This window comes from Mycobacterium sp. IDUB_28 (assembly GCF_055419285.1).
The window spans coordinates 381,263-438,933 of sequence record NZ_JBVAXK010000001.1 but is presented as its reverse complement, the minus strand read 5'-3'; the positions used below and the strand labels follow the sequence as shown (position 1 = coordinate 438,933).

Here is a 57,671-nt window from a genome sequence, read left to right as displayed (position 1 = left end):
GCGCGGATCATCCTTCGAGTTGGGGTCGTTGGTGTACGGGCTCTCCCAGACGCCGCAGACGGTGCTGGACTTCCAGATGTGGGAGAACGCCGGCTCGCTGGCGCTGTCCTGGGATTTCGTCACGCAGGCCATCTCTGCGGATGTCGCGCGGACCAACCTCGACGCGCTGGTCCAAGCCATGGTGTCCGCCGTCGCCACGTCCCCCGCGCCGAACGGAGACGACAGCGGAGCTGAACTCCTCGAACGGGTCTTGCAGATCTGCGCGGTGGCGCTGAACCTGCCCCGCGTGCAACCGGGCCAGAACTTCTTCCAACTCGGCGGCGACTCGGTGACCGCGACCAGGGTCGTCGAGCAGATCAGCCGCGAGATAGCGCCCGGGGCCAGTATGCGGCTGCTGTTCGAGAATCCGGTGATCGGGGAGTTCGCCGCGCGACTGAAGGCGGTCGATCACGAGCCGGCAGGCCAGGATTGGGACATCGAAGAAGGAGTGCTGTGAGTGCCGCCGAGCTGATCGACCAAGCGCGCCGTGTCGGTGTGCAGCTATGGGTCGACGGTGCGAACCTCCGCTTCCGGGCGCCGCAAGGCGTGCTGAGCGCAGATCTGAAAGCGCAACTGTCCGCGGCGAAACCGGACATCATCGCGGTGTTGAACCGCGAGGCGGAGGTGCTGCGAGCGCCGCAGGACAGGTTCGAACCGTTTCCGCTCACCGACGTGCAGGCGGCGTACTCGGTCGGCCGCACCTCGGCGTTCCGATGGGGCGGGGTCGGTTGCCACGGGTACGCCGAGTTCGTCGTCGACTACACCGTTGCGAAACCGAGCGCCGAAACGTACCGGTCGGCGTGGCGCAAAGTCGTCGACGCGCACGACATGTTGCGCTGTGTGGTCCAGCCGGATGGCTATCAGGTCATCTGCCCGGATATCGCGGACGGCATCACCGTCCACGAGAGCGCCGACAACATCGAGGGTGAGCGTGCCCGGATCGGCGAGGAACTGCGCAACCGCAGTTACGCGCTGGGCGCGGGGCCCATGTATGACATCGTGGTCACGATCGGTCCGGACGATGCCGTGCTGCACGTGTCGGTCGACCTGCTGATCGCCGATTTCGTCAGCATCTTCATCCTGATGACCGACTTCGGCCACTGTCTGCTCGATCCCGAACATCGCCTGCCTGCACCCGAATTCAGCTTCCGTGAGTACCTGCTCAACCTCGCCCGCTATCGCGACTCGGTGGCCGGATCGCGTCGGAGACAGCGCGATCTCGACTATTGGCAGGGCCGCCTCGAACAGCTGCCGCCGCCGATTTCGCTGCCCCTGTTGCCGACCGGGCCGGCCGAAACCGCACCGACCTTTTCCCGACGGTCGATGCGGTTGTCCGCCAACGAGTTCGCGGCGTTCACCGGACGCGCGACCGAATGCGGTGCCACGCCCAGTGTGGCGATCGCGGCGGCGTTCGCCACCGTCCTGGGCCGATACGGCGACCGCGACCACTTCCTGTTGACGCTGACGACGATGGCCCGCCTCCCGTTCACCCCCGAGGTCGCCCGGCTGGTCGGGGATTTCACCGGCACCAGCCTGCTGGAAGCAGACCTGCGGGGGCAGCCCCCTTTTGGCGAACTGCTGCGGGTGATGGGCGCGCGTCTGTTCGAGGACATGGACCACGCCACCCTCAGCGGCGTCGACGTAGCCCGGATGCTGGCGCGCAGCGACGAGAACCGCGGCGAGCACTCACCGGTCGTGCTCACGTCGACGCTGGGTTACGCCACGCAGCACACCGCCGCCGACTCCGCTTTGCTACGCCCGATACCGGGTCGCGGTCTGAGCCAGACCCCGCAGGTACTGCTGGATTGCCAGGTCTTCGAGATCGGCGGGGCGTGTGAAATCAACTGGGACACCCGGGACGGGGTGATCAGCGCCGACGCGCTCGACCGTGCGTTCAGCGATTTCCGCGCCGCCCTGCAGACATTGAGCACCGACCCGCCGGCCTGGGAGCGCCCGTTGTTGCCGGCGATCGCGCCGGAACCCGCCGCGGTGCGGAAGATACCGGAGGCGTTGCTGCACTCGGGGTTTCTGATCAACGTCGCGCAGACTCCAGCAGCGGTCGCGATCCGGCAGGGCGACTTGTCCACCACCTACGCTGAGTTGTTCGCCGCTGCGCGTGCGGTGGCCACGGAGTTGTCGGCCAGTGGCGTCGGTGTCGGTGACTACGTCGGAATCCGCCTGCCGCACGGCCGGAGCCAGGTCGCAGCGATTTTAGGTACCGTGCTGGCCGGCGCTGCGTATGTGCCACTGGACGTGCAGTGGCCGGATCATCGGATAGCTCAGATCGTTTCGCAGTGTTCGCCGGCTGCCGTGTTCGAACAGCGTGGGCGGGTTGATCAGCTGCTCGCCGACGCGGCGACCTGGCTGCCCGACGGGGCGGCGACACCGGCGGTTGCGCCGGCGCGGCCCGACGACACGGCGTACGTGATCTTCACCTCGGGATCCACCGGAATCCCCAAGGGAGTCATGATGAGTCACCGCGCCGCACTGAACACCGTCGAGGATGTCAACGAGCGACTGGGCATCCGCGCGACAGATTCGGTGCTCGCGGTATCGCAACACACTTTCGATCTGTCGGTGTACAACATCTTCGGTATGCTCGCTGCGGGCGGCGCCATCGTGTTCGCCGACGGGGACGGGCGCAATGATCCACCCGCATGGTTCCGCACTATCTCGAAACATCGTGTCACCGTGTGGAATTCCGTTCCGGCGCAGATGCAACTGTTGCTGGAGTACGCCGACCGGGCGACGCTGCCGACACTGCGGCAGGTCATGCTGTCAGGTGACTGGATCCCGGTCTCGCAGCCCGAACAGATCGCCGCGTTGGCGCCGGCAGCCGCGATGCTCAGCCTCGGCGGTGCGACCGAAGCCGCGATCTGGTCCATCTGCCAACCCATGGCGGCGCGTCAGTATGCGCGCAGCATCCCGTATGGCACCGCGATGCGCAACCAGTGCGTTCAGGTGCTGACCCACCGTGGTGAGCCCGCGGCTCCGTGGCAGGTGGGCGAGATACATATCGGCGGAGTGGGACTCGCCCAGGGATACCTCGGTGATCCCGACCGCACGGCGGCTGCTTTCCTCACTCATCCGGTCAGCGGAGAGCGACTGTACCGAACCGGTGACTACGGCCGGGTCACCGACGACGGTGTGATCGAATTGCTCGGCCGCCGAGACAACCAGGTCAAGATCCGCGGGCACCGAATCGAATTGGCGGAGGTGGAGGCCGCGTTGAGCGGTCTGCCGGGGGTGCGGACCGCGCTGGCCACCGTCCTCGGCCGGGCATCGCAGGACCGGGTGATCGCGGCCGCGGTAGTCCCAGGGCCGGCCGGCGACGCCGAACTCTCCGAACGCCGCACCAGCACAACGGATACCACCGACGCCATCGACGCCGCACATCAGCGCCGCACCGCCGATCTCGACGTGGAGAGATTGTTACTGTTCGCTACCGCCGCGAAGTCGGCCGCACTGCGGAGTATGTGCGCGGCGCTGGCGACCGCGGCGCTCCCGGGCGAACAGCTCACCGTCGACGAACTGGCCCGCCGGTTGTCGCTGCCGGACCGGTTGCAGCGCCTGCTGTGCCGCTGGCTGGACGTGCTCGCCGACGAAAGGCTGGTAAAGGCGTCTTCGGACGCGGTGGAACTGGTTGCGCACCATGAACTTTCCGCGTGCGTAGCGCAGTGGCAGCAGGTACGCACGCTGGGTGCGGCCGTCGGCTACGGTGATGACTTGCTGGCCTATGTCGGCGAATGCATCCAGAACCTACCGGGCCTGCTGGCCGGTACCGTCGATCCGCTCGCGCTGCTGTTTCCGGAGGCGACCGTTGACATCGCGACGGCCGCTTACCGCGAGAACCTGCTCAGTAGATACGTCAATCAACTGGTGGTGGCCGGTGTGACAGCGCGGGTGACCCGGGCGACGGCGGCGCGGCCGTTGCGGATCTTGGAAGTCGGGGCGGGTGTCGGCGGCACCACCGCGGACCTGCTCGCCGCGCTGGCCTCCAGTCAGGTGCGCTACACGTTCACCGATGTATCGAATTTCTTTCTCGTTCAGGCCCGTCAGAAGTTCGCCGACTACAGCTTCGTCGACTATCGCCTCTTCGATATCAACCTGCCGCCTGCGGAGCAGGGCTTCTCCTCCTGCTCGTTCGACGTCGTCGTCTGCGCCAACGTGCTGCACAACGCGATCAACATCGACGACACGCTCGCCGCGCTGAATCGGCTGCTGACACCCGGCGGGTCCCTGGTCTTCATCGACGCGACAGCCGTCAACCATCCGTTGATGATCTCGATGGAGTTCAAAGAGGGGCTGCACGGTTTCACCGATGTTCGGGCGGGGACGAACTCGGCTTTCCTCACCTACGCGCAATGGCATGTCGCGCTCGAACAGTCACCGTTCGGCGAAGTGTGCAGTTTCCCGCCGGCTGAGCATCCGCTGGGGCGACTGGGCCAGCACGTGTTCTGGTGTGATTCGGCTTCCACCGCGTACGCGCTACGGCCCGAGGAGCTGACCGCGCAGGCCCGGGACGTCCTGCCGAGTTACATGGTCCCGCAACACATCATCTGCCTACCGTCGCTGCCGTTGACGACCAACGGCAAGATCGACCGCGCGGCAGTGACCGCCGAACTCGAGTCGCTGCGCTGCGCGGCTCGTGCCGGCGACAACCGCACGGCAGGAATGTCCGGCCCCCTTGACGACCTGCAGGCCCGAATCGGGGAGATATGGGTTGGTGTGCTGGGCCTGGAGTCGATCGACACCCTGTCACCCGGCGCCGACTTCTTCGCGCTCGGCGGCGATTCGCTGCTGATGGCACAGGCAATCGGCCGCATCCGCCGTGAGATCGCCGAAGCCGCCGGGCTGGCGTGGGACGATCTGCTTCGCGCGATGGTTACCCATCCCACCCTGGCCGCAGCCGCCGAGGTGGTGCGCGCACCCCGGTCGCGACCGGTGCCGGCCGAGGCGGAAGTTGCCGGGATCGGCTCACCGCTGGTGTACCTGGGCCCCGGACCGGGTTTCACGCGGGCCGCCGAGATTGCAGTATGTGTGCACGACGGCAGCGGGGGAGTGGCTCCCTACGACGAGTTGATCCCGTACCTGCGCGCCGCCGGCATTACTGAACTCTATGGGCTGCAACGGATTCCGAGTGACGGGTATGCTCAGATCGCGCCCGCCGAGCTGTTCACCACCCTGGCAGCCCGTTATTGCTCCGCGCTTGTCGCCCTGGCGCCGGCCAAGGTTCACCTGCTCGGCTACTGCATGGGTGGTCTGCTCTCGGCTGAGATCGCGAAATGCCTGGAGGAGGCCGGCATCGAGGTCGGCACCGTTACGGTGGTGAGTTCCTACCGCGTCCCGATGGACGTCGAAGACGACGACGTTCTCGACTACTGCTTCGCCCAGATCCTCGGTGTGTCACCGGAAGTTCTTGGCATGCAGGTGGACGACGACGCGGTCCGCGGCGCGTTCACGCGCGCGCGGGCGCGCTACGCCGACGTGATACCGGCCGGTGCGCTGCGCGGCGTAGCCGAACCTGTGCTTGCGGCTTGCCTGGAGCGCAGTGCCGAGGCCGGCGAGGCACGCCTTGCATTGTTGGCCGAATCCGGTGTGCTGGGCGAGTCCTGGGACGTCGAAACGCTCGGCGAGTTGCGGTCGATCTTCGTGCACAGCCTGCGTGCGGTGGTGCACGGCGCGACCGAGCCGTACCTCGGTGACATCCACTTCCTTCGCCAACGCGGCGATATTCATTTCCTGCCGACGCTGCAGGAGGACATGACCGCGTTCTGGGCGGACTACTGTCTGGGGGAGTTGACCATCACCGACATCGACGGCACCCATTTCGACTGTCTGACTGGCGAAAACGCCCAGTCCGTCGCCAAGCTGCTGGCGAATTCCTGGACCGCCGAGGCATAAGTCCGGTGCGGAATGCATTGCTGCTCGGCAGTACCGGCGCGGTGGGCCGAAGTTGCCTTGCCGTGCTGGCACACCGCGACGACCTGGCTGTGGTGGTCGCCGGTCGCGACGAAACCCGCCTGCGCGAGGCGGCCTCAGCCGTGGTGGGGGACATCGAGACAACGCGACTCGACGTGACCGATCGGGCCGCACTCGACGCTGCCCTGACCCGTTGCGATGTCATCATCAACTGCGCCGGTCCGTCCCAACAGCTCAGCGCACAGGTCGCCGGGGCCGCCATCGAAGCGGGGGTGCCCTATATCGACCCGGGCGGCGACCAGGCACTGCTCGACCGGTATGCGACGGCGCCAGTCCCCGTCGTCCTGCAAACAGGTGTGCAGCCCGGCCTGTCCGGATTGCTGCTCCGGGTGCTTGCCGAGCAGCAGACCGACGACATCACCGTGTGGTGCGGCGGACTGCAGCGGTTGACGCCCGCGTCGGTGCTGGAATACCTCGCCAGCCTGCACGACACACACGGCTACCCGGGTGCCGCCTGGCGCGGCGGGACGGTGCGACGGATCAGCCGTGCTGAGTGCAAACCCGCTCCGGCGCAGTATTTTCCGGGATCGGTCAGCGTGCACCCATACCTGGACGCCGAAACCGTCGCGGTCGCAGCCCGGCTGGGCACCAGCAATGTCCAGTGGCTGAACGTGTTCGACAGTGAACGCACCACGCGTGCGATGCAGCTGTTGGCGGTGGACGACAAGAGGTCGCAAGACCTGAATGCGGTGCTCGAGGCGGCCAAATTGGACCTCTTCGGCCGCCGACCTTACTTCGCGATAGTCGCCGCCGCCGGCGCCGGTCCCGTTCCCAGAACCCTCGCTTTCACCTGCACGGACAGCTACCGCGTCACCGGAGCCGTGACCGCCTACGCGGCCCAGCATTATTCGGACGCGCGGACCGGCGCCCAGCCGTTCTGGAGCATCGAAACGCCGCGGCACGCATTGGACTTCGTCGTCGAGGCCGTGCCAGGCACCGCGGTATCTGTGGTCGACGACTCGACGATCGAGGAAGGTGCCCTGTGACCGCGAGCCGCCGGGAACGACCCACGGCCGTCGTGGTCGGAGCGACATTCGGCGCGGTCTACGCCGAAGGTTTGGCCGCGCCCGAATCGCCCGTGGAGTTGGTCGGACTGGTCTCCACCGGATCTGCGGCGTCGGCACACCTGGCGGATCGGCTCGGCATAGCGCTCTACCCGAACCTGGCCGCCCTGCCGGCTGTCGACATCGCCTTCGTGGTGGTGCGCTCTGCAGTGGTGGGGGGCGAAGGCGCCCAGATCTGCGAACAGTTGCTTGCGCGCGGCATACACGTGCTGCAGGAGCAACCCGTTCATGCCGACGAGGTCCTGAAGCTACTGCGGGTGGCCAAAGCGAACTCGAAACTCTACGCCGTCAACGACTTCTACAGCCGGGTTGCGCCGATGCGCCAATTCATCACGGCGGCAAGAGCTCTCGATAAGATTGCGCCGATACGCTACGTTCACGCCCGCTCGTCGATCCACGTGTCCTATCCGCTGTTCACCGTTCTCAGTGCCGTCGTCGGCCCGCTGACGCCGGCTCGCATCGTGGTGCCGCCCCGTACCGAGGGCCCGCCGAGTTCCTTTGTCGCCGGCCGGATGATCCTGGGCGATGTGACCGTCGACCTGTTGATCCAGAACGAACTGTGCCCTGACGACCCCGATAACTATGCGCGCCTGATGCATACCATCACGGCCGGATCCGAGGCCGGTGAGTTGGTTCTCGCCCATACCCACGGATCCACCTGGTGGCACCGGCGTCCTGACACCCGCGCTGCGACAACAGATGTGCCGATCTCCGAACGCGTCGGCATTGCATACGAACCCGGCACGGCACAGGTTCGCAACCAAATATGGCCCCAGGCAGTTCGGTTGGCGGCCACCGAGTTCATCGGCGCGATCGGCAGTAACCGCACGGTGGTCTCGCAACGGTTCGTGCGTGCGACTCGCTTGTGGTCGGAGTTCACCTCGGCCCTCGGGCCGGCCACTCCCGTGGGGCCGACACCACCGGTGGCAGTGTGCGCTTCGGATCTGGCGACCTGATGACCCGTCCCTGCGTCGACGTTCGACCGCTACCGCCGCACGCCACTCGAGGGGCGCTCAACCCTTCACGATCACAAGGCGCGCTCCCGCACGATCCGTGCCAGATCGATGCCGTAAATCCTTCGCACCACCGGAATCTGCGCCAGCACAGCGGCAAGCAGAATCGCCGATGCGACGACTAGCGGTGTCGCGGTATGCATCTCGAGGCGCACATGGTAGCCGTGGCTGGTATAGGTCGACAACAACAGCTCCGCGTCGAGGATCCCGCCGACAATCCCGAACGGGACCGCGGCTGCGGCAATACTGAAATTCTCGGTCGCGATCAGACGGGCGAGCATGCCGGCGCTCATACCTTCGGCGTGCAGTGCGCCGAGTTCGCCCAACCGTTCGGATATGTTGGCCGACATCGCGTTGTACAACATCGCGGCCGCCATCACGGCCGCGAGGACGAGCATGATGTTGACGAGCGTGTTGTAGAGGCTGAAGGCCTGCCGCATGGTGGATGCCAGCGCTGTCGTCGACCGGTACGCGACCACGCCCGGGACGGCGGCGATCCGGTCTCCTGCCGAGCGCGCGTCGGTGCCCGGCTTGAGTTTGATCCGCACGCCATTCGGCGGCAGCGAAGCCGCTTGTGCCCGAAGCTGGTTCAGTGAGATGTACACGACGGGCGAGAATGGTTCGTCGACGAATCCGGCCACCCGTTCGGTGAACCGGAGTTTCGACTGCGGCACTGCGATGTCGATGCGGTCACCCAGCGAGACCGACAGGGTGTCGCGCAGACCTACCCCGAGCAGGACTCCGTCGCCGGTCAGTCGGTCGGCTCCCGATTCGGCCGGAAACGCGTGCATCTGGGTCTGGGGTGACAGCCCGATCATCATTGTGTCGTACCGGTGGGCGGCAGCAGAAAGGGTGACGCCGTAGGAACTGAAGGCTTCGGCAGCGGCGACGTCAGGGTCCGCGCGGAGCCTGTCCGCAACGGCCTCGACCGGACCGGATACCACCGCGTCGCCATCCTGGCGCTCGATCTGCCCGAACTGGCGGTCGACCATGCTGGGGACCGTGTCGCGCATGCCGGCGAACACCATCACCAGGATCACCGAAACCGCCACTCCCACCGCGGTGAACGCCGTTCGCCGACGATTGCGCAGGATGGACCGCAGCATCATGCGCCACCGGGCCGGGGCGCGCTCGAGCACCGGCACCAGGCGTTCGACCAGGCTGCGACGACCCCGCACGCTCGGCGGGGCCATCCGCATGGCTTCTGCGGGTTGCATTCTGGCCGCGGCAGTCGCCGGCGCCACCGCAGCAACCAGTGCGACCGAGAATGCGGCGGCGGCGGCCAACAGGTATGTCAGTACATGCATCTGGGTCAGGTGCATCGGCAGCGCGATGGCCTCGGTGTACCTGGTGGTGATGAATTGCCCTAACAGGTAACCACCGAGCAACCCGGGCGGTGTCCCCACCGCGGCGCAGGCGAGACCGTAACCCAGGTAATGTCGGCGCACCGTGTTCGGCGAAAGCCCGTTGGCGATCAGGGTTCCGATAACGGCCCGCTGCGCCCACACGATCCGGGACAGGAGCACATACGTCCCCAGCACCACGGCGGCGAGAAACAGCCACGGCAGGATGCCGGCGAGGCTACCGAACTGCTTCACGTCGTCGCGCAGCGTCTGATACGACCCCTGCTGGTCGCGAGGAACGAACTGCAGCCCCGTATTCCGGGCGATGTCGCCGGTGGCGGCGATCAGAGCGCTCGCCTCGGAGCGATCGCGCGCGAACACGGCGATCTGCTCGCCGGCGCGCGGCAGCACACGGCGCAATTCGTCATCGGGCAGGAACACCACACCGAAGTCCTCGGGCGTGGTGAGGATCTCCTGCGCGGAGCGCGCCGGCCACAGGTACTCGGTGGACATCGCCGAGCCGGCGACCGAAAAGTGTTGCCAGCCTTGCGCTCCCAATATTTCTATGGTGTCGCCGCGGTCAAGGTGATAATGGTCGGCGAGGTGCTGCTCGAGCACCACCTGCCCCCGGCCCGGCAGGACCCCGGTTTGCATGTCGAGCAACGACACATCGGGCTGGCGGGCCTCCGGTATGCCGATAGCACGTCCGTAGATGGCGTGCCGGTTCAACCGCAATCCGACGTCGGCGTGATGGCGCGCCTCGACAAGTGGCCGGCCCGGTAACGTGGCGACGGCGTCTGTGAGCCCGACCGCACCGGGTCCGGACACGATCGCGTCCGGCAGCCGTTGGGTGGCGTAGGACCGGTCCAGGGAGTCGTCGAGATTTCGGTAGCCGTCGGTGGCGGCGACGAACACCGCAACGCCGATGCCGATGATTGCGGCGATAGCCGCGAAGCGCCACCGCTCCCGCCAGACATCCCGACGGACTTTGCGCCGCAGCGAGCGACTCACCAGTTCAAATCCGTTGCTGCTACTGGATTTTCGACTACTTCGGACTTGCTGATCGCGCCCGCATGTAACCAGAGGACGCGATCGGCCATCCGGGCGATCTCGGCGTTGTGGGTGACCACGACGAGGGTGTGCTGCTTATCTCGCGTCAGATCGCGCAATGTGGCCAAGACCTGTCGGCCGGTGACCAGGTCAAGGCTGCCGGTCGGTTCGTCGCACAAGAGCAGCGGCGGCTGCTTCACGATTGCCCGGGCGATCGCCACCCGTTGTTGCTGGCCGCCGGACAGTTGCGCGGGAAAGCGGTTCGCAACCGCACCGAGACCCACCTGGTCCAGAGCGGCACGACTTCGGCGCGCCGCGTCCGGGCCGGTCAGTTCGGCGAGTACTTCGACGTTCTCGAGTGCGGTCAAGGTGGGCACGAGGTTGAAGAATTGGAAGACGAACCCAACTTGGTCGCGGCGATACTGGGTGCGCAGCTTGCGATTCAGCAGTTCGACCTGGCGTCCGTACACCTCGATCGTCCCTTCGGACGGTTGATCGATTCCGCCGATGACGTTGAGCAGTGTGGTTTTCCCCGATCCGGACGGTCCGAGAAGTACGACGAATTCGCCGGCCCGGACTTCCAGGTTCACCGCGCGCAGGGCCACGACCTGGGTAGGGGGGGTGCCGTAGGTCCTGCCGACGCCGTTCAATCGCAATGCCGGCGATGCACCGGGTTGCGGTCCTTCGACGGTGTCGTCGCCGACATCGGACCGAGTCCTCATGCGTTCACTATTTCATTTCGATCGCAGCCCGCCCGGCGGCCCCGGGCTGGCCGGTCCCGCCCGCGGCCACCGGTCAAGCGGCCCAACCCAGGTCACCGAGTCGGCAGCATCGCGATCGAGCTCACGGGGAGTTGCGCTTCATCCTGCGGACTGGGTGGGGTCGCTGATGCCGAGACGCCGGTGTTCGCTGTGGTAGATGGCTTGGTCGAGCAGTTCCGCCACGTGATTGTCGTAGAGGCTGTAGACGATGCTGCGGCCGCTGCGGTTACCCACCACCAGTCCGAGATGACGGAGCAATCGCAGCTGATGCGATACGGCTGACTGTTCCATCCCGATCGCGTCGGCCAGGTCGGTGACCGGACGCGGTCCCTGACGCAGTTCGGTCAGGATCAGCAAGCGGGACGGTGTGGCCAGCGCCTGCAGCGTGGCAGCCACATGGGCTACCGCTTCGGCGTCGAGGCGCGTCGTGGGTCGCTCGCGGCCGCCGACACCATGTCCCATACCTGGGCAGTTTATCCCACCACTATATATATGAAGACATGTTCATATCGTCTGGTATCGTCGGCCTGGTTCCGGCTGCGGTCTTGGAGGTATCGGTGTCCATCTCGACATTCGCCGCTGCGCGACCCGAGCGGACACCGGTCCTGCCGGTGCGGCGCACGCCGCTGCTGGCGCTATCGGAGATGCGCTGGGCGGCACTGTCATTGGTGTTCTTCGTCGCCGGTCTGACGGCGCAGCTGCTCGGCGGACCAGGTGAGGTGTGGTGGGCCATGTATCTGGCCTGCTGTGTGGCCGGCGGCTGGCAGCCAGGGTTGGCCGGGTTGCAGGCGCTGCACCGCCGCACCCTGGATGTCGACCTGCTCATGGTGGTGGCTGCCATGGGCGCCGCCGCTATCGGTCAGATCACCGACGCCTCCCTGCTGATCGTCATCTTCGCCACATCGGGTGCGCTGGAGGCTCTGGCCACCGCTCGCACCGAGGATTCGGTGCGCGGACTGCTCGAGCTGGCACCCGATACCGCCACCCGTGTCCGCGCCGACGGCGGCGAAGAGGTAGTGACAGCCGCGGACCTGGACGTCGGCGACGTCATCGTGGTTCGTCCGGGCGAACGCGTCGCCGCGGACGCCGTCGTGATTGGCGGGAGCAGCGACGTGGATCAAGCGACCATCACCGGTGAGCCGTTGCCGGTGGCCAAGAGCGCGGGCGACAAGGTGTTCGCCGGCACCCTCAATGGCACTGGGGCGCTGCGCATCCGGGTCGATCGCCGCTCGGCGGACTCCATCGTCGCGCGTATCGCGGCCTTGGTTGCGCAAGCGAGTGGAACCAAGGCTCGCACGCAGTTGTTCATCGAGAAGGTCGAGCAGCGGTACTCGTTCGCCATGGTGGTGCTGACCTTGGCCGTGTTCGCGATACCGATGCTGGCCGGCGAATCGGTGCAGCGAGCGTTGCTCCGCGCCATGACATTCATGATCGTCGCGTCACCGTGCGCGATCGTGCTGGCGACCATGCCGCCCCTGCTGGCCGCCATCGCCAACGCCGGCCGCCACGGGGTGCTCGCGAAATCCGCGGTCGTGATGGAACAGCTCGGCACCACTTCCCGGGTCGCCTTCGACAAGACCGGCACGCTGACCCGCGGGATTCCCGAACTCAACGAAATACGCTGCCTCGAACCGAGATTCAGCGCCGATGAACTGCTGCGGCTGGCAGCAGGAGCCGAGTACCCCAGTGAGCACCCGCTGGCCGCGGCCGTCGTGACCGCAGCCCGCGAGCGTGGCCTGGACCTGCCCGCGGCCGAAGCTTTCGCCGCCTGCCCGGGACGGGGTGTCACGGCCGTCATCGAGGGGCGTTCGATCGGTGTCGCCTCGCCGGCGTCGCTGTCCCGAGCCACCGGCACCCGCGAGACGTCAGCGCTGGCCGCCGCCGTGGAGGCGCTGCACCGCAGCGGCTACACCGCCATCGCGGTGACATGCCAGCAGCGTCCGGTCGGCGTCTTCGGCCTCGCCGACCAGCTCCGCCCCGAAGCGGCCGCCGCAGTCGATGCTGTGCGGCAATTGACCGGCAGTGCACCGATATTGCTGACCGGCGATAATCCCGCTCCCGCCAACCAGCTCGCCGCCCGGGTCGGCATCACCGACGTCCGCGCGGCGCTATTGCCCGAGGACAAGGTCACCGCGGTCCAGCAACTTCAAGCCGACGGTCACAGCGTCGCGGTGGTCGGGGACGGCATCAATGACGCCCCAGCGCTGGCCGCCGCCGACGTCGGTATCGCCATGGGCGGCGCGGGATCCGACCTCACCCTGCAGACTGCCGATGCCGTGATCGTCCGCGATGACCTCACCACCGTCCCGGCCGTCATCGCGCTGGCCCGGCAAGCGCGCCGTGTCGTAATCGCCAATCTCACGATTGCCGCTGCCTTCATCACCGCGCTGGTGATCTGGGACCTGGCCGGAGCGCTGCCATTGCCGCTCGGCGTCGCCGGACACGAGGGCTCCACCGTGATCGTCGGACTGAACGGGCTGCGGTTGCTCCGCCCGGCCGCCTGGCAGCGCGCCGCCCGAACCGCGTGAAGACAATCCGCCTCAACGCCGGCGACCGTACCGGTCGGCCAGTTTCTCCTCGACGGTCATCGGCATGTCAGCCGCCGGCGCCACCGGCTCCACCGACGGCTGCAGCGCCTTCTCCCGTCGCCGCGCCCGGACCTCGGCGTAGACGAAATATCCCAGCGCGGCGGGAGCCACGACGCCGAACAGAATCCATTGGATGCCGTAGGACAGGAACGGCCCGGCATCCAGGTGCGGCACCCCGATCACGCCGAGGCCTCCGGGCTGGTCCTCGACCAACTGCAGATACGACCCGGCCAGCGGCACGCCGGTCAGCGCCGCGACCTGACCGGTGTTGATCGAATACACCTGTTGATAGCCGTCTCTGGTGAGCGGTTCCTTGCCGGACACCAGCGCCTCGGAATCGCGCAGGCGTGCAGTGAGGGTCACGGTGTGCTCCGGTGGACGCGGGATCGGCGGCACGTGCGACCCGGTCTCGGGCCGTACGTAGCCACGGTCGACCAGCACCGTCGGCCCGCCGTCGACGACGAACGGCGCCAGCACCTCGAACGCCTGGTCGCCCTCGACGACCCGCAGTCTGGCCAGCACCCGCACGTCCGGCAGGTAATGTCCGGTCGCGGTCACCTGGCGCCACTGCGCCTCGGGCGCAGACGAATCCTGTTGCGGCAACAATGTTTTGAGCGCGACCGGGGGTGTGCTCAGGGAATCGGTGATCTGCTGGTTCTCCCGCGACGTCCTGGTGTTCTTGCCCAGCTGCCACGGCGCCAGCACGGTGAAACACAGGTAGGTGAACGCGATGCACACCAGCCACAGCGCCACCCAGCCCGGCCGCAGCAGGAACGTAAGACTCGGGACTCTGCGGGCCATCAACCGGTCCCGTTCTGCGCGAGCCTCTCGTCGACCCAGTCGTGCAGGCCCGGCAGGGCGGCCTCGATGACGACGAAGGCCTCCTCGAAGTCGCCGTGGTCGCCGTAGTAGGGGTCCTCCACGTCGAGGGCGTGCGCTCCTGAGCGGGGGTCGAACGAGCGCAGCATCCGCAGCCGCTGGTGCTCGACGCCGAGTTCGCGCAGCATCCGTTCGTGGTTGCGGCCCAGAGCCACTACCAGGTCTGCTGCCAGATGCTCGTCGTTCAGTTGGGCCGCGCGGTGCTCGGTGGGGTAGCCGTGGTCGCGCAGCACCTGTCTGGCCCGCCGGTCGGCGCCCTCGCCGACGTGCCAGCTGCCGGTGCCGGCGCTGGTCACCCGCACCACGTCGTCCAGGCCGCGTTGCTGAATCTGGTGGGCGAACATCTTCTCGGCCATCGGCGAGCGGCAGATGTTGCCGCTGCACACGAACGTCACATGCAGCTTCTCCGAATCAGACACCCAGGATCCTCCGCAATTCGTCGACGGTCGCGACGTGCGTCACGCGGTCCGGCGGCTCTCGGTCGGCGAAGTCGGCCTGGCCGTATCCCCAACCGACCACCACCGTGTCGATGCCGTGCGCGGTCGCACCGTCGACGTCGTGGCTGCGGTCGCCGACCATCAGTACCCGCTCGGGCAGCGGCTGCAGCTGTGCGAGCGCGTGGGCCAGCACCTCGGTCTTGGACTTGCGCGAACCGTCCGGGCAGGCGCCGGCGATCACCTCGAAGTGCTGGACCAGCCCGAAATGATCCAGGATGCGCACCGCCGTCGGCTCCAGCTTGGAGGTGGCCACCGCCAGCCGCACCCCGGCGGCCTGCAGATCGGCCAGCAGCGGCGCAATCCCGTCGAACAGGCTGTTCATCGCCCATCCGCGAGTCCCGTACTCGGCCCGGAACGCGGTGAAAGCCTCGTCGGCACGCCCATCGAGCCCCAGCGCGCGGAACGTCTCGTCCATCGGGGGGCCGACGATCCGGGCGGCCAGGTCACCGTCCGGAAACGGCGCGCCGACCAGGGTGAGCGCGTTCCGGAAGCACGCCACGATACCGACGGCGGAATCGGTGAGAGTGCCGTCGAGATCGAAAATCACCAGCTGCGGCGTCACGTCCGGGATGGAACCTGTCACGGCCCCCATTGTGGTCGATGCCCATGTCGGGCCGCGCTGGGATGCGCCGGATGTCTGACACCCACGATCGCGCACTAATGTTCCAGTGATGGCAGTTGCGGACCAGAGCGCGTCAACTCGCCTTGCGCTGGCGCGCCATCACGGCGATCAGGACGTCATGCCCGGCATGCTCGATTTCGCCGTCAACGTCCGGCACAGCCAGCCGCCGCCGTGGCTGCTGCAACAACTCGGCGGGCGCTTGACCGACCTGGCCCACTACCCGGGCGCCGCTGACCTGCAGGCCGCCCGACACGCCGTCGCCGCGCGTCACGGCCGGGACATCGACGACGTGTTGCCGCTGGCCGGCGCCGCTGAGGGATTCGCGCTGCTGAGCAACCTGCGCCCGCGCCGGGCGGCGCTGATCGCGCCGTCGTTCACCGAGCCGGAGGCGGCGCTGACCGCGGCCGGCGTCCCGGTGCACCACGTCGTGCTGCGGCCGCCGTTCACCCTGGACACCGCGCAGGTTCCTGAGGACGCCGACCTGGTGGTGGTCGGGAACCCGACCAACCCGACCTCGGTGCTGCACACTCGCGAGCACCTGCTGGCGCTGCGCCGGCCCGGGCGGATCCTGGTGATCGACGAAGCATTCGCGGATGCGATTCCCGGGGAACCGGAGTCGCTGGCCGGCGACGCGCTGCCCGACGTGCTGGTGGTGCGCAGTCTGACCAAGACCTGGGCGCTGGCCGGGCTTCGGGTGGGTTACGCACTGGGGGCACCGGACGTGCTGGCCCGGTTGACCGTCACCCGCCCGCACTGGTCGGTGGGCACGCTGCAGCTGGCCGCGATCGCGGCGTGCTGCGCGCCGCAGGCCGTGGCCGAGGCGGCGGCCGATGCCGCGTGGTTGGCGGCGGTCCGCACGGCGATGGTGGCCGGTCTGGAGTCGGCGGGATTCGCGGTGGTCGACGGGTCGGCGCCATTTCTGCTGTGCCGCAGCCCTGATGCGGAGCGAATACGAAATTATCTGCGCAACAACGGAATTGCGGTTCGCCGGGGTGATACCTTCGTCGGCCTGGACGCGACTTATCTGCGGGTCGCGGTGCGTGCCGAGTGGCCCGTATTGGTGGCACGGCTGATCGAGATGTCCGCCTGCGCGCCCAGCGGGGGGCACCGGTGAGCGCGCGGCTGGTCGATGTCATCGACGTGCTGGAGGAGGCTTACCCGGCTCGGCTGGCCGAGTCGTGGGACTCCGTCGGGCTGGTGTGCGGCGACCCCGCCGACGTGCTCGAGTCGGTGACGATCGCGATCGACGCGACGGCCGCCGTCGTCGACGAGGTGCCCGACGCGGGATTGCTGCTGGCTCACCATCCACTGCTGCTGCGCGGGGTCGACACGGTCGCGGCCAACACACCCAAGGGTGCGTTGATTCACCGGCTGATCCGCTCGGGCCGCTCGCTGTTCACCGCGCACACCAACGCCGACTCCGCGGCACCGGGGGTGTCCGACGCGCTCGCGGATGCACTGGGCCTGACGGTGGAGGCGGTGCTGGACCGCTCGCCGGTCCCGTGCGACATGGACAAATGGGTCATCTACGTGCCGAAAGAGGACGCGGACGCGGTGCGCAACGCGATCTTCGCGGCCGGGGCCGGGCACATCGGCGACTATTCGCACTGCAGCTGGAGTGTCACCGGTATCGGCCAGTTCCTGCCCCACGAGGGGGCCACGCCGGCGATCGGCGACATCGGCACCATCGAACAGGTGGCTGAGGACCGGATCGAGGCCATCGCACCGGCGGCCATTCGCGGCGGCGTCCTGGCGGCGATGCGCGCCGCCCACCCCTACGAGGAGCCGGCGTTCGACATCCTTGCCCTGGCGCCACCACCGGCCGATACCGGGTTGGGTCGCATCGGGGTGCTGCCGCAGCCTGAACCGTTGCGCGACTTCGTGTCCCGCGTCGGTGCGGCGCTGCCGCAGACCTCCTGGGGCGTGCGGGCCTCCGGTGATCCCGAGCTGCCGGTGTCGCGGGTCGCGGTCTGCGGGGGAGCGGGGGATTCGCTGCTCGGTGCGGTGGCCGGTGCGGGTGTGCAGGCCTACGTCACCGCCGACCTGCGCCACCATCCCGCCGACGAGCACCACCGGAAATCGCAGGTCGCCCTGATCGACGTCGCGCACTGGGCCAGTGAATTCCCCTGGTGTGCGCAGGCGGCCGCGGTGCTGCGGGCGCGATTCGGGTCGTCCTTGCCGGTGCGGGTATCAACCCTGCGCACCGATCCGTGGAACCTGGCATCGGGTGGGGACCGGTGCTGAGACCGAGAGCTGGAGATCACGCATGAAAGCCGAAGTAGCACAACAGCGTTCGCTACTCGAACTGGCCACCTTGGATGCCGAGCTGTCCCGGCTGGCGCATCGCGCCGACCACCTGCCACAACGACAGGACTACGAGCGGGTACACGGCGAACACGCCGCCGCCAGTGACCGGTTGGCCGCGGTGCGGATCGCCATCGAGGACTTGGACGCCCAGGTGGCGCGTTTCGAGTCCGAGATCGACGGGGTGCGCAAACGCGAAGACCGCGACCGCTCGCTGCTTTCCTCAGGGGCCACCGACGCCAAGCAACAGGCTGACCTGCAGCACGAGCTGGAGACCTTGCAGCGTCGCCAGGCCAGCCTGGAAGATTCGCTGCTCGAAGTGATGGAACGACGCGAAGAGTTGCAGGCGCAGCACGACATCGAGTCCGGTGCCATCGAGGCCTTGCAGAGTGACCTGGCCGCCGCCCAGCAGGCCCTGGACGCCGCCCTCGCCGAACTCGAGCAGACCCGCGGCGAACACCGCGCCCGCCGCGAGGAGCTGGCCGCGGGGCTGGACGCCGAGCTATCGGCGCTCTACGAACGCCAGCGGGCCGGGGGAGGCCCGGGGGCCGGGCCGCTGCAAGGACACCGGTGCGGAGCCTGCCGGATCGAGATCGGCCGAGGCGAACTCGCCCGCATCACCGCGGCCGCCGAGGACGAGGTACTGCGGTGCCCGGAATGCGGCGCTATTTTGTTGCGAGTCAAAGGTTTTCAGCAGTGAAGGTGGTCATCGAAGCCGACGGCGGATCGCGCGGCAACCCCGGACCCGCCGGGTACGGCGCGGTGGTGTGGTCCGCCGATCACCAGACCGTGCTGGCCGAGTCCAAGCACGCCATCGGCCGCGCGACCAACAACGTCGCCGAATACCGTGGCCTGATCGCCGGCCTGGACGACGCCGTGAAGATGGGCGCCACCGAGGTATCGGTCCTGATGGACTCCAAGCTGGTGGTCGAGCAGATGGCGGGCCGGTGGAAGGTCAAGCACCCGGACCTGGTGGAACTGCACGCCCAGGCGCAGTCACTGGCGGCGCAGTTCCGTCGGATCAGCTACTCGTGGATTCCGCGGGAACAGAACGCCTACGCCGACCGGCTGGCCAACGATGCGATGGACGCCGCAGCCCAGACGGATCGCCGGGTCGACAAGGTCGTCGTGCCGGTCACCGAATCCGCCCGCAAGGGCGTCAGCGAAGCCTCCACCCTGTCCACCGTCGGGCCGGGGTGGACCGGCGCCCGCGGCATCCCCACCCGACTGCTGCTGCTGCGGCACGGGCAGACCGAACTGTCGGTGCAACGCCGCTACTCCGGGCGGGGTAATCCGCCACTGAACGAAGTCGGTTGGCGGCAGGCAGGTTTGGCGGCCCGGTACCTCAATCAGCGGCGCGGGATCGCCGCCGTCGTCTCCTCGCCGCTGCAGCGCGCCTACGACACCGCGACCACGGCGGCCCGGGCGCTGGGCCTGGACGTGACCGTCGACCAGGACCTGATCGAAACCGACTTCGGGGCGTGGGAAGGGCTGACGTTCGCCGAGGCCGCCGCCCGCGATCCCGACTTGCACCGACGGTGGCTCTACGACACCGGCACGGTCCCGCCCGGTGGGGAGAGCTTCGACGACGTGCTGCGCCGCGTTCGTCGTGCGCGGGACCGGATCATCGCCGCCCACGAAGGCGAGAACGTGCTGGTGGTCTCGCACGTCACGCCGATCAAGTTGCTGCTGCGCATGGCGCTGGACGCCGGGTCGGGCCTGCTGTACCGGATGCACCTCGATCTGGCGTCGCTGAGCATCGCCGAGTTCTACCCGGACGGCGCCTCCTCAGTGCGCCTGGTCAACCAGACCGCATACCTGTAGCCGCTGGCCTCTGGCCGTGGCTGAGCTCAGCGAGTACCGTGTTCGTCGCGGACGAGTTGGCTGGGCGACCGCGGCACGGGCTCGGGCAGCGCTGTGTCGAGGAAAGTCCGGACTTCACAGAGCAGGGTGATTGCTAACGGCAATCCGAGGTGACTCGCGGGAAAGTGCCACAGAGAACAGACCGCCACCCTTGCGGTGGTAAGGGTGAAACGGTGCGGTAAGAGCGCACCAGCATCCCGGGTGACCGGGGTGGCTAGGCAAACCCCACCCGAAGCAAGGCCAAGAAGGTCGCACCGACCGTGCGGCTGCGCAGACGTTCGAGGGCTGCTCGCCCGAGTCTGCGGGTAGGCCGCTCGAGGCACCCGGCAACGGTGTGTCCAGATGGATGGTCGCCGCTCTGCCGCCGTTGGTCACCGCCACGGCGGTGGGGAACAGAATCCGGCTTACAGGCCAACTCGTCCGCTCCGCGCCGGCCCACCTGACCCGTCCGACATGATGGTGACCATGACAGCGAGCGTCACCAGAACCTCCGTCGTGAAACGGTCCGCAGGTCAGTCCATCGCCGTCGCGGTGACGCTCGGTCTACTGGCGGCACTGGTGATGTGGACCCCCGGTGCCGGACGCGCATCCGGCGCCGATGCCGCGCCGGCCGGGGACATCCTGTCGATCGGCGACCCGGCGGCGCCGGGCCAGATCGAGTTGTATCTGGATCCGCTGTGCCCCTACAGCGGGAAGATGGTGCGCGAGCAGGGCACCGAGATCGGTCGCCGCATCGAGACCGGTCGCCTCCACATCGAGCTGCGACTCGTCAACTTCCTCGAAAAGTATTCGGCCAGCGGCACTTACGACAGCCGTGCCAGCTACGCGGCCTTCATCGTCGCCGATCACTCGCACTCGAGCGACGTCACCTGGCGATTCATCGAGCAGATCTTCTCCGCCGATCAGCAACCGAAGGAAGAAGGTCCGACGGATCTGAGCAACGAGCAACTCGCCGGTCTGGCCGACCATGCCGGGGCGCCGCCGTCAGCGCAGGAATTGATCAAGCTCGGCCTGCCCATCCCGTACGACGCGCGCGTCATCGCCGCGCACAATCTCGCGTTGCTGCGCGCCCTGCCCGATCCCGGTGTGCCCAAGGTCGTCATCGGCGGTGAATCCGTCGACGGCAACTCTGATTGGCTGAACCGTCTCCCGGCGTTGAACTGACTTAGTCTGACTAGACTAAGTCAGTTAGCCTGGTCGTCATGGCGACCGTAAATATTCACGAGGCCAAGACCCATCTGTCGCAGCTGCTGGCCCGCGTCGAAAACGGCGAGAAGATCACGATCGCGCGGGCCGGCAAACCGGTGGCCGATCTGGTGCCGCACTTGCGCACCGACATCGCCTTCGGCGGGCTCGCCGGCCAATTCGGTTACGACACCGAACGCTTCGATGACACCGATAGCGACGTCAACGCATTGTTCGGCATCGAATGAACGGGGTGTTGCTGGACACCCACGTCCTGATCTGGCTCCTGGAAGACAACCCGCGGCTGGGGACAACGGCGCGCGCTCACATCACGGCGAGCCCCGCCGTATTCGTCTCGGCCGCCAGCACCTGGGAGCTTGCCATCAAGGCGGCAATCGGCAAGCTCACGCTGCCGGACGACCTCGACCAGTCAATAAGCCGATCCGGACTGCAGGACCTTTCGATCACCCGTCACCACACCCTCGCGTTCGAGCTCACCTCGCTACCGCACAAGGATCCATTCGACGCGATCCTCGTCGCCCAGGCGGCCGTGGAGCGGCTCGCCCTGCTCACTGCGGACGCGAAGCTCCTGGCGGCAGTTCCTGATGCCCTCGACGCCAGGCTCTGAACGTCCGCGCGCTTCGACTCAGCGCCGGGCGCGCCGCACCGCCTTGTCCAGGTCGCGCAGCGCCGAGTCCAGCTGTGCGGTGCTGGTTTCCGCGATCTCGGTCTCACGTTGGTAGAGCAGACCGTAGGTGAAGGTGTCTTCACCCGCGGCGTGCGCCGCGTCGGCCTGGGTGAGCAGGTGTTCCCGGCTGACCGCGCTGTCCTGATGGTCGCCGAGCAGACTCTGAATGACCTTGGCCTGCTGAGCGACCTGATCGTCGCCGGTGGCCGCCGCCGTGTACCGCAATCTCTTGGCGCGCTTGCGGATCACGTGCAGGGCTTCATCGGCGTCCACAATCTCGTCCGCGGCGGCTTCGTCGCTGTCAGCCGCCTGTCTGGCGGCCTCGGCTTTCTGCACGGCCTTGCGCACCCGTTTGTAGGCGGCATCGATGGTCACCGGCGCCGGTTCCGCACCGGCGGCGGGCACCGGGCGCTCAGCCACCACTTCGTCCAGCGCGTCGAGCAGGCGGAAGTACCGCTTGGATCGCATCGCGACCAGCGAGCGCCGCAGCCCGACCTGGTAACGCCGTTGCGCGCCCTCGACCAGCCGGTCCCACACCGGCCCGCGCACCAGCGCAGGATCAAGTGCGTTCAGTTCCCGCTCGTAGCGTTCGCCGAGCACCTCGGCGTCGCGGGCCAGGCCCAGCACCCCGGCGAGTTCGCGCAGTTCGTCGAGAATCCAAGCGCCGTCGGCCAATCCGAAGGAATCCTGCGAGTCCTTGAGCAGGCTGCGGATCTTGCGGGTGATCACCCGCAGCTGGTGCACGGAGTCGTAGACGTCGGCGCGCACCGCGCGATCCCAGGCGACCAGCTCCTCGACATGCTTGGCCACCGCCCGATGGACCGGGTCCGTTGCGGTCGGGGCGTCAGCCGGCTTCGCTTCGCGATCGAGCACCCGGGCCAGCTTGGAACCGTGTCCGGCCGGCGCCGCCCCGGCATCCAGCAGCCGATTGCTGAGCCGGTCCAGCAGCTCCTGGTTCGCTCCCTGCCCATCGTCGGTGCCGGCAAGCTCGAGCTCCCACTCGTGCCACTGCTGCTCCTCGGAGTCGGCGGCCGACCATGCGGTCACGTGGTCATCGCAGAACTCTGCCAGCGCCGCACCCTGCCCGTCGTACAGCACCTGACGCTCGCGCCGCGTGGTGATGCGGGCCACCGGTTTGACCGGCCGGTCCCGCACGATGGCCAGCACCACATCCAGCAACTCGGCCGGAACGGTGTCGCTGTCGGACGCCTCCAGCGAGGCGTGGATCTCGGTACGGGAGTCCGGTCCGGCGGGCAACTTCAGATGCCAACCGGCATCGGACCCACCGGTGCGGCGGCGCAGGGTGATCCGGTTGCGGGCCAGGTCCTGTCCGGCGGTGTCGTAGTAGACCGCATCGAGTTCCTGCACCGGCGGCTTCTCGACGCGGGCCACTGCCGCGATGCCTTCGAAGGACGGCGACACGGTCGAGTCGATCACGTCGAACTTGCGCTCGACTTCCAGATGTCGCGCCGACTTCGACGCTTTAGCAGGCATTTGATCTCCAGGGAGAGGACCGGGAGCCGTCCGCTGTTCGTGCGGGGCCAGGGACGGCATCCATAGATTGCCACATCAGGGTTAACGAGCCGACTAGCGTGGGTGCCATGACTGAGCAGTCGTGGAACGTCGTGATCGGTGAAGCGGACGAGCAGAGCACGGGAGTGCCGCCCGTGCCGACCACCGTGTACCAGGGCGACGAGTCCGGTGCCCGAGCCGCCTACGACGAGTTCAGCGCCAAAGCGGACGCGTCCGGATACCGCTACGTCATGTTGCGCGACATCGGCGAAGTGATCGAGCTCTGGGGTACCCCACCGGCCGTCGGCTGAGCGAACCGCTAGAAGCAGTGCTCTTCGGCCGGAAACGTTCCGCTGGCCACTTCTTGCGCGTATTGCGTTGCAGCACGGCGCAATTCACCGCCTACGTCGGCGAACCGTTTGACGAAGCGAGCGGCTTTGCCGCCACTCATCCCGGCCATGTCCTGCCACACCAGCACCTGACCGTCGCAGTTCGGCCCGGCACCGATGCCCACGGTCGGAATGGTCAGCTTGCCGGTGATCTGGGTGGCCAACTCCGCGGGAACCATCTCCATCACCACGGCGAACGCACCCGCTTCGGCAACGGCGATCGCGTCGGCGACGGTCTGTTCGGCGGCGTCACCGCGGCCCTGAACCTTGAACCCGCCCAATGTGTTGACGCTCTGCGGGGTGAACCCGATGTGCGCCATCACCGGGATGCCCGCGGCGGTCAGACAGGCAATCTGCTCGGCGACCCGCTCACCACCCTCGAGCTTGACGGCGTGGGCGCCGCCTTCCTTCATGAACCGGGTGGCCGAGGCCAGCGCAGCCGCCGGTCCGCCCTCGTAGCTGCCGAACGGCAGATCGGCGACGACCAGCGCGTGCGGGGCACCCCGCACCACCCCGCGAACCAGCGGGATCAACTCGTCGATCGAGATCGGCACCGTGGTGTCGTAGCCGTAGACGACGTTGGCGGCGGAATCACCGACCAGCAGCACCGGGATGCCGGCCTCTTCGAAGACCCGTGCCGTCGAGTAGTCGTATGCCGTCAGCATCCCCCACTTGTGGCCTTCGGCCTTCCATTTCTGCAGGTGGTGGGTGCGGATCTTGGGTCGCGGCGCCGAAACTGCAGCAGAATTCGAACCGTAGACGTTCTCAGACATCGTTGTCCTAATGTGGTGGTCGGGTCGATCCTCGTGGCCCTGCACAGGGTCCCCGGGTTCGTCTGACCCCCACAGTCTGCCATCTGGGCGATCCCGACGCATCGTGGTGTTCGCCACGGACCTGCCCGTTGAAGAAGGCAACGGCCGCCCGCGCGGGACTGGTCTCAGTGGGGTAGTGGCCGGGGTGCGAACCCAGCCCGCCCCGAAAATCGGCCGCTGACCAGGTCCGTGCAGGTCCTCTGGCACCATGGTGAGCCATGTGCCTGACTCGCCGCGCCGAGATCGCGCGCCAGCTGCTGGTCTGGGCCGTCCTGGCCACCGTGGTGTCGACCGTGGCGGGCTGCGTTCACGTGGTGGCCGGGCGCGCCCGCATGGCGGAGCCGCGGCTGGGCGCGCCGGTGGTGTGGACACCGTGCCGCAGCTCCAATCCCGCCGCGAAGATCCCCGGCAACGCGATGTGCGGCAAGCTCGCCGTGCCTGTCGACTATGACCATCCCGACGGTGACGTGGCTGCGCTCGGGTTGATCCGTTTTCCGGCGAGCGGGGACAAGATCGGCTCGCTGGTGATCAACCCTGGCGGTCCGGGTGAGTCCGGCATCGAGGCCGCGCTCGGCATCTTCTCGACGCTGCCCAAGCGGGTGCATGAACGATTCGATCTGGTGGGCTTCGATCCGCGCGGGGTGGCGGGCTCGCGGCCCGCGATCTGGTGCAATTCCGACGCCGACAACGACCGGCTGCGAGCCGAGCCGCAGGTCGACTACAGCCAGGCCGGCGTGGACCGCATGGAAAACGAGACCAAGCAGTTCGTGCAGCGTTGCGTGGACAAGATGGGCAAGAACTTCCTGGCGAACGTCGGGACCGTCAACGTCGCCAGAGATCTGGACGCCATCCGCAAGGCGCTTGGTGACGCCAAGCTGACCTACCTCGGCTACTCGTACGGCACCCGAATCGGTGCGGCCTACGCCGAGGCCTTCCCGCAGAACGTGCGGGCGCTGATCCTGGACGGCGCCGTGGATCCCAACGCGGACCCGATCGAGGCAGATCTGCGCCAGGCCAAAGGATTTCAAGACGCGTTCAACGATTACGCGGCCGACTGTGCCAAGGATTCGGGCTGCCCGCTGGGCGACGACCCGGCCAAGGCCGTGCAGGTCTACCACGACCTGGTGGACCCGCTGGTCGACCCCGACAACCTCACCGTGGGCCGGCCCGCGAAGACCAAAGACCCGCGGGGCCTGAGCTACAGCGACGCCATCGTGGGCACCATCATGGCGCTGTACTCGCCGAACCTGTGGCGGCACCTGACCGACGGTCTCAAGGAACTCGCCGACGAACACCGCGGCGACACCATGCTCGCGCTGGCCGACATGTACATGCGCCGCGACTCACACGGCCACTACAACAACTCCACCGACGCGCGGGTGGCCATCAACTGCGTTGACCAGCCCCCGATCACCGACCGCGCCAAAGTCGTCGACGAAGACCGCCGCGCGCGCGAGGTCGCACCGTTCATGAGTTACGGCTCGTTCACCGGCTTTGCGCCACTGGGCACCTGCGCGTTCTGGCCGGTACCGCCGACCAGCCGCCCGCACGCCGTCAGCGCTCCCGGCCTACCGCCGACGATCGTCGTGTCGACCACGCACGATCCGGCCACGCCGTACAAGGCCGGCGTCGACCTGGCCGCCCAACTGAAAGGGTCGTTGCTCACGTTCAACGGAACCCAGCACACCGTGGTGTTCCAAGGGGACGGCTGCATCGACGACCACATCACCGACTACCTGATCAACGGCACCACGCCGCCGGCCGGGGCCAGCTGCTGACGCGCTTGCGCCGTCGACTGTGAACCTCGCGACGCCGCGACGGAGTGTCGCGTCGTGAGACGCACGCTCGGCGACGCACCGCGCGCTGCGCAATAGCGACCAAGGCGTAACCATTTCGCGTCCTGCTGCGGTATTCGACAATGAGACGATTTCGGCCATGTTGCGCCTGAGAACGGTGAGCTCGGCGCTGTTGTCGTGTGGTCTGGTGTTCTGCGGGCAGCCGTTGCCGGTCGCCGGGGCCACGCCCGAACCCGATACCGGGCAGACCCAGATGCCGGCAGCACCCGCCGCGGCACCACAACAGAGCTGGGGACCCTGCCGCGAATTCATCAGCGACACCACCAACATCCCCACCGCGCAGTGCGCCACCGTCGCCGTTCCCGTCGATTACGACAAACCCACGGGGCAACAGGCAAAGTTGGCGGTGATCCGGGTTCCCGCCACCGGTCAGCGGATCGGCTCGCTGTTGGTCAACCCGGGTGGCCCCGGCGCGTCGGCGGTGGACATGGTCGCCGGCATGGCACCCCAGCTCAAGGACACCGACATCACCCGGCACTTCGACCTGGTCGGGTTCGACCCGCGCGGCGTCGGCCACTCCACCCCCGAGTTGCGTTGCCGCAGCGACGCGGAATTCGACGCCTACCGGCGTGACCCGATGGTGGACTACAGCCCGGCCGGGGTCGCGCACATCGAGCAGGTCTACCGGGAACTGGCCCAGCATTGCGTCGACCGGATGGGCCAGGCGTTCCTGGCCAACATCGGCACCGCGTCAGCCGCCCGCGATATGGACCTGGTGCGGCAGGCGATGGGCGACGAACAGATCAACTACCTCGGCTACAGCTACGGCACCGAGCTCGGGACCGCCTACATCGAGCGGTTCGCCCCGCACGTGCGGGCGATGGTGCTCGACGGCGCCATCGACCCGACCATCGGGCCCATCGAGCAGACCATCAACCAGATGGCGGGCTTCCAGACCGCGTTCAACGACTACGCCGCCGACTGCGCAAAGTCCACCGCGTGCCCGCTGGGCACCGACCCGGCCCAGTGGGTCACCCGCTACCACGCGCTGGTGGACCCGTTGGTCACCACCCCGGGCAAGACCTCCGACCCGCGCGGGCTGGGCTACGCCGACGCCACCACCGGCACCATCAACGCGCTGTACACCCCGCAGCACTGGAAGTACCTGACCAGCGGCCTGCTCGGGTTGCAGCGCGGCACCGATGCCGGGGACCTGCTGTTGCTGGCCGACGACTACAACGGCCGGGACAAGCAGGGCCACTACGACAACGGCCAGGACGCGTTCAACGCGATCCGATGTGTCGACGCGCCGACCCCCACCGATCCGGCGTCCTGGGTGACCGCCGACCGGCGCCTGCGCGAAGTGGCGCCGTTCCTCAGCTACGGACAGTTCACCGGATCCGCCCCGAGAGACATCTGCGCGCTGTGGCCCGAGCCGGCGACCTCGACACCGCACGCCGCGGCACCGGCCCCGCCCGGCAAAGTCGTCGTCGTGTCCACCACCCACGATCCGGCCACCCCGTACCAGGCCGGGGTCGACCTGGCCCGTCAGCTCGGCGGGCCGCTGATCACCTTCGACGGCACCCAGCACACCGTCGTCTTCGACGGCAACAACTGCGTGGACGCCGCCGTGGCGCGATACCTGCTCGATCTGACGCTGCCGCTGCCCAATTTGCGGTGTCAGGCGTGAGTGCCGCAACGCGCCTGGCGTGGCGTGCGTAACACGGAATTAACAGAGCGTGCCTAGTGTGCGGGATATGGATCGACAGAAGGAATTCGTCCTGCGCACGCTGGAAGAGCGCGACATCCGCTTCGTCCGGCTCTGGTTCACCGACGTGCTCGGGTACCTCAAGTCGGTCGCGATCGCCCCAGCCGAACTAGAGGGCGCTTTCGAAGAGGGCATCGGCTTCGACGGGTCCTCGATCGAAGGCTTCGCGCGGGTCTCGGAATCCGACACCGTCGCGCACCCCGACCCGTCGACCTTCCAGGTACTGCCCTGGGCCACCAAAGCCGGCCACCACCACTCCGCGCGGATGTTCTGCGACATCACCATGCCGGACGGCTCGCCGTCCTGGGCAGACCCGCGCCATGTGCTGCGCCGCCAGCTGCAGAAGGCCAACGATCTCGGCTTCTCCTGCTACGTGCACCCCGAAATCGAATTCTTCCTCCTCAAGCCCGGTCCCGAGGACGGCACCGAGCCGGTGCCCATCGACAACGCCGGCTACTTCGACCAGGCCGTCCACGAATCCGCGTCGAAGTTCCGCCGCCACGCCATCGACGCCCTGGAGTTCATGGGCATCTCGGTGGAGTTCAGCCACCACGAAGGCGCCCCCGGCCAGCAGGAGATCGACCTGCGTTTCGCCGACGCGCTGTCGATGGCCGACAACGTGATGACCTTCCGCTACATCATGAAAGAAGTCGCGCTGGACGAAGGTGTCCGCGCGACCTTCATGCCCAAGCCCTTCGGCCAGCACGCCGGCTCGGCCATGCACACCCACATGAGCCTGTTCGAGGGCGACGTCAACGCCTTCCACAGCGACGACGACCCGCTGCAGCTCTCCGAGGTCGGCAAGTCCTTCATCGCCGGGATCCTCGAGCACGCCTCGGAGATCAGCGCCGTCACCAACCAGTGGGTGAACTCCTACAAGCGTCTGGTGCACGGCGGCGAGGCACCCACCGCGGCCTCCTGGGGGGCCGCCAACCGCTCCGCCCTGGTGCGGGTACCTATGTACACGCCGCACAAAACGTCGTCGCGACGCGTGGAGGTGCGCAGTCCCGACTCGGCGTGCAATCCCTACCTGGCGTTCGCAGTGCTGCTGGCCGCCGGACTGCGCGGCGTGGAGAAGGGTTACGTGCTCGGACCGCAGGCCGAGGACAACGTCTGGGACCTCACCCCGGAGGAACGCCGCACCATGGGGTACCGGGAGCTGCCGACCAGCCTGGACAACGCGCTGCGCGCCATGGAGTCCTCCGAGCTGGTAGCGGAGGCGTTGGGAGAGCACGTTTTTGACTTCTTCCTACGCAACAAGCGCACCGAGTGGGCGAACTACCGCAGCCACGTCACGCCGTTCGAGCTGCGTTCCTATCTGTCGCTGTAGCTGATCCCCGACCGGCGCGCCGGAACCGCGGCGCGGTTGCGCTACCGTCAGTGGCGTGGGCGCCCATCTTCTGTACCGCTTGGCTTGGCATCGTCGGCGGCGCGGGTCGTGACCAAGCCCGCCACGCAGCGACCGAAGTTGCCCAGCGTCGGCCGGCTCGGACTGATGGACCCCCGGGCCGGCGCCCGGCTGACGGAACTGGGCTGGGATCAGCACGACGATCAGGCGCACGTCGACCTGCTCTGGTCGCTGTCGCGCGCTCCGGATGCCGACGCCGCGCTACGCGCCCTGATCCGGCTGGCCGAGGCGCTGGACTCCGGTTGGAACGAACTGAACGCGGCACTGCTCGCCGAACGCAGTCTGCGTGGCCGGCTGTTCGCCGTCCTGGGTTCCTCCCTGGCGCTGGGGGACCACCTGATCGCCAACCCGCAGTCCTGGAAACTGTTGCGGGGCAAGGTCAAACTGCCGTCCGCCGCCGAGCTGCGCGCGTCGTTCTTCGAGTGCGTCGAGGAATCCTCGAATTCGATCGAGCTGCGCCTGCGCGTCCGCTACCGCGACCACCTGCTGGTGCTGGCCGCCCTCGACCTGGCGCCGACGGTGGAAGACGAGCCGGTGCTGCCGTTCACCACCGTGGGTGCGCAACTGGCCGACACCGCCGACGCCGCGCTGGCCGCCGCCCTGCGCGTGGCCGAGGAGACCGTGTGCGCCGACCAGACGCCGCCGCGCCTGGCCGTGATCGCGATGGGCAAATGCGGTGCGCGGGAACTGAACTACGTCAGCGACGTCGACGTGATCTTCGTCGGCGAGCGCGCCGACCCGATCACCACCCGGGTTGCCGGCGAGATGATGCGGGTGGCGTCGGCAGCGTTCTTCGAAGTGGACGCCGGGCTGCGCCCAGAGGGCCGGCACGGGGAACTGGTTCGCACCGTGGAATCCCACGTCGCCTACTACCAGCGCTGGGCCAAGACCTGGGAATTCCAGGCGCTGATGAAGGCCAGGGCCGCAGTCGGTGACGCCGAACTGGCCCAGCGCTACCTCGAAGCATTGACGCCGATGGTCTGGACCGCCTGCGAGCGTGAGGATTTCGTGCCGGAAGTGCAGGCCATGCGGCGCCGGGTCGAAAAACTGGTGCCCGCCGACATCCGGGGCCGCGAGCTCAAACTCGGCAGCGGGGGACTGCGCGACGTGGAGTTCGCCGCGCAGCTGCTGCAGTTGGTGCACGGCCGCAGCGACGATTCGCTGCACGTCGCTTCCACCGTGGACGCGCTGACCGCGCTGGGCGAAGGCGGCTACATCGGCCGCGAGGACGCGGCGAACATGATCGCCTCCTACGAGTTCCTGCGACTGCTCGAGCATCGCCTTCAGCTGCAGCGCCTCAAGCGCACCCACCTGCTGCCCGAGGCCGACGACGAGGAGGCGGTCCGCTGGCTGGCCCGGGCAGCGCACATCCGTCCCGACGGCCGCCACGACGCGGCCGGGGTCCTGCGCGAGGAACTCAAGCACCAGAACGTCCGGGTGTCGCGGTTGCACGCCAAGTTGTTCTATCAGCCGCTGCTGGAGTCGATCGGCCCGCCCGGGCTGGAACTGGTCGGCGGACGCATGACGTCCGAGGCCGCGATACGACAGCTGGCCGCGCTGGGCTACGAGGCCCCGCAGATCGCGTTGAAACACATGTCGGCGCTGGTCAACCAGAGTGGCCGGCGCGGGCGGGTGCAGTCGGTGCTGATGCCCCGCCTGCTGGACTGGCTGTCCTACGCCCCCGACCCCGACACCGGGCTGCTGGCGTACCGCAAACTCAGCGAGGCGTTGTCCTCGCACACCTGGTACCTGGCGACGCTGCGGGACAAACCCACCGTCGGACGACGGCTGATGCACGTGCTGGGCACCTCGGCCTTCGTGCCGGATCTGTTGATGCGCGCACCAGAGGTCATCCAGTCCTACGGTGACGGCGTGGCCGGGCCCAAACTGCTCGAGAGTGAGCCCGCGGCGGTGGCGCGTGCGCTGGTCGCCTCGGCGGGCCGGCAGAGCGACCCGGTGCGCGCCATCGGCTCGGCGCGCACGCTGCGACGTCGGGAATTGGCCCGCGTCGCCTCCGCCGACCTGCTCGGCATGCTGGAAGTCCGCGACGTGTGCGCGGCGTTGACATCCATCTGGGTCGCTGTGCTGCAGGCGGCGCTGCACGCCGTCGTTCGGGCCAGCCTGCCGGCGGACGGGCGGGCGCCGGCGACGATCGCCGTCATCGGCATGGGCCGGCTGGGCGGTGCGGAGCTGGGCTACGGCTCGGACGCCGACGTGATGTTCGTCTGCGAACCGGCCGACGGAGTGCCCGACTCACAGGCGGTGAAGTGGGCAACCACCGTCGCCGAGCAGGTGCGAAAGCAGCTGGGCACACCCAGCGTCGACCCGCCGCTGGAGGTCGACGCCAATCTGCGGCCCGAGGGCCGCAGCGGGCCGCTGGTCCGCACGCTGGCCTCCTATGAGGCGTACTACGCGCAGTGGGCCCAGGCCTGGGAAATCCAGGCGCTGTTGCGCGCGCACGCGGTCGCCGGCGACGCGGAGCTGGGTCAGCGGTTCCTGCTGATGGTCGACAAGACCCGCTATCCACAGAACGGCGTGTCGCCCGAAGCGGTCCACGAGATCCGTCGGATCAAAGCGCGCATCGAGTCCGAGCGGCTGCCCCGCGGTGCCGACCCCAACACCCACACCAAACTGGGCCGCGGCGGACTGGCCGACATCGAATGGACGGTGCAGCTGCTGCAGTTGCGGCACGCGCATGAGATCCCGGCCCTGCACAACACCTCGACGTTGCAATCGCTGGACGTGATCGCCGAACACGGCCTGGTCGAGCAGGACGAGGTGGATCTGCTGCGCCAGGCGTGGCTGACCGCCACCGCCGCGCGCAATGCGCTGGTGCTGGTGCGCGGCAAACCCACCGACCAGTTACCCGGACCCGGCCGTCAGCTCAACGCCGTCGCGGTCGCCGCGGGCTGGCACAACGACGACGGCGGCGAGTTTCTGGACAACTATCTTCGAGTGACGAGGCGGGCAAAAGCAGTGGTGCGCAAGGTGTTCGGCAGTTGAGTCAGGAGATGGGCGCGCTCGGCGGTGTGGAGTTCGAGGAATTGAGCCCCGCGGAGGCGGACCGGGTGACAGCCCTGCATGCGCCGTTGGCGCAAGCCGTCCGGGAACTCCTCGACGCCACCATCAGTACCGAGGCGGACGACGACGTCATCGCTGCGGCGACAGCCACCGTCGCGGGGGTCACCGAATCGTTGCGGCAGCGAGTCCGGCCCGGCAGAGTGAGTTACCGCGTCGGCGATCGCCCGCTGCCGTTGGGCAATGCCGTTGTCGGCGTGTGCAATCCGATCGCGCCGCCGGTCGTCGTGCAGCATGAGGGCGGCGGGCGGTGCTGGGCCGAGTTCGTCCTCGGTCGCGCTTACGAGGGCCCGCCCACGCTGGTGCACGGCGGGGTCAGCGCACTGGTGCTCGACCACATCCTCGGCGAGGCGGCCAGCGAGGGACTGCTGAAACCGCGTTTCACCGGAACCATCACCGTGAAGTACCTGCGCGGCACACCGCTGGGCCCGCTGCGGGCCGAGGCCTGGATCGACCGCAAAGAAGGTGTCAAAGTCTTTGCGCGCGGCTTCATCTCGGATGCGGCCGGGATCACGGTCGAGGCGGAAGGTGTCTTCATCGAACCGTCCTGGGTAAGGAACGGGCAGTGAAGTTCTACGTCAGCAGCGCCTTCCTGGACACCCCGGAGATCGTTGAGATCGCCAGGGCCGCTGACGAACTCGGCTACGACGGGATCGGCATTCCCGACCACGTGGTGAACCTCGAGACGCTGCAGACCCCGTACCCGTACACCAAGAACGGGCAGCGCCGCTGGCAGCCGTTCACCGACTGGCCGGATCCGTGGGTGCTGGTGGGTGCGCTCGCCCAGGTCACCACCCGACTCAAGTTCGTCAACACCGTCTACATTCCGGCGATGCGCAACCCGTATTCGGCCGCCAAAGCCATTGGGACCGCGGCGGTTCTGGCTTCCGGGCGGGTGGAGTTGGGCATCGGGGTGGGCTGGTGCCGCGAAGAGTTCGAGTTGATGGGGGAGCAGTTCGCGGCGCGGGGCAAACGCACCGACGAAATGATCGCGTTGATGCGGGAATTGTGGCAACCGGGCTGGACCGAATTCGACGGCCGGTTCTACCAGGCGCCGCGACTGGAAATGCAGCCGACGCCTCCGCCGATCCCGGTGTACGTCGGGGGTCTGAGCGACATCGCGTTGCGGCGGGCCGCGCGCTACGACGGATGGATCGGGGACTTCATCAAGACCGACCGCGCCATCGAGCGGGTGGCTAGGCTGCGGGAACTGCGTGCCGAAAACGGTTTGTCCATGGACGGTTTCACCATCCTGACGCCGTTGATCGATGCGTTCACCGCCGCCGACTACCAGCGCGCCGAAGACGCCGGCATCACCGGCATCATCACAATGCCGTGGATGTTCTACGCCGGGCCGCAGGCCACGCTGGCCGAGAAGATCGACGGCATGCGGAGGTTCCGCAAGGACCTCGCGCTCGACGCCTAGATTCGCGGCCGGGCGGCGCCGTGGGCGATACTCCACCCATGCCTTTTACGGTCGTCTTCGGCAACGGTGAAGCACGGGACTACGGAGCCGCGGACAGCTTCGAGATCACCGACGCCGGCCTGCTGATCATTCAGCTCAAGCGCGAGGACATCAGCCGCCACATCGTGGCGCCGGGCGCCTGGCTGGAGGTGGTGGAGATGGTCGAGGGGCAGCCGGTCAAGATGACGCGGGGCATCATCGCGCACCGCCCCAAGCTGTAGCCCGAGACGCAAAACCCCCCATCTCCGTTGCGGGAAATGGGGGGTTTGCGACTGCTAGCGGGTCTACACGTCGTAGTACAGCGCGAACTCGTACGGGTGCGGCCGGATCTGAACCGGCAGGATCTCGTTGTCCCGCTTGAAGTTGATCCACGTCTCGATCAGGTCGGAGGTGAACACCCCGCCCTCGGTGAGGTACTCGTGGTCCTCCTCCAGCTTGTCGATCACTGCGGACAGCTGCACCGGAGCCTGCGGGATGTTCGCAGCCTCCTCCGGCGGCAGCTCGTAGAGGTCCTTGTCCACCGGTGCCTGCGGCTCGATCTTGTTCTTGATGCCGTCCAGGCCGGCCATCAGCATCGCCGAGAACGCCAGGTACGGGTTGCCCGAGGAGTCCGGGCAACGGAACTCCAGCCGCTTGGCCTTCGGGTTGCTGCCGGTGATCGGAATACGGACGCAGGCGCTGCGGTTGCGCTGGCTGTACACCAGGTTGATCGGGGCCTCGTAGCCGGGCACCAGCCGCTTGTAGGAGTTCACCGTCGGGTTGGTAAAAGCGAGCAACGACGGGGCGTGGTGCAGCAGGCCGCCGATGTAGTGGCGCGCGGTGTCCGACAGGCCGGCGTACCCGGTCTCGTCGTACATCAGCGGGTTGCCGTCCTTCCACAGCGACTGGTGGGTGTGCATGCCCGAACCGTTGTCGCCGAACAGCGGCTTGGGCATGAAGGTGACGGTCTTGCCGTGCGCCCAGGCGGTGTTCTTGACGATGTACTTGTACAGCTGCATGTCGTCGGCCGCGTGCAGCAGCGTGTTGAACTTGTAGTTGATCTCGGCCTGCCCGCCGGTGCCCACCTCGTGGTGGCCCTTCTCCAGCTCGAATCCGGCGTTGATCAGGTTGGTCAGCATCTTGTCGCGCAGATCGACGTAGTGGTCGACGGGGGCCACCGGGAAGTAGCCGCCCTTGGGGCGCACCTTGTAGCCGCGGTTGGGGCTGCCGTCGAGCTCGTTGGGCGAACCGGTGTTCCACCAACCCGAGATCGCATCCACCTCGTAGAACGAGCCGTTGGTCCGCGAGTCGAAGCTCACCGAGTCGAAGATGTAGAACTCGGCTTCGGCGCCGAAGTAGGCGGTGTCGGCGATGCCGGTGGAGATCAGGTAGTTCTCCGCCTTGCGGGCGACGTTGCGCGGGTCGCGGGAGTACGGCTCCAAGGTGAACGGGTCGTGCACGAAGAAGTTCAGGTTGAGCGTCCTGGCCTCGCGGAACTGGTCGATCTTGGCCGTGGCAGGGTCGGGCAGCAGCAGCATGTCGGACTCGTGGATCGACTGGAAACCACGGATCGACGAACCGTCGAAGGCCAGGCCGTCCTCGAACACGCTCTCGTCGAAGAACGAGATCGGGATCGTGAAGTGCTGCATCACTCCGGGCAGGTCACAGAAACGGACGTCGACAAACTCGACGTTTTCGTCTTTGGCAAGTTTGAAGACGTCGTCGGGCGTCTTATCCGTCACAGAAAGCTCCTTTACTCGGTGATTCGCGGCCGACGCTAGGGACGTCATGTTGCGAGTCCGTCAACCCCGTGTTGCACAGGCGTTACGTGCCGCAGCACTCGCGACAGCGCTCGGTCAACCGCCGAGCCCTATTGTGAAAGCCATGGCCCGCAAGATCGTAACTGGTGGTCGGTCGAGGCGTTACGGGCCGTCCCAACGCCCGCAATCGTGGACGATCCGATGACGCGGGAATCAGCTCCCGGTTACCCGGGCCAGACGCTGGGCCTGCCGCAGACCGGCCCGGGGTCGCTGGCGCCCACCGGGCGCCGGTTGGTGGCGTTGCTGGTCGACTGGTTGATCGCCGCCGGTCTGGCCCTGCTCGCCCTGACGTTCGGCGCGATCTCCGAGGCCGTGTTGTCGACGGTGCAGCTGGTGATCTGGCTGGTGCTGGGCGCGGTGTCGGTGCGCCTGTTCGGCGTCACCCCGGGCCAGCTGGCGCTGGGCCTCCAGGTGGCGGCGGTGGACGGCCGGCTGCCCATCGGCATCGGCCGCAGCCTGGCGCGCGTCGTGCTGATTTTCCTGGTGGTCCCGCCGCTGTTCACCGACGCCGACGGGCGTGGGCTGCAGGACCGGCTGACCAACACCGCGGTGCTGCGGCGCCCAGGTCGGTAGCGGTCTACCTGCGGCGCACCGTGCGTTGTACACCGCGCATCTTGCCCGCGTTCGGCAGCGGCCCTTTCGGCAGCATGCCGGCGCCGGCCCGCGACCCCAATGCGGCCAGCCGCGACTCCAGCGACTCCATCTGCTTGGCGGAGATGTTCGACGGCAGCCGGGTCAGGTGTCGCTCCAGCTTGGCCAGCGGAATCTCGCCCTCGCCGTTGCCGACGATGATGTCGTAGATCGGTACATCGCCCACGATGCGCGCGGTGCGCTTCTTCTCCTGGGCCAGCAGCGGCTTGACCCGGACGGTCGAACCCTCGCCGACGAAGATGACGCCGGGCCGGCCGATCACCCGGTGCACCGCGTCGAAGTGCCCGGTCTGCGCCACCCCCGGGGTGACCCGCCACTTGCCGCGCAGGTTGTCCAGCACCCACGCGGCGGCACCGGCCTGGCCATCGGCCTGTCGGTAAATGCTGCGCCGGGCCCGTTGCCCGAAGACGATGAAGGCCACCAACGCACCCAGCATCACGCCGAAGATCGGCATCATGATCGCGGTCAGCCCGCCGGCCCACACACCGATCGCCACCGCGGCAGCCATCACCAGCACGAACGCGGCGATCATGTACGGCAGCAGCCGCTTGTCCTGCTTCCGCTGCATGTTGAAGGCCTGCCACAGTTGGCTCCGGCGCTCTTTGGATGCCGCCTTGCGGGCGGCCGTCGCCTCGGCCTTGGCGGCCTTGCTCTCGGCAGCAGATCGGGATTTAGCCATAGTCAGTAAGGATACGTACGCACCGGTCACCCAGACGTCGCGGTGCGGGCGGTGCGGGCCTGCTCGTAGAGTCGCCCGGCCCGATACGACGAGCGCACCAACGGTCCGGCGAGCACCCCGGCGAAACCGAGCCCCTCCGCGTACTGCGCGAACTCGACGAACTCCTCGGGAGTGACCCACCGCTCGACGGGGTGGTGGCGCGTCGAGGGCCGCAGGTACTGCGTGACGGTGATGATGTCGCAGCCCGCGGCGTGCAGGTCAGTCAGCGCGGTGCGCACCTCGTCGGGAGTCTCGCCCAGGCCCAGGATGAGATTGCTCTTGGTGACCAGCCCTGCCTCCCGCGCCTTTGTGAGCACACCGAGGCTGCGCTGGTAGGTGAACGCCGGCCGGACCCGTTTGAAGATGCGCGGCACGGTTTCGACGTTGTGCGCCAACACTTCTGGGCGGGCATCGAAGACCTCGGCCAGCCGGGACGGCACACCGTTGAAGTCGGGGACCAGCAGTTCCACACCGGTGTCGGGGTTCAGTTCCTTGATTGCCCGCACGGTTTCGGCGTATAGCCAGGCGCCGCCGTCGGGCAGGTCGTCGCGGGCGACGCCGGTGACAGTGGCGTACCGCAGCCCCATGGTCTGCACGCTTTCGGCGACCCGCCGGGGTTCGTCGCGGTCCAACTCGGTGGGCTTTCCGGTGTCGATCTGGCAAAAGTCACACCGACGGGTGCACTGGTCGCCGCCGATCAGGAACGTGGCCTCGCGGTCCTCCCAGCATTCGAAAATGTTGGGGCAGCCGGCCTCTTCGCAGACGGTGTGCAGGCCCTCGCGCCGGACCAGGCTCTTGAGTTGGGTGTACTCCGGGCCCATCCGGACCCGCGTCTTGATCCACGGCGGTTTGCGCTCGATGGGCGTCTGGGCGTTACGCACCTCGAGGCGCAACAGTTTGCGTCCTTCGGGAACGACGGTCACCGTGTCGATGGTACGCGGGCGGCGTCGTGTTCCCGGACGGCCAGCACCCCGTCCAACGCGTTGCCCACCGCGTCGGCGACCGCTGCCCGGACCTGCTCCACGGTGACCGTTCGGTGCAACTCCGCGGACAGTGACGTCACCCCGGCGTCGCTGATGCCGCACGGCACGATCGCGTTGAAAGCGCCGAGATCGCAGTCGCAGTTCAGGGCGAAGCCGTGCAGGGTGGTGGCGCGCGCGACCCGCACCCCGATGGCGGCGACCTTGCGCGCCGGCCGGCCCGGCACCCACACCCCGGACCGCCCGTCGACCCGGCCTACCTCCAGGCCCAGGTCGGTGCACACCTTGATCAGGGCTTCTTCGAGGCGACGCACGTAGTTGACGACGTCGAGCGGCTCGGCCAGCCCGATCACCGGGTAGCCGACCAGCTGGCCGGGGCCGTGCCAGGTGATCTTGCCGCCCCGGTCGGTGTCTATGACAGGTGTTGCGTCCAGCGGCCGTTCCTGCGGTTCGGTGCGTCGGCCGGCGGTGTAGACAGCCGGGTGTTCCAGCAGCACCAGCGTGTCCGGGCCGCCGCCGGCGCGCGCGTCGGCCAGGTCGCGCTGCAACTGCCACGCCTCGACATAGTCGATGCTGCCCAACTGTCGGACGTCGAGGGGGGCGAGGCTGGATCTGATGGATCCCGTCACAGTGGCCAGGTTAGCGGGGGTCGCCTGTTGCGTCGCGTTGCGCCAGCGTGACGCTCGATGTCGCCTGCCACGCTGGGGTGACGCTGGGCGGGCGGTGGTGTGGTGCTTGGGCGCGGGTTGTCACGCTGGCGTGACGCTGGGTGGCGACGGTCGCGCTGGCGTGACGCTGGGTGAGGGGGGCGTGAGGCTGGGTGGGCGGTGGTGTGGCGCTGGGCGCGGGTTGTCACGCTGGCGTGACGCTCGGCGGCGACGGCCACGCTGGCGTGACGCTGGGCGAGGGGGGCGTGAGGCTGGGTGGGCAATGGTGTGGCGCTTAGCGTGGGTTGTTGCGCTGGCGTGACGCTCGGTGCCGACGGCCACGCTGGCGTGACGGTGGGCGAGGGGGCGTGACGCTGGGCGAGGGGGGCGTGACGCTGGGCAAACCGAGGCGTGACGCTGCGAGGGGGTATGCGTGCGCAGTCAGTCCTGGTCGCGCCGGGCGGTGGCGTACTCCAACGCCTCGCCAATGGTGTTGTGGTGGAACTGAAAACCTGCTCGCTCCAGCGCCGTCGGGATGACGCGCTGACCGGCGAGCAACCCCTCGTCGGCGAATTCGCCGAGCGCCGCGCGCACCGCGAACCCGGGCAGGACCAACGGGGTCGGGCGGTTGATCGCGCGGCCGAACGCGGTGGTGAATTCGGCGTTGGTCACCGGCGCGGGCCCGGTCATGTTGACGGGACCGGACAGCGTGGGGTGGAAGATGGCGAACAGCAGCGCGCGTACCTCGTCCTCGAGGCTGATCCACGACATGTACTGACGGCCGTTACCGAGCCTGGCGCCCAGCCCCACCGAGAAGACCGGGCGCATCATGCGCAGCGCGCCACCCGCCGGTGCCAGCACCACGCCGGTGCGCGCCAGGACCACCCGGGTGCCGTCGTATTGCGCCGGCAGGGTGGCCGCCTCCCAGTCCACGCACAACTGCGCGAGGAAACCCCTTCCGGCCGGGGCGTTTTCGTCGACGACGCGATCCCTGGTGTCGCCGTAGTAGCCGACCGCACTGGCATTGATCAGGGTGCTCACCCCGGCGTCGGCGACGGCGGCGGTCAACACCTCGGTCGGGGTGATCCGGCTGTCGCGCAGGCTCTGCTTGAACGCCCCCGACCACCGGTGTGAACCGACGTTGACCCCACACAGGTTGACCACGACGTCGACGTCGACGAGCACGTCGGGATCCAATTCACCGCTGTCCGGATTCCAGTGCAGCTCTTCGGAATTCGCCGGCGTCCGGCGCACGATGCGCAGCACCTCGTGGTCGGCGGCGCGGAGCGCGGCGGTCAAAGCCTGACCGATCAGACCCGAGGAACCCGCAATGGCGATTACGGCCTTCGGGAAGGCTTGAGCCATCTCAAAGTCCTAGGTCGGCCTCGAAGGCCCCCTCTTCGAGCCGGTTCTTGATCGTAGTGAGGAATCGGCCGGCGTCGGCGCCGTCGATCAGGCGATGGTCATAGGTCAGCGGCAGATAGCAGATCGAGCGGACCCCGATCGACTCGTTGCCGACGTCGTCCACGATCACCCGGGGGCGCTTGACGATGGCGCCGGTGCCGAGCATGGCTGCCTGCGGTGGCACCAGGATGGGGGTGTCGAACAAGGCGCCTTGGCTGCCGATGTTGGTGATGGTGAAGGTGCCCCCGGACAACTCGTCGGGCTTGAGTTTGTTCGACCGTGCGCGGGAGGCGATGTCGGCGATGGCCCGGGCCAGACCGGCCAGCGACAGATCACCGGCGTTGTGCACCACCGGGGAGAGCAGACCCTGGTCGGTGTCGACGGCGAACCCGAGGTGCTCGGCGTCGTAGTAGGTGATCTCTTTGGATTCCTCGTTGTAGCTGGCGTTGACGTTGGGATGAGTCTTGAGCGCGTCGATCACCGCACGGGCGATAAACGGCAGGTACGTCAGATTCACGCCCTCGCGCTCCGCGAACGACGACTTCGCGCGCGCCCGCAACGCCACGATCCGGGTCATGTCGACCTCGTGGGTCTGGGTGAGCTGAGCTGTCAGTTGCAGCGATTCGCGAGTTTTCTTGGCGGTGATCTGCCGGATCCGGCTGGCCTTCTGCGTGGAGCCGCGCAGGTGCGCCAGTGAGGGTGCCGAGCTGACGGCGGGTTTGTCGGCCGGTTTGTCGGCGGCGGGCTCGGCGGCGGCGGGCTTCTTGTCCTGTTGTTGCTTCTCTTCGGCCTTCTTCTCGGCCAGAGCCAGCACGTCCTGCTTGCGGATCCGGCCGCCGACGCCGGTCCCGGTCACTTCGGACAGGTCAATGTTGTTCTCCGAAGCCAACTTCCGCACCAGCGGAGTGACGTAGGGAGTGCCGTCGGAGTCCTCTGATTGCGACTTCGGCTCTTGGCGGGGCTCCTCTTTCGGCTCCTCCTTGGGTGCGGGTTTGCGCTCTTCCTTCGCCTCTTCCTTGGGTTCCTCTTTCGGCTCGTCCTTGGCCGGGGGCTGGTCCGCGGCCTCTTCGGCCGTGGTCTCTTCTTCTTTGGCCTTCTCTTCTTTGGGCTTGTCTTCTTCCGGTTCGGGCTCTTTCTTCTCCGGCTCCTTGGATTCCGGTTCTGTGGACTCCGACTTCTTGCCCGACGACTTCGAGTCGCCGATCTTGGCCAGTTCGCCACCCACCTGGACGACGTCGTCTTCCTCGGCGGTGATGCTGACCAGGACACCGGCCACCGGGGATGGGATCTCGGTGTCGACCTTGTCGGTGGACACTTCCACCAGCGGCTCGTCGACCTGGACCGAATCCCCGACGCTCTTCAACCAGCGTGTCACGGTGCCCTCGGTAACCGACTCGCCCAACTCGGGCATCGTCACCGAAGTCGCGTCACCGTCGGAGCCGCCCTGATCGTCGGCTCCGTCTGCGCCTCCCGCCTCGTCGGAGTCGTCTTCCTCCGATGGCTCCGCCGCCTCGTCGGATTCGGCGTCCTCGGATTCGTCGGCGCCGCCCGAGTCGCTCTCGCCCCCGGACTCCTCGGCGTCCGCCCCACCGCCGCTGTCGTCGCTGTCATCGTCGGAGTCCCCGATGACGGCCAGCTCGCCGCCGACCTCGACCGTGTCGTCCTCCTGGGCGATGATCTTGGTCAGCACGCCCGCGGCCGGCGACGGGATCTCGGTGTCGACCTTGTCGGTCGAGACTTCGACCAGCGGTTCGTCGACCTCGACCGTGTCGCCTTCCTGCTTGAGCCAGCGAGTGACCGTTCCCTCGGTGACGCTCTCACCAAGTGCTGGCATCTCAACGGAGAAGGCCATCGTTGTTGACTCCTCGATCGGTCGTCGGTCGGCACAGCTCGACCTCTGGCTTACCACATGGTCGTGCACCGGGTACGAAACCCGAGTTGATGTCAAAACCCATCCTGTCACGAGCCACCGACGCTGGACATCCAGGGCGCGCGACTCGGATCGCCGAACCTGTCGGTAGCCGCTGCTACGGTGGGCCACTGATAACGCAGCAATTCGCAGGTGGCGGAGGTTCGATGCCGGCAATACAGCAGGTACCCCAGCAGTTCGTCGACAGCGCCGACGGCGCCCGGATCGCCGTCTACCAAGAGGGCAACCCGGAGGGGCCCACGGTCGTGCTGGTACACGGCTGGCCGGATTCACATGTGCTGTGGGACGGTGTGGTGCCCTTGCTGGAGCAGCGATTCCGGATCCTGCGCTACGACAACCGGGGCGTCGGTCTGTCGTCGACGCCCAAGGCGGTCTCCGACTACACGATGGCCCGCTTCGCCGACGACTTCGCCGCGGTCATCGGCGAACTGAGTCCCGGGCAACCAGTGCACGTACTGGCCCACGACTGGGGTTCGGTCGGGGTGTGGGAGTACCTGACCCGGCCCGGCGCCGGCGATCGGGTCGCCACCTTCACCTCGGTGTCGGGTCCGGCGCACGACCAGCTTGTTGCCTTCATCTTCGGCGCGCTGCGCCGCCCGTGGCGCCCGCGCCGGTTCGCCGCGGCCGTGAGCCAGGCGGTCCGGTTGACCTATATGGCGTTCTTCTCGATCCCGGTGCTGGCGCCGCTGTTGATCCGGCTGGCGTTCCGCAGCGCGGCGGTGCGGCGCAGCGTCGCCGACAATCTGCCCGCCGATCGGATCCGTCACTCCGACAACGTCGCCGGCGACGCCGCGAACGCCGTGAAGGTGTACCCGGCCAACTACTGGCGTTCGTACTCGGGCAAGTTCCGCCGCCAAGGCGTGCGCCCGGTCGACGTGCCGGTGCAGCTCATCGTCAACACCAGGGACAAGTTCGTGCGACCGCACGGATACGACGAGACGGCCCGCTGGGTGCCGCGGCTGTGGCGGCGCGACATCCGGGCTGGCCACTTCTCGCCGATGTCACATCCGCAGGTGATGGCCGCCGCCGTGCACGACTTCGCCGACCTGCACGAAGGCAAGCCGGCCAGTCGAGCGCTGTTGCGCGCCCAGGTCGGTCGGCCGCGCGGTCACTTCGGCGACACGCTGGTGTCGATCACCGGCGCCGGCAGCGGCATCGGCCGCGAGACCGCGATCGCCTTCGCCCGGGAGGGTGCCGAGGTGGTGATCAGCGACATCGACGAGGCCACGGTGAAGGAAACTGCCGCCCAGGTCGCCGCGCGCGGGGGCGTTGCGCACCCCTATGTGCTGGACGTGTCAGACGCCGACGCTGTCGAGGCGTTCGCTGAACAGGTGTGTGCTGAGCACGGCCTACCCGACATCGTGGTCAACAACGCCGGCATCGGTCAGGCGGGAGCCTTCCTGGACACCCCGGCCGAACAGTTCGACCGCGTAATCGATGTCAATCTGGGTGGCGTGGTCAACGGCTGCCGTGCTTTCGGGCGGCGGCTGGCCGAGCGCGGCACCGGCGGCCACATCGTCAACGTCTCGTCGATGGCGGCCTACGCGCCGCTGGGTTCGCTCAACGCGTACTGCACCTCCAAGGCGGCGACCTTCATGTTCTCCGACTGCCTGCGCGCCGAACTCGACGCCGCCGATGTCGGCCTGACCACGATCTGCCCGGGCGTCATCGACACCAACATCATCTCGACAACCCAGTTCAGCGCCGCAGTCGGGATTCTGGACGACAAGGTCGACGGCCGGCGCGGACAGTTGGACAAAATGTTCGACATCCGCCGTTACGGACCCGACAAGGTCGCGAACGCGATCGTGTCGGCGGTGAAGAAGAACAAACCCATCCGGCCGGTCACGTTCGAGGCGTACGCGCTGTACGGAGTGTCCCGGGTGCTGCCGCAGGCGCTGCGCAGCACCGCGCGGGTGCGGGTGATCTGACCCGCGCGCGCTCAGACGCGCAGCGGCGTGCCGTCCTTGCGCCGCACCAACACCGCACCGGCCACCCCGACGAGGCCCAGAACGGCCAACGGAATGGCCCAGCTCCGGCGGCCGGACAGCGAAGACTCGCACGCCGCGACGAAGTCGGTGTGCGGAATGATCTGGTTCAAGATCGGGATGTTGGCGCCGTTCCTGTCATTGGCGTTGCGCGCGCCCGACAAATCCGAGGCTAGGCCGTTTCCACAGCTAACCGTTCCGCCGTTGCTGTTGGACACCGTCACCGGCACCAGGAGCCCGATCACGCCGGCCAGCAGCAGCACGGCGCTTACCGCGATAATCAACCGTCGTACCGTCACAATCAGGCCTTTCCACGAGCTATCCGATATGTGCTCAGGTGATTAGCCGCGACCCGGGGCAGTTAAACGCACCCGAGTTTGCTGCCGGTCCGGCGACCTCGGCTAACCGTTGGCCGCGATGTCTTCCAACACCGCGAACATGGTGCGGGTGGGCACTCCGGTGCCGCCCTTAGGGGAGTAGCCCCACGCGCTGCCGGTGTTGTAGGCCGGACCGGCAACGTCGATGTGCGCCCACTCGACGCCGTCGGCGACGAACTCGCGCAGGAACACCCCGGCCACCAACATGCCGGCGAAGCGCTGACCGCTGATGTTGGAAAGGTCGGCCACCTGCGATTTCAGGTCGTCTTTCAGTTCGTCGGGCAGCGGCATCGGCCAACCGTTCTCGCCGACCCGCTGCGAGATCGCAGCGACCCGGTCCCGGAACTCATCGCTACCCATCACCCCGGGGATTCGGGCCCCGAGCGCGACGGTCTGCGCGCCGGTCAACGTCGAGGTCTCGATCAGATAGTCCGGCCCATCCTCGCAGGCCCGCACGATCGCGTCGGCCAGGATGAGCCGGCCTTCAGCGTCGGTGTTCTGCACCTCGACAGTGATGCCGCCGTATTGTGTCAGCACGTCGCCGGGCCGGGTGGCCGTCGACGACGGCATGTTCTCAGCCATCGGCACGGTGGCGATCACGTCGATCGGCAGCCCCAACTGCGCGGCCAGCGTCACGGTGGCGACCACCGCGGCGGCCCCGCCCATGTCGGAGGTCATGTGGTGCATCGACGCGGCCGGCTTGATCGAGATGCCGCCGGTGTCGAAGGTGACACCCTTGCCGACCAGCGCCACCTTCTTGGCCTGCTTCGAGTTCTTGGCCAGTCGGGATCCGCGGTGGATCAGCCGGACCAGCCGCGGCAGCCGCGACGAGCCCTGCCCGACGCCGACCACGCCGCCGAAGCCGGCCTTCTTCAGCGCCTTGTCGTCGAGGACCTCCACCTCCAGGCCTACCGATTCGCCGAGTTCCCTGGCCCGCTTGGCGAATTCGGCGGGGTACAGGTGGCTGGGCGGGGTGTTGGTGAAGTCGCGGGCGGTGGCCACCGCGGTCGCCACGGCGGCGCCGTGCGCGGCCTGCTTCTTGGCGTCCTTGCCGGCGCTGAGCACGGTGATCTTGCGCAGGCCGGCATCCTTGGGCGCCGTCTTCCCGCTGCGGAACGCGGTGAAGCGGTAGCTGCCCAGGATCAAACCCTCGACGGCCGCCGACGTGACGTCTTGACCCGGCAGTTCGCCCAGCGTGGTGAGCACCGCCTCGGCTTTGCCGAGCGAGCGTGCCGCGACACCGGCCGCACGCCGGACCACATCGGCGGGCCACTCGGCGCGCGGCTTACCCAGGCCGACGGCCAGCACACTGCCCACCGGCAGCGACGACACCACCAGCCGGTGCACCTGCTCGGCGCCACCGGTCGCACCCAGCGCCCGCAGGCCGGCCTCGATTTCGGTGACCGCGTCAGCCGAGAGCACAGTGTCGGTGGCGACCACCTGAGCACGCGACTCGTCGTCCTCGCCGGCGGCGACGACCGGTATCAGCAGTACCGAGGAATCCGAGCCGCGCTTGGGCAGCGCTGTGGCGACCGCGGTGGTGGGGGCGTTATAGGGGGCGTAGGCGCCCGATTGGGGTGTCACGCGCAACCAGCCTAGTCACTGCGTGCCGGGTCCGCGTCGAGCGCATCCCGGCGGTGCAGTTCGAAAGCGGTCACCGGCGCATCGAATCCTTTGAGCGTTAGCGGGCCGTGCGCGGCGGCCGGCCAGTCCGGTAACTGGGCGTGCAGGTCCGCATCGGCCAGGATCTGGCCCGGTGCGGCCGCCGCCACCAGCCGCGCCGCCAGATTCACCGGGTTGCCGAAGTAGTCCCCGTTGATGGCCAGCACGGTGCCGAAGGCCAGCCCCGCGCGCACCTGCAGTCCCTCGTCGCAAGCCTTGGGATGGTCGACGAGGTCGACGGCGGCTTTGGCGAGCTGCTCGGGTGACCCGCACACCCACATCACCTCGTCGCCGATGAACTTCACCACCCGCCCGCCGTCGGCGTGCACCACGTCGGACACCGCGCCGGCGAACTCGTTGAGCATTGCCGACAACTGCGCGGGGGTCAGCGCCTGGGTGAGCGCGGTGAAGCCGGACAGATCGGCGAACCCGACGCCGCACACCACACTCGACGAGGTGTCCCGGATGACGCCCTCGAAATGGGTGCGGGCGCTGGCCAGGTGATGGCGGTGCACGATGTCGATCAGCGCGCCGATCCGGGGCACGAACTCCGCGACCGCGCGGTAGGCCTGCGCGGTGGCGAACTCGTCATGCGTGTGCGTCATCTGGATGTCCGGCGTTCCGGCGCGGATGAGCGTCGACTCGGCCTCGGCGAGCCGGGCCATCGCCGCGCCCAGCACCCGCAGCAACCCGTACCCGCCGTCCCGGCCGACCACGCCCTGCAGCGCGACCCACGTCTGCAGCGCATCGACATCGGCCTGACTGAGCGCGGGCACGTCGGAGCCGGCGATGGTCAGTCCCAGCAGCCCCCAGGCGTGCGCCACTTCATCTGCGGACAGACCGAGCTGTTCTGCGGCCGCGGCCACGGTGTAGATCGGCCGCCCGGACCAGCCCAGGACGTCACCGGCCAGCCCGAACAATCGGCCACGCCGCTCGGCTGCCACCATCTCCTCGACGGTGAAGCCGAGATCGTCCAGATACTTGATCAGGTCGGCGCGCTCGCGCGGATTCGCGATTCCGGCGGCTTCCAGACCGTCCCAATCGAACACCTGCCCAAGTGTGCCAGCAGCGGCAGACATTAGGGTGAGACGCCGTGAGCGGTGCGCCAGATCTGCAGCAAGGCCCGTTGGAAGAACGCCATCGTGAACTGGGCGCGACCTTCGCCGAATTCGGCGGGTGGGAGATGCCGGTGTCCTATGGCGGAACCGTCGGCGAACACAACGCCACCCGCACCGCCGTGGGCCTGTTCGACGTCAGCCACCTCGGCAAGGCGTTGGTGCGCGGCCCGGGCGCGGCGCAGTTCGTCAACTCCGCACTCACCAACGATCTGGGTCGTATCGGTGCGGGCAAAGCCCAGTACACGTTGTGCTGCACGGAATCCGGCGGCGTTGTCGACGACCTGATCGCCTACTACGTCGACGACGACGAAATCTTCCTGGTGCCCAACGCCGCCAACACCGCCGCGGTGGTCGAAGCGCTGCAGGCGGCCGCCCCGGCGGATCTGACCATCACCAACCAGCACCGCGACTACGCGGTGCTGGCCGTGCAGGGGCCGCGGTCCAGCCAGGTGTTGAACGGCCTGGGGCTGCCCACCGACATGGACTACATGGGTTATGCGGACGCGGCGTATGCCGGTGTGCCGGTGCGGGTTTGCCGCACGGGTTACACCGGTGAGCACGGCTACGAGCTGCTGCCGCCGTGGGATTGCGCCGCCGTGGTGTTCGACGCGCTGGTGGCCGCGGTCACCGACGCCGGCGGGCAGCCGGCCGGGCTGGGTGCCCGCGACACGCTGCGCACCGAGATGGGTTATCCGCTGCACGGTCATGAACTGTCGCTGGACATTTCGCCGCTGCAGGCCCGCTGCGGCTGGGCGATCGGCTGGCAGAAGGAGGCCTTCTTCGGGCGGGACGCGTTGCTGGCCGAGAAACAGGCCGGACCGCGCCGGCTGCTGCGCGGGTTGCAGATGATTGGGCGCGGTGTGCTGCGTCCGGGGCTGACCGTGCGTGACGGCGACACCACCATCGGGACCACCACGTCGGGAACCTTCTCGCCGACGTTGCAGCGCGGCATCGCCCTGGCGTTGATCGACACCCAGGCGGGGATCGCGGACGGGCAGCAGGTCACCGTCGACGTCCGCGGCCGGGCGGTCGACTGCGAGGTGGTGCGGCCGCCGTTCGTCGAACTGAAAACCCGTTAGCATCGGCGTTCGCAGGCCAAAAATGCGTTTACACGCGGTTATACAATCGGGCCCATGATCAGCGGCCCACTCGAATTCACGGTTTCTCCCGCGGCGAATCCCGCCGGTGAGGCCGAGCGGGTAGCGATCCTGGCCGACCCCGGGTTCGGCAAATATCACACCGACCACATGGTCTCCATCGACTACACCGACGGGTGCGGCTGGCACAACGGCCGCGTCATCGGCTACGGACCGATCGAGCTGGATCCGTCGGCGATCGTGCTGCACTACGCGCAGGAGGTCTTCGAAGGGCTCAAGGCCTACCGGTGGGCCGACGGGTCCGTGGTGTCGTTTCGGCCCGACGCCAACGCGGCCCGGTTGTGCTCCTCGGCGCGGCGGCTGGCGATACCGGAGTTGCCGGAGCAGTTGTTCATCGAATCTCTGCGCCAGCTCATCGCGGTCGACAGCGCCTGGGTGCCCAGGGCCGGCGGCGAAGAGGCGCTCTACCTGCGGCCGTTCATCATCGCCACCGAGCCCGGCCTGGGAGTGCGGCCGGCCAAGGAATACCGCTACCTGCTGATCGCCTCGCCGGCCGGTGCGTATTTCAAGGGCGGCATCAACCCGGTCACCGTCTGGATATCCACCGAATACGTGCGCGCCAGCCCGGGCGGCACAGGTGCGGCCAAGTTCGGCGGCAACTACGCGGCCTCGCTGCTGGCCCAGGCCGAAGCCGCGGAGCACGGGTGCGACCAGGTGGTGTGGTTGGACGGCGTGGAGCGTCGCTACGTCGAGGAGATGGGCGGCATGAACCTGTTCTTCGTGCTGGGCAAGGGCGGCTCGGCGCGGCTGGTCACCCCGGAGCTGTCCGGTTCGCTGCTACCCGGCATCACCCGGGATTCGTTGCTGCAGTTGGCCATTGATGCCGGATTCACGGTGGAAGAACGCAAGATCGACATCGACGAGTGGGAGAAGAAGGCCGCATCTGGGGAGATCACCGAGGTGTTCGCCTGCGGCACCGCAGCCGTCATCACCCCGGTGGCACGGGTCAAGCGCGGCGAGGACGAGTTCACCATCGGAGACGGCGCGCCCGGCGAGGTGACAATGGCGTTGCGCGACACGCTGACCGGGATCCAACGCGGCACGTTCGCCGATACGCACGGCTGGATGACGCGGCTGGATTAGGGGTCACGCTCGGCGCCTCACCCGCGGACCAAACCCGCCAGCGCCACCGCGGCCGCCGTCGTGGTCACCTCGACCGCAGCGCCCAACACGTCACCGGAGACACCGCCGAATCGCCGCGCACAGTGCGCGACCAAACCCGCCCCGCACAACACCGCCAGCAGCATCGCGACCGGTCCCTGCCAAAGCCGGGAACCCACCGGGACGGCAGCGGCCAGCAGCACGGCCAGCCACCCTGACACCACCCAGGTCGGCTGAGTGCCGGCGACCTGCGCGCCCAGCGCACTGCCGTCCGCGGCCACCACGCCGCGCCGGCAGGCCGCCACCGCGGTGACCCGCCCGGCGGCCACGGACACGGCGATGGCGCCCGCCCCCAGCGTCGAGAACGCCAGTCCCTGCAACGCGATGACCATGACGATCGCGGCGACCCCGAACGGACCCGTCGAGCCGTCGCGCATCACTGCCAGTGCGCGCTGGGGCGGGCCGTAGCAGCCCAGACCGTCGGCGGTATCGGCGACGCCGTCGATGTGCAGGCCCCGGGTGGCCAGCAGCAGCACCCCGACCCCCAGCAACCCGGGCAGCGGGCTGGACGCGCCGAACAGCGCGGCACCCCCCACCGTCACCGCCGCGGCCAACGCCCCCAGCGCCGCACCCACCACCGGCAACGCCGTCATCGCCCCGCGACCCATCGGGCCGACCCGCGACGCCGGCACCGGCAATACCGTAGCGAACGTCAAAGCCGTTGCCAGCGAACGGATCACGGGACCGCAGGACCGGACACGTCGGCCTCGGCGAACGTCGCCATCGAGCCCAGGGCCGCCACCGCGGCGCGCAGCACCGGCAACGCCACCGCGGCCCCGGTGCCCTCGCCCAGCCGCATCCGCAGGTCCACGATCGGCTCCAGTTCGAGAGCCGCCAGGGCCAGCGTGTGACCCGGCTCGGTGGAGCGGTGCCCGGCCTGCCACCACTGCCGGGCCCCGGGCGCCAGCCGCTCGGCGACCAGCGCCGCCGCCGTCACCGCCATGCCGTCCAGCAGCAGCGGGGTACGCCGGATCGCGGCCTGCGCGCAGAAGCCGGCCAGCGCCGCGAAATCCGCACCGGCACAACAGCGCAGCAGCGCGACCGGGTCGTCGAGCATCGAACGCGCCCGGAAGAGCGCATCGCGCACCGCCGCCGTCTTACGCATCCACGCGGCATCGTCGATCCCGGTGCCGAAACCCACCACCGCGACCGGTTCGGTGTTGGTCAGCGCCGCCACCAGCACCGCCGCCGGGGTGGTGTTGCCGATGCCCATGTCGCCGGCGATCAGCAGGTCGGCGCCGGCGTCCACTTCGTCGTCGGCGATCTGCTGGCCCGCGGCCAGAGCGCGATCGACCTCGGCCTGGGTCAGGGCGTCTTCGACGGCGATATCGCCGCTGCCCCGGCGCACTTTGTCGCTGATCTGATTCGTCGTGCCCAGCACCGCGTCGCAGTCGACGGCCAGATCGGCGATTCGCACCGTCGCGCCGGCGAGTTGCGCCAGCGCGTTGATGGCGGCCCCACCCGCTTCGATGTTGGCGACCATCTGCGCGGTCACCTCCGGGGGATAGGCCGACACGCCGGACCGGGCCACCCCGTGATCCCCGGCAAACACCACCACCCGGGCACGCTCGAATTGCCGCGGCGGGCACTGGCCCTGGCAGGCCGCCACCCAGACCGACAGGTCCTCGAGCCGGCCCAGTGCCCCGCGCGGCTTGGTCAGCTCGTCCTGGCGGGCCCGGGCGTCCGCCGCGGCGCCCGCATCGGGCGGCTGCACCGGCGCGAACCCGATCATGCCGGCGCCTTGACCGTGAGCGGCTGGCCCGCCACCACCAGCACCACCCGATCGCACAGCGTGGCTGTGCGCTGGTTGAGGCTGCCCAGTTCGTCGGCGAACCGACGCCCGGACGCGGTGGCGGGTACGACCGACAACCCCACCTCCGGACTGACCAGCACCAACGTCGACCCGAATGCGTCCACCGCACCCAGCAACTCCCGCAGCGGCGCTTCCACCGATCCGCCGTCCCACCCGTCGTTGCGGTCCAGGGTGCCCGTCAACCAGGCGCCGAGGTCGTCGACGAGTGTCGGGGTGTCGGGATGTCCGCGCAGTTCGGCGGCCAGATCGGCGGTCTCCACCGTCGTCCAGTGCGCGGGCCGACGGGCACGGTGCCTGGCGATCCGTTGCGACCACTCCGAGTCGGCCGAGTCCGCCGATCCGGCGGCCAGGTAGCGGACCGCCTGCCGGGGCGCCAGTGCCGCGACGACGGCGTGCTCCGCCCACTCGGATTTGCCCGACCTGATACCGCCGAGTACCAGCGTGCGCACCTCGGGTCAGGCGTCTTTCAGTCGGCTGCCGCGTTCGACTTGGGGTCGGGGCATCCGCATGCGGCGCATCTGCGAGGCCCGTCCGGCCGCGTAAATGCCCAACTTCCAATGGCTTTCGGTGTTATTGGGGAACTTCGCGTCGACCAGCCTGCCGACCTTGCGGCCCAGGACGATGCCGTCGATCGCCATCAACACCATCAGCACCAGCATCGCCGGCGACATGTAGTACTGCAGTTGCGGCACGCCGAACATCAAGGCCAGCAGAAACAGCGCCGACGGCATGAACAGGCCGAGCACGTTGCGCCGGGCGTCCACCACGTCGCGGACGTAGCGTCGCACCGGGCCCTGGTCGCGCGGCAGCAGATACGCCTCTTCGCCGGCTTTCATCCGTTCCTGACGCTCGGTCATCCGGGCCCGGCGGGCGTCCCGTTCGGCGCGGCGCTCCGCGCGGCTGAGTTTCGGCCCGGCCAGCGTCTTGCGCCGGGCCCGCGCTTCGGCCGCCGTCATCGGCGCCGGCGCGACCGGACCCTTGCGGCCCTGACGCCTGGCCTCGTCGCGCTTGGGCGTGGGCCGGCCCTTGGGACCGGTGCCGCGCGACGACCGGGTCGCCTGCGCCGGGGCGGCTTCCGTCCCGGCCGGGTCCGGAGTGTCGTCACCTTCGGCCCCGTTGTCTTCGAAGCCTCTGTTGCGGCCCAACAACTTCACAGCGCCAGGTTACTTCGCCGCTCGCGGGCAGCTGAATGCACCTGTTATGCATGCGCTCGCATATCGGTTAGACCTACGCTGGCCAGTGATGAACGGCTCGCAGGCGTCGGATGATGCTGCCGGTGACTTCGGGCCCGGCCGGCTCCAGCTGCCCGCAATGCGGGTGCTGGTGGCCCCCGACTGTTACGGGGACAGCCTTTCGGCGGTGGAGGCCGCCGCCGCCATCGCGACCGGCTGGACGCGGTCCCGTCCGGGTGACTCGTTCATCGTCGCGCCGCAGTCCGACGGCGGACCCGGCTTCGTCGAGGTGCTGGCCAACCGGATGGGCGGGCTGCGCCGACTCGTGGTCTGCGGACCGCTGGGGGCCGACGTCACCGCCCAGTGGGTCTTCGACGAGCGCTCAGCGACCGCGTATCTGGAATGCGCGCAGGCGTGCGGGCTGGGGCTGCTGGACGGGCCACCCACGCCGGAGACCGCGATGGACGCCCACAGCCGCGGCGTGGGCCAGCTGATCGCGGCTGCGCTGCAGGCCGGGGCGCGGCGCATCGTGGTCGGGCTGGGCGGCAGCGCCTGCACCGACGGCGGGCAGGGAATGGTCAACGAGTTGGGCGGCCTGGACCTGGCCCGCCAGCGGTTGGCCGCTGTGGAGTTGATCGCCGCCTCCGACGTCGCATATCCGCTGTTGGGACCGTGGGGGGCGGCACGGGTGTTTGCTCCGCAGAAAGGCGCGGACACCGCGACCGTCGCCAAATTGGAAGTGCGGCTCGAAGCGTGGGCGTTGGTGCTCGACACGGTGGCTGGGCGCGACGTCAGCGCCGAGCCCGGCGCGGGTGCGGCCGGCGGCATCGGGGCGGGCCTGCTTGCGCTGGGCGGGCGCTGCGAATCCGGGGCGGCCATTGTGGCCGAACTCACCCACTTCGCCGACGATCTCGAAGACGCGGACATGATCGTCACCGGCGAGGGGCACTTCGACGAGCAGTCGCTGCACGGCAAGGTGGTGGGTGAGATCGCGGCCGCCGCCCGGCCGCTGGGAATTCCGGTGATCGTGCTGGCCGGACAGGTGTCGGTGGACAAAGCCACCACCCGCGTGTCGGGCATCATGTCTGCGCTGGCCATGTCCGAATACGCAGGTTCGGTGCGGTTGGCACTGGCCGACGCGGCGAATCAGCTGATGGGATTGGCCTCTGAGGTGGCCGCTCGACTCGGGAATAGCGGTCCGGCGGGGTACCGTTGAAACAGTGAGTTTTTCCTGGCAGGCCCCGGACAGTGCGTCGGGGAAGCCGGGCGGGCCACCCGAACACATGAGCAGGTAGGAGAAGCAATGACGGTGCAGAACGAGCCGACCACCGAGGCCCACGGGGTGATCCTCACCGACGCCGCGGCCGCCAAGGCGAAGTCCCTGCTGGACCAAGAGGGACGTGACGACCTTGCGCTGCGGATCGCGGTGCAACCCGGTGGATGCGCGGGGTTGCGCTACAACCTGTTCTTCGACGACCGCACCCTGGACGGCGACCTGACCGTGGAGTTCGGCGGCGTGACGCTGACCGTGGACCGGATGAGCGCGCCGTACGTGCAGGGCGCGTCCATCGACTTCGTCGACACCATCGAGAAGCAGGGCTTCACCATCGACAACCCGAACGCCACCGGTTCGTGCGCGTGCGGGGACTCGTTCAACTGAGCGGTCAGTACTGCCCCGAAGTGCGCAGCACGTAGGAGCACACCAGGATCTGGCCGCGCTGGAACAGCAACTGCGCGACACCCTGGATCTCTTTGCGCGCCGGCCCGCCCGTGGCCGGCGTCGCATTCATGCTGAACAGCACCTGCGCCTGATACTGCGACAGGTACACGATCTTGTCGATTCCGGTGATCTCCACCTCGGAGAACTGTTTGCGGAACGCGTCGCTGCTGAGCTTGGCCAGGGCCAGGTCGGAGCGCTTGTCCTTCACCGCGTCATAGATGCCGCACATCGAATTGCGGACGATGACGTCGGTGTCCTTGTGCGCCAGCGCGTTGAGGTAGGTCTGGATCGCCGACTTGGCCGTGGCCTCGGGGAAGGTGCTGGTGGTGTTGGCCCCGTTGGTGCGAACCCCGTAGACGATGGCGGTCGTCAGGCCCGCGATCAGCGCAATGGTCAGCAGGATGCCGATCAACAGCCGTCGGGGCCGCCGGTTGGGGTGGGGGGCCGGCGCCGGCGGACCCGGATACGGGTGCACCGGTGGCTCGTTGCCGTCACGCGGAAAATCCAGCGTCTCGGGCCCGACCTGGGGGTACGGCTGCCCCTGCGGAGGTCCTTCATCGCCGACCGCGGGGTTCGGCGGGTACGGACCGGCCATCGTTGTTCTCCTACGCTGGTGGACGAGTCGACGAGAGGTTGCCGTCCGAGTCGCGGCAATCAGGGGAGTTCCCCAGGGCAGGCTAGCGCAACCGTTTTCAGCGTCTGCGCTACGACGGCGTTGGTGGCCGAGCTGACGTTCATGAGAGGCTAGACGACCTTAGAAACGAAGGACGGAGATTTAGTGACCATCGCGGTAACCGGTTCCATTGCCACCGACCATCTGATGCGCTTTCCCGGCAAGTTCTCCGAGCAGCTGCTGCCGGAGCACCTGAAGAAGGTGTCGCTGAGCTTCCTGGTCGACGACCTGGTGGTGCATCGCGGGGGAGTGGCCGGAAACATCGCCTTCGCCATCGGCGTGCTGGGTGGCGACGCCGCGCTGGTGGGCGCCGCCGGCCAGGACTTCGGCGAATACCGGTCCTGGCTGCAGTCCCACGGCGTCAACTGCGACAGCGTGCTGATCTCCGACAGCGCGCACACGGCACGTTTCGTCTGCACCACCGACACCGAGATGGCGCAGATCGCGTCGTTCTACCCGGGGGCGATGTCCCAGGCCCGCGACATCTCGCTGGCCGACGTGGTCCAGCAGATCGGCACCCCGGAACTGGTGATCATCGGCGCCAACGACCCGGCCGCGATGGTCGTGCACACCGACGAGTGCCGCAAGCTGGGGCTGGCATTCGCCGCCGACCCGTCGCAGCAGCTGGCCCGACTCTCCGGCGACGAGATCAAACAGCTCATCGACGGCGCTGCGATCCTGTTCACCAACGACTACGAGTGGGACCTGTTGCTGTCCAAGACCGGCTGGTCGGAGGCTGATGTGATGGCGCAGGTCGAGCTGCGGGTCACCACGCTGGGCGCCAAGGGCGTCGACATCATCGGCCGGGACGGCGCCACGCTGCACGTGGGCGTCGTGCCCGAGACGAGCCAGACCGACCCGACCGGGGTCGGGGACGCGTTCCGGGCCGGCTTCCTGACCGGTCGCAGCGCGGGTCTGAGCCTGGAGCGGTCGGCGCAGCTGGGCTCTTTGGTGGCGGTCCTGGTGCTGGAGTCGACCGGGACCCAGGAGTGGGAGTGGGACCGCTCGCTCGCGGAGTCCCGGCTGGCCGGTGCCTACGGCGACGACGCCGCCGCCGAGATCGCCGCGGTACTCGCCTGAGTCCCCGCCTTTCGCCGTCGTCCGTTTCGCTCTGCAGAGTGAAGCGGCGGCTTTCGGTGTGACGCCAGGGCGGAAAGGCAGTCCGAATCCCGACCTGCGCTCACTCCGGAGTGCGTGATTTCACACGCGAAGCCCGAGGCTACAACTCGACGGGGTAGACCGGCTCGCTGATCTGCGGCACCACGCTGTGCTCCACGAAGATCGCGTGCCACAGCATGAAGATCAGCAACGTCCACAGCCGCCGGCTGTGATCGCTGCCGCCGAGCCGGTGTTGGTCGAGCAGCCGGCGCACCGCGGCCAGGTCGATCAGGTGGCCGGCCTGCGACGACTCGACCATCTGGTAGGCCCACTCCTGCAGTTCGCCGGCGCGCAGCCAATGCCGAATAGGGACCGGGAAGCCCAGCTTGGGCCGGTGCAGCACATGCGCGGGCACGATCGGCTCCAGCGCGCGACGCAGCGCGTACTTGGTGGTGGTGCGGGTGATCTTGGCCTGGTAGGGCAGCCGTGCCGCGACGGCGAACACCTCGGGGTCCAGAAACGGCACCCGCAGCTCCAGCGAGTTGGCCATCGTCATCTTGTCGGCTTTGACCAGGATGTCGCCGCGCAGCCAGGTGAACAGATCGAGATGTTGCATACGTGCCACCGGATCCCAGTCAGCCGATTGCGCGTAGATCGCGGCGGTGACGTCGGTGTGGGTCCAGTCCTCGCGGAATCCGGGCAGCACCTCACGCAGTTGCTCGTCGGAGAAGCTGCGGGCGTTGCCGTAGTAGCGCTCCTCGAGCGTCAGCGACCCGCGGTGCAGCAGGCTTTTGCCTCGCATACCCTCCGGCAGTGGCCGCGAGACCCGACCCATCGACCGGCGCACCGGCCGCGGCAGATAGTCGAAGGGCTTCAGCGACAGCGGCTCCCGGTAGATCGTGTAGCCGCCGAACAACTCGTCGGCGCCTTCCCCGGACAACACCACCTTGACGTGCTTGCGCGCCTCGCGGGCCACGAAGAACAGCGGCACCAGCGCCGGGTCGGCGACCGGCTCGTCGAGATACCAGACGATCTCGGGCAACGCGGCGACGAACTCCTCGGCGCTGACCACCTTGGCGACGTGGCGGGCGCCGATCGCTTCGGCCGAGGCCACCGCGACGTCCAGCTCGGAGAAGCCCTCCCGTTCGAAACCGGTCGTGAACGTGATTAGTCGCGGGTTGTGCCGGATGGCCAGCGCCGCGATGGCGGTGGAGTCGATACCACCGGACAGGAACGACCCGACGGTGACGTCGGCGCGCATGTGCTTGGCCACCGAGTCCTCGAGCACCGCGGTGATCTCGTCGTAGCGGGCCTGTTCGTCGTCCGACGTGATCGGCACCGCCGCGAACCGGGGAACGAAGTAGCGGGCTACCTCGGGGTCGGATCCAGGCCGGATGCGGGCGTAGCAGCCCGACTCCAGGCGCCGGATCCCGCGGTGCAGCGTCTCGGGCTCCGGGACGTACTGCAGGACGGTGTAGTGCTGCACCGCCCGCAGGT

Annotated in this window: 50 protein-coding genes and 1 other RNA gene (2 of these 51 running past the window's edge); 28 read left to right on the top strand and 23 right to left on the bottom strand. The window is 68.2% G+C overall.

Features of this window, described 5'->3' with window-relative positions:
- The 4 genes in view from ACZYZ9_RS02075 to ACZYZ9_RS02060 are tightly spaced (at most 5 nt apart) and all read left to right on the top strand, a layout consistent with a single transcriptional unit that may run on beyond the window.
- Positions 1–496 carry the 3' end of an amino acid adenylation domain-containing protein gene (locus ACZYZ9_RS02075; RefSeq protein WP_463824535.1) on the top strand. 8,651 nt of this gene lie to the left of the window's left edge, so only the last 496 of its 9,147 coding nucleotides appear in the window; the start codon falls outside the window, past its left edge; the stop codon is at positions 494–496.
- The gene (locus tag ACZYZ9_RS02070; RefSeq protein WP_463824534.1) at positions 493–5,943 is read left to right on the top strand and encodes an amino acid adenylation domain-containing protein; all 5,451 of its coding nucleotides are present in this window, start codon (positions 493–495) and stop codon (positions 5,941–5,943) included. The genes ACZYZ9_RS02075 and ACZYZ9_RS02070 overlap by 4 nt, the downstream gene beginning before the upstream one ends.
- Before the next feature lie 5 nt (positions 5,944–5,948).
- Positions 5,949–7,007 carry a saccharopine dehydrogenase NADP-binding domain-containing protein gene (locus ACZYZ9_RS02065; protein WP_463824533.1) on the top strand — a complete coding sequence of 353 codons (1,059 nt, stop codon included), beginning with the start codon at positions 5,949–5,951 and terminating at the stop codon, positions 7,005–7,007.
- Complete coding sequence (locus ACZYZ9_RS02060) at positions 7,004–8,041, top strand: Gfo/Idh/MocA family oxidoreductase (protein WP_463824532.1); 1,038 nt, start codon at positions 7,004–7,006, stop codon at positions 8,039–8,041. Before ACZYZ9_RS02065 ends, ACZYZ9_RS02060 begins: the two co-directional genes overlap by 4 nt.
- A 71-nt stretch (positions 8,042–8,112) precedes the next feature.
- On the opposite strand, the gene ACZYZ9_RS02055 is transcribed toward ACZYZ9_RS02060, so the two are convergent.
- From ACZYZ9_RS02055 to ACZYZ9_RS02045, 3 genes are all read right to left on the bottom strand, one after another.
- Positions 8,113–10,452, bottom strand: a complete 2,340-nt coding sequence (locus tag ACZYZ9_RS02055) for an FtsX-like permease family protein (RefSeq protein WP_463824531.1) — start codon at positions 10,450–10,452, stop codon at positions 8,113–8,115.
- Positions 10,449–11,213: an ABC transporter ATP-binding protein gene (locus ACZYZ9_RS02050; RefSeq protein ID WP_463824530.1), complete on the bottom strand. Its 765-nt coding sequence runs from the start codon at positions 11,211–11,213 to the stop codon at positions 10,449–10,451. The genes ACZYZ9_RS02055 and ACZYZ9_RS02050 overlap by 4 nt, the downstream gene beginning before the upstream one ends.
- 138 nt (positions 11,214–11,351) lie before the next feature.
- Positions 11,352–11,714, bottom strand: a complete 363-nt coding sequence (locus ACZYZ9_RS02045; protein ID WP_463824529.1) for an ArsR/SmtB family transcription factor — start codon at positions 11,712–11,714, stop codon at positions 11,352–11,354.
- Positions 11,715–11,809: 95 nt separating this feature from the next.
- On the opposite strand from ACZYZ9_RS02045, the gene ACZYZ9_RS02040 reads away from it, so the two are divergent.
- Positions 11,810–13,780 (top strand): heavy metal translocating P-type ATPase, encoded by a 1,971-nt coding sequence (locus tag ACZYZ9_RS02040; RefSeq protein ID WP_463824919.1) that lies wholly within the window; start codon positions 11,810–11,812, stop codon positions 13,778–13,780.
- A gap of 12 nt (positions 13,781–13,792) precedes the next feature.
- Here ACZYZ9_RS02040 and ACZYZ9_RS02035 read toward each other — a convergent pair whose 3' ends face one another.
- The 3 genes from ACZYZ9_RS02035 to ACZYZ9_RS02025 are packed head-to-tail and all read right to left on the bottom strand — an operon-like array spanning position 13,793 to position 15,808.
- The gene (locus ACZYZ9_RS02035) at positions 13,793–14,641 is read right to left on the bottom strand and encodes an SURF1 family cytochrome oxidase biogenesis protein (RefSeq protein WP_463824528.1); all 849 of its coding nucleotides are present in this window, start codon (positions 14,639–14,641) and stop codon (positions 13,793–13,795) included.
- Complete coding sequence (locus tag ACZYZ9_RS02030; protein WP_463824527.1) at positions 14,641–15,138, bottom strand: low molecular weight protein-tyrosine-phosphatase; 498 nt, start codon at positions 15,136–15,138, stop codon at positions 14,641–14,643. Before ACZYZ9_RS02030 ends, ACZYZ9_RS02035 begins: the two co-directional genes overlap by 1 nt.
- Entirely contained in the window at positions 15,131–15,808 is a 678-nt protein-coding gene (locus tag ACZYZ9_RS02025) for an HAD-IA family hydrolase (protein ID WP_463824526.1), read from the bottom strand. Before ACZYZ9_RS02025 ends, ACZYZ9_RS02030 begins: the two co-directional genes overlap by 8 nt.
- Positions 15,809–15,887: 79 nt before the next feature.
- Here ACZYZ9_RS02025 and cobC point away from each other — a divergent pair, with 79 nt between their 5' ends.
- From cobC to ACZYZ9_RS01985, 8 genes are all read left to right on the top strand, one after another.
- The gene (gene cobC / locus ACZYZ9_RS02020; protein WP_463824525.1) at positions 15,888–16,952 is read left to right on the top strand and encodes an Rv2231c family pyridoxal phosphate-dependent protein CobC; all 1,065 of its coding nucleotides are present in this window, start codon (positions 15,888–15,890) and stop codon (positions 16,950–16,952) included.
- The gene (locus ACZYZ9_RS02015; protein WP_463824524.1) at positions 16,949–18,082 is read left to right on the top strand and encodes a Nif3-like dinuclear metal center hexameric protein; all 1,134 of its coding nucleotides are present in this window, start codon (positions 16,949–16,951) and stop codon (positions 18,080–18,082) included. The genes cobC and ACZYZ9_RS02015 overlap by 4 nt, the downstream gene beginning before the upstream one ends.
- A gap of 22 nt (positions 18,083–18,104) precedes the next feature.
- Positions 18,105–18,842, top strand: a complete 738-nt coding sequence (locus tag ACZYZ9_RS02010; RefSeq protein WP_463824523.1) for a zinc ribbon domain-containing protein — start codon at positions 18,105–18,107, stop codon at positions 18,840–18,842.
- Positions 18,839–19,966 carry a bifunctional RNase H/acid phosphatase gene (locus ACZYZ9_RS02005; RefSeq protein ID WP_463824522.1) on the top strand — a complete coding sequence of 376 codons (1,128 nt, stop codon included), beginning with the start codon at positions 18,839–18,841 and terminating at the stop codon, positions 19,964–19,966. Before ACZYZ9_RS02010 ends, ACZYZ9_RS02005 begins: the two co-directional genes overlap by 4 nt.
- A 52-nt stretch (positions 19,967–20,018) precedes the next feature.
- An RNA gene (rnpB, locus tag ACZYZ9_RS02000) (RNase P RNA component class A) lies at positions 20,019–20,428 on the top strand.
- Positions 20,429–20,566: 138 nt separating this feature from the next.
- Entirely contained in the window at positions 20,567–21,169 is a 603-nt protein-coding gene (locus tag ACZYZ9_RS01995) for a DsbA family protein (protein WP_463824918.1), read from the top strand.
- Positions 21,170–21,207: 38 nt separating this feature from the next.
- Positions 21,208–21,438, top strand: a complete 231-nt coding sequence (locus ACZYZ9_RS01990; protein ID WP_463824521.1) for a type II toxin-antitoxin system Phd/YefM family antitoxin — start codon at positions 21,208–21,210, stop codon at positions 21,436–21,438.
- Positions 21,435–21,818: a type II toxin-antitoxin system VapC family toxin gene (locus ACZYZ9_RS01985; RefSeq protein ID WP_463824520.1), complete on the top strand. Its 384-nt coding sequence runs from the start codon at positions 21,435–21,437 to the stop codon at positions 21,816–21,818. The genes ACZYZ9_RS01990 and ACZYZ9_RS01985 overlap by 4 nt, the downstream gene beginning before the upstream one ends.
- A gap of 18 nt (positions 21,819–21,836) precedes the next feature.
- Here ACZYZ9_RS01985 and ACZYZ9_RS01980 read toward each other — a convergent pair whose 3' ends face one another.
- Positions 21,837–23,372 (bottom strand): CYTH and CHAD domain-containing protein, encoded by a 1,536-nt coding sequence (locus ACZYZ9_RS01980; RefSeq protein ID WP_463824519.1) that lies wholly within the window; start codon positions 23,370–23,372, stop codon positions 21,837–21,839.
- 107 nt (positions 23,373–23,479) lie between these two features.
- Between ACZYZ9_RS01980 and ACZYZ9_RS01975 the strand changes: the two genes are divergently transcribed.
- A complete protein-coding gene (locus ACZYZ9_RS01975; RefSeq protein ID WP_463824518.1) occupies positions 23,480–23,701 on the top strand; it encodes a hypothetical protein in 222 nt (73 codons plus the stop codon).
- 8 nt (positions 23,702–23,709) lie between these two features.
- Here the strand turns inward: ACZYZ9_RS01975 and panB are convergent, their stop codons facing one another.
- Entirely contained in the window at positions 23,710–24,552 is an 843-nt protein-coding gene (gene panB, locus ACZYZ9_RS01970; RefSeq protein ID WP_463824517.1) for a 3-methyl-2-oxobutanoate hydroxymethyltransferase, read from the bottom strand.
- A 257-nt stretch (positions 24,553–24,809) separates the two neighbouring features.
- Here panB and ACZYZ9_RS01965 point away from each other — a divergent pair, with 257 nt between their 5' ends.
- The 7 genes from ACZYZ9_RS01965 (at position 24,810) to ACZYZ9_RS01935 (ending at position 34,327) form a co-directional block, all read left to right on the top strand.
- Positions 24,810–26,369 carry an alpha/beta hydrolase gene (locus ACZYZ9_RS01965; RefSeq protein ID WP_463824516.1) on the top strand — a complete coding sequence of 520 codons (1,560 nt, stop codon included), beginning with the start codon at positions 24,810–24,812 and terminating at the stop codon, positions 26,367–26,369.
- Between the two features lie 148 nt (positions 26,370–26,517).
- Positions 26,518–28,077, top strand: a complete 1,560-nt coding sequence (locus tag ACZYZ9_RS01960; RefSeq protein ID WP_463824917.1) for an alpha/beta hydrolase — start codon at positions 26,518–26,520, stop codon at positions 28,075–28,077.
- Positions 28,078–28,144: 67 nt separating this feature from the next.
- Positions 28,145–29,485, top strand: a complete 1,341-nt coding sequence (gene glnA, locus ACZYZ9_RS01955) for a type I glutamate--ammonia ligase (protein WP_463824515.1) — start codon at positions 28,145–28,147, stop codon at positions 29,483–29,485.
- An 84-nt stretch (positions 29,486–29,569) separates the two neighbouring features.
- Complete coding sequence (locus ACZYZ9_RS01950) at positions 29,570–32,566, top strand: bifunctional [glutamine synthetase] adenylyltransferase/[glutamine synthetase]-adenylyl-L-tyrosine phosphorylase (RefSeq protein WP_463824514.1); 2,997 nt, start codon at positions 29,570–29,572, stop codon at positions 32,564–32,566.
- On the top strand, positions 32,563–33,210 hold the full coding sequence (locus tag ACZYZ9_RS01945; protein ID WP_463824513.1) for a PaaI family thioesterase: 648 nt from the start codon (positions 32,563–32,565) through the stop codon (positions 33,208–33,210). The genes ACZYZ9_RS01950 and ACZYZ9_RS01945 overlap by 4 nt, the downstream gene beginning before the upstream one ends.
- Positions 33,207–34,067, top strand: a complete 861-nt coding sequence (locus tag ACZYZ9_RS01940) for a TIGR03619 family F420-dependent LLM class oxidoreductase (RefSeq protein ID WP_463824512.1) — start codon at positions 33,207–33,209, stop codon at positions 34,065–34,067. The genes ACZYZ9_RS01945 and ACZYZ9_RS01940 overlap by 4 nt, the downstream gene beginning before the upstream one ends.
- Positions 34,068–34,105: 38 nt before the next feature.
- Entirely contained in the window at positions 34,106–34,327 is a 222-nt protein-coding gene (locus ACZYZ9_RS01935) for a hypothetical protein (RefSeq protein ID WP_463824511.1), read from the top strand.
- A 63-nt stretch (positions 34,328–34,390) separates the two neighbouring features.
- Here the strand turns inward: ACZYZ9_RS01935 and glnA (ACZYZ9_RS01930) are convergent, their stop codons facing one another.
- On the bottom strand, positions 34,391–35,827 hold the full coding sequence (gene glnA / locus ACZYZ9_RS01930; RefSeq protein ID WP_463824510.1) for a type I glutamate--ammonia ligase: 1,437 nt from the start codon (positions 35,825–35,827) through the stop codon (positions 34,391–34,393).
- 219 nt (positions 35,828–36,046) lie between these two features.
- Between glnA (ACZYZ9_RS01930) and ACZYZ9_RS01925 the strand changes: the two genes are divergently transcribed.
- Complete coding sequence (locus ACZYZ9_RS01925; protein ID WP_463824509.1) at positions 36,047–36,478, top strand: RDD family protein; 432 nt, start codon at positions 36,047–36,049, stop codon at positions 36,476–36,478.
- Positions 36,479–36,482: 4 nt separating this feature from the next.
- Here the strand turns inward: ACZYZ9_RS01925 and ACZYZ9_RS01920 are convergent, their stop codons facing one another.
- The 5 genes from ACZYZ9_RS01920 to sucB form a co-directional block, all read right to left on the bottom strand.
- Positions 36,483–37,235: a DUF4191 domain-containing protein gene (locus ACZYZ9_RS01920; protein WP_463824508.1), complete on the bottom strand. Its 753-nt coding sequence runs from the start codon at positions 37,233–37,235 to the stop codon at positions 36,483–36,485.
- Positions 37,236–37,261: 26 nt separating this feature from the next.
- Positions 37,262–38,197: a lipoyl synthase gene (gene lipA, locus ACZYZ9_RS01915; RefSeq protein WP_463824507.1), complete on the bottom strand. Its 936-nt coding sequence runs from the start codon at positions 38,195–38,197 to the stop codon at positions 37,262–37,264.
- Complete coding sequence (lipB, locus tag ACZYZ9_RS01910) at positions 38,194–38,883, bottom strand: lipoyl(octanoyl) transferase LipB (protein WP_463824506.1); 690 nt, start codon at positions 38,881–38,883, stop codon at positions 38,194–38,196. The genes lipA and lipB overlap by 4 nt, the downstream gene beginning before the upstream one ends.
- Positions 38,884–39,342: 459 nt before the next feature.
- Positions 39,343–40,266, bottom strand: coding sequence for a TIGR01777 family oxidoreductase (locus ACZYZ9_RS01905; protein WP_463824505.1), 924 nt, complete (start codon positions 40,264–40,266; stop codon positions 39,343–39,345).
- Position 40,267: 1 nt separating this feature from the next.
- Entirely contained in the window at positions 40,268–42,157 is a 1,890-nt protein-coding gene (gene sucB / locus ACZYZ9_RS01900; protein ID WP_463824504.1) for a 2-oxoglutarate dehydrogenase, E2 component, dihydrolipoamide succinyltransferase, read from the bottom strand.
- Between the two features lie 224 nt (positions 42,158–42,381).
- Between sucB and ACZYZ9_RS01895 the strand changes: the two genes are divergently transcribed.
- A complete protein-coding gene (locus tag ACZYZ9_RS01895; protein ID WP_463824503.1) occupies positions 42,382–44,166 on the top strand; it encodes an SDR family oxidoreductase in 1,785 nt (594 codons plus the stop codon).
- A gap of 11 nt (positions 44,167–44,177) precedes the next feature.
- Here the strand turns inward: ACZYZ9_RS01895 and ACZYZ9_RS01890 are convergent, their stop codons facing one another.
- The 3 genes from ACZYZ9_RS01890 to ACZYZ9_RS01880 form a co-directional block, all read right to left on the bottom strand.
- On the bottom strand, positions 44,178–44,522 hold the full coding sequence (locus tag ACZYZ9_RS01890) for an aminopeptidase (protein WP_463824502.1): 345 nt from the start codon (positions 44,520–44,522) through the stop codon (positions 44,178–44,180).
- Positions 44,523–44,624: 102 nt separating this feature from the next.
- Positions 44,625–46,184 carry a leucyl aminopeptidase gene (locus ACZYZ9_RS01885; RefSeq protein ID WP_463824501.1) on the bottom strand — a complete coding sequence of 520 codons (1,560 nt, stop codon included), beginning with the start codon at positions 46,182–46,184 and terminating at the stop codon, positions 44,625–44,627.
- A gap of 11 nt (positions 46,185–46,195) precedes the next feature.
- Positions 46,196–47,341, bottom strand: coding sequence for an adenylate/guanylate cyclase domain-containing protein (locus ACZYZ9_RS01880; protein WP_463824500.1), 1,146 nt, complete (start codon positions 47,339–47,341; stop codon positions 46,196–46,198).
- Positions 47,342–47,355: 14 nt separating this feature from the next.
- Here ACZYZ9_RS01880 and gcvT point away from each other — a divergent pair, with 14 nt between their 5' ends.
- Together gcvT and ACZYZ9_RS01870 are read left to right on the top strand one after the other, a co-directional pair.
- The gene (gene gcvT, locus ACZYZ9_RS01875) at positions 47,356–48,459 is read left to right on the top strand and encodes a glycine cleavage system aminomethyltransferase GcvT (protein WP_463824499.1); all 1,104 of its coding nucleotides are present in this window, start codon (positions 47,356–47,358) and stop codon (positions 48,457–48,459) included.
- A 54-nt stretch (positions 48,460–48,513) separates the two neighbouring features.
- On the top strand, positions 48,514–49,620 hold the full coding sequence (locus tag ACZYZ9_RS01870; protein ID WP_463824498.1) for a branched-chain amino acid aminotransferase: 1,107 nt from the start codon (positions 48,514–48,516) through the stop codon (positions 49,618–49,620).
- Positions 49,621–49,637: 17 nt separating this feature from the next.
- Here ACZYZ9_RS01870 and ACZYZ9_RS01865 read toward each other — a convergent pair whose 3' ends face one another.
- Genes ACZYZ9_RS01865 through ACZYZ9_RS01850 form a run of 4 tightly spaced genes read right to left on the bottom strand, consistent with a single transcriptional unit; the run spans position 49,638 to position 52,665 of the window.
- Positions 49,638–50,378: an adenosylcobinamide-GDP ribazoletransferase gene (locus ACZYZ9_RS01865; protein WP_463824497.1), complete on the bottom strand. Its 741-nt coding sequence runs from the start codon at positions 50,376–50,378 to the stop codon at positions 49,638–49,640.
- Positions 50,375–51,430: a nicotinate-nucleotide--dimethylbenzimidazole phosphoribosyltransferase gene (gene cobT / locus ACZYZ9_RS01860; protein WP_463824496.1), complete on the bottom strand. Its 1,056-nt coding sequence runs from the start codon at positions 51,428–51,430 to the stop codon at positions 50,375–50,377. Before cobT ends, ACZYZ9_RS01865 begins: the two co-directional genes overlap by 4 nt.
- Entirely contained in the window at positions 51,427–51,960 is a 534-nt protein-coding gene (locus ACZYZ9_RS01855; protein ID WP_463824495.1) for a bifunctional adenosylcobinamide kinase/adenosylcobinamide-phosphate guanylyltransferase, read from the bottom strand. The genes cobT and ACZYZ9_RS01855 overlap by 4 nt, the downstream gene beginning before the upstream one ends.
- Positions 51,961–51,966: 6 nt before the next feature.
- Positions 51,967–52,665, bottom strand: coding sequence for a DUF3043 domain-containing protein (locus tag ACZYZ9_RS01850; protein ID WP_463824494.1), 699 nt, complete (start codon positions 52,663–52,665; stop codon positions 51,967–51,969).
- A gap of 157 nt (positions 52,666–52,822) precedes the next feature.
- Between ACZYZ9_RS01850 and ACZYZ9_RS01845 the strand changes: the two genes are divergently transcribed.
- Both ACZYZ9_RS01845 and ACZYZ9_RS01840 read left to right on the top strand, forming a co-directional pair.
- On the top strand, positions 52,823–53,899 hold the full coding sequence (locus ACZYZ9_RS01845; RefSeq protein ID WP_463824916.1) for a glycerate kinase family protein: 1,077 nt from the start codon (positions 52,823–52,825) through the stop codon (positions 53,897–53,899).
- An 87-nt stretch (positions 53,900–53,986) separates the two neighbouring features.
- Entirely contained in the window at positions 53,987–54,343 is a 357-nt protein-coding gene (locus ACZYZ9_RS01840) for a HesB/IscA family protein (protein ID WP_463824493.1), read from the top strand.
- Between the two features lie 4 nt (positions 54,344–54,347).
- Here the strand turns inward: ACZYZ9_RS01840 and ACZYZ9_RS01835 are convergent, their stop codons facing one another.
- Positions 54,348–54,998 carry an Rv0361 family membrane protein gene (locus ACZYZ9_RS01835; RefSeq protein ID WP_463824492.1) on the bottom strand — a complete coding sequence of 217 codons (651 nt, stop codon included), beginning with the start codon at positions 54,996–54,998 and terminating at the stop codon, positions 54,348–54,350.
- Positions 54,999–55,181: 183 nt separating this feature from the next.
- On the opposite strand from ACZYZ9_RS01835, the gene ACZYZ9_RS01830 reads away from it, so the two are divergent.
- Positions 55,182–56,156, top strand: coding sequence for a carbohydrate kinase family protein (locus ACZYZ9_RS01830; protein ID WP_463824491.1), 975 nt, complete (start codon positions 55,182–55,184; stop codon positions 56,154–56,156).
- Between the two features lie 139 nt (positions 56,157–56,295).
- Here ACZYZ9_RS01830 and asnB read toward each other — a convergent pair whose 3' ends face one another.
- Positions 56,296–57,671, bottom strand: partial view of an asparagine synthase (glutamine-hydrolyzing) gene (gene asnB / locus ACZYZ9_RS01825; protein WP_463824490.1) — the 3' portion only. The gene runs 601 nt beyond the window's last position; only the last 1,376 of its 1,977 coding nucleotides appear in the window; the start codon falls outside the window, past its right edge; it ends in the stop codon at positions 56,296–56,298.

Coding starts and splice junctions, on each gene's coding strand:
- ACZYZ9_RS02050 (WP_463824530.1), bottom strand. CDS start 11,213: ATGAGGACTCGGTCCGATGTCGGCGACGACACCGTCGAAGGACCGCAA.
- ACZYZ9_RS02045 (WP_463824529.1), bottom strand. CDS start 11,714: ATGGGACATGGTGTCGGCGGCCGCGAGCGACCCACGACGCGCCTCGAC.
- ACZYZ9_RS02035 (WP_463824528.1), bottom strand. CDS start 14,641: ATGGCCCGCAGAGTCCCGAGTCTTACGTTCCTGCTGCGGCCGGGCTGG.
- ACZYZ9_RS02025 (WP_463824526.1), bottom strand. CDS start 15,808: ATGGGGGCCGTGACAGGTTCCATCCCGGACGTGACGCCGCAGCTGGTG.
- cobC (WP_463824525.1), top strand. CDS start 15,888: ATGGCAGTTGCGGACCAGAGCGCGTCAACTCGCCTTGCGCTGGCGCGC.
- ACZYZ9_RS02010 (WP_463824523.1), top strand. CDS start 18,105: ATGAAAGCCGAAGTAGCACAACAGCGTTCGCTACTCGAACTGGCCACC.
- ACZYZ9_RS01995 (WP_463824918.1), top strand. CDS start 20,567: ATGTGGACCCCCGGTGCCGGACGCGCATCCGGCGCCGATGCCGCGCCG.
- ACZYZ9_RS01990 (WP_463824521.1), top strand. CDS start 21,208: ATGGCGACCGTAAATATTCACGAGGCCAAGACCCATCTGTCGCAGCTG.
- ACZYZ9_RS01985 (WP_463824520.1), top strand. CDS start 21,435: ATGAACGGGGTGTTGCTGGACACCCACGTCCTGATCTGGCTCCTGGAA.
- ACZYZ9_RS01980 (WP_463824519.1), bottom strand. CDS start 23,372: ATGCCTGCTAAAGCGTCGAAGTCGGCGCGACATCTGGAAGTCGAGCGC.
- ACZYZ9_RS01975 (WP_463824518.1), top strand. CDS start 23,480: ATGACTGAGCAGTCGTGGAACGTCGTGATCGGTGAAGCGGACGAGCAG.
- panB (WP_463824517.1), bottom strand. CDS start 24,552: ATGTCTGAGAACGTCTACGGTTCGAATTCTGCTGCAGTTTCGGCGCCG.
- ACZYZ9_RS01965 (WP_463824516.1), top strand. CDS start 24,810: ATGTGCCTGACTCGCCGCGCCGAGATCGCGCGCCAGCTGCTGGTCTGG.
- glnA (WP_463824515.1), top strand. CDS start 28,145: ATGGATCGACAGAAGGAATTCGTCCTGCGCACGCTGGAAGAGCGCGAC.
- ACZYZ9_RS01935 (WP_463824511.1), top strand. CDS start 34,106: ATGCCTTTTACGGTCGTCTTCGGCAACGGTGAAGCACGGGACTACGGA.
- ACZYZ9_RS01925 (WP_463824509.1), top strand. CDS start 36,047: ATGACGCGGGAATCAGCTCCCGGTTACCCGGGCCAGACGCTGGGCCTG.
- ACZYZ9_RS01920 (WP_463824508.1), bottom strand. CDS start 37,235: ATGGCTAAATCCCGATCTGCTGCCGAGAGCAAGGCCGCCAAGGCCGAG.
- ACZYZ9_RS01905 (WP_463824505.1), bottom strand. CDS start 40,266: ATGGCTCAAGCCTTCCCGAAGGCCGTAATCGCCATTGCGGGTTCCTCG.
- sucB (WP_463824504.1), bottom strand. CDS start 42,157: ATGGCCTTCTCCGTTGAGATGCCAGCACTTGGTGAGAGCGTCACCGAG.
- ACZYZ9_RS01895 (WP_463824503.1), top strand. CDS start 42,382: ATGCCGGCAATACAGCAGGTACCCCAGCAGTTCGTCGACAGCGCCGAC.
- ACZYZ9_RS01880 (WP_463824500.1), bottom strand. CDS start 47,341: ATGTCTGCCGCTGCTGGCACACTTGGGCAGGTGTTCGATTGGGACGGT.
- ACZYZ9_RS01870 (WP_463824498.1), top strand. CDS start 48,514: ATGATCAGCGGCCCACTCGAATTCACGGTTTCTCCCGCGGCGAATCCC.
- cobT (WP_463824496.1), bottom strand. CDS start 51,430: ATGATCGGGTTCGCGCCGGTGCAGCCGCCCGATGCGGGCGCCGCGGCG.
- ACZYZ9_RS01845 (WP_463824916.1), top strand. CDS start 52,823: ATGCGGGTGCTGGTGGCCCCCGACTGTTACGGGGACAGCCTTTCGGCG.
- ACZYZ9_RS01840 (WP_463824493.1), top strand. CDS start 53,987: ATGACGGTGCAGAACGAGCCGACCACCGAGGCCCACGGGGTGATCCTC.
- ACZYZ9_RS01835 (WP_463824492.1), bottom strand. CDS start 54,998: ATGGCCGGTCCGTACCCGCCGAACCCCGCGGTCGGCGATGAAGGACCT.